At 63.4% G+C, this 53,213-nt stretch carries 59 protein-coding genes; 24 read left to right on the top strand and 35 right to left on the bottom strand.

Annotation, left to right across the window (positions count from 1 at the left end; genetic code table 11):
- Window positions 1-58: 58 nt before the first annotated feature.
- Window positions 59-283 carry a YdcH family protein gene (locus ABM562_RS15685; protein WP_115088262.1) on the bottom strand — a complete coding sequence of 75 codons (225 nt, stop codon included), beginning with the start codon at window positions 281-283 and terminating at the stop codon, window positions 59-61.
- Between the two features lie 120 nt (window positions 284-403).
- Between ABM562_RS15685 and ABM562_RS15690 the strand changes: the two genes are divergently transcribed.
- From ABM562_RS15690 to ABM562_RS15710, 5 genes are all read left to right on the top strand, one after another.
- The gene (locus tag ABM562_RS15690) at window positions 404-769 is read left to right on the top strand and encodes a 5-carboxymethyl-2-hydroxymuconate Delta-isomerase (protein WP_115088261.1); all 366 of its coding nucleotides are present in this window, start codon (window positions 404-406) and stop codon (window positions 767-769) included.
- 169 nt (window positions 770-938) lie between these two features.
- A complete protein-coding gene (locus tag ABM562_RS15695) occupies window positions 939-2,573 on the top strand; it encodes a phosphoethanolamine transferase (RefSeq protein ID WP_460422554.1) in 1,635 nt (544 codons plus the stop codon).
- Between the two features lie 99 nt (window positions 2,574-2,672).
- Window positions 2,673-3,806, top strand: a complete 1,134-nt coding sequence (gene rnd, locus ABM562_RS15700) for a ribonuclease D (protein ID WP_115088259.1) — start codon at window positions 2,673-2,675, stop codon at window positions 3,804-3,806.
- Window positions 3,803-4,096: a YcgL domain-containing protein gene (locus ABM562_RS15705; RefSeq protein WP_115088258.1), complete on the top strand. Its 294-nt coding sequence runs from the start codon at window positions 3,803-3,805 to the stop codon at window positions 4,094-4,096. The genes rnd and ABM562_RS15705 overlap by 4 nt, the downstream gene beginning before the upstream one ends.
- A 66-nt stretch (window positions 4,097-4,162) precedes the next feature.
- Window positions 4,163-5,095: a D-2-hydroxyacid dehydrogenase gene (locus ABM562_RS15710; RefSeq protein WP_134063805.1), complete on the top strand. Its 933-nt coding sequence runs from the start codon at window positions 4,163-4,165 to the stop codon at window positions 5,093-5,095.
- Between the two features lie 90 nt (window positions 5,096-5,185).
- On the opposite strand, the gene ABM562_RS15715 is transcribed toward ABM562_RS15710, so the two are convergent.
- A complete protein-coding gene (locus ABM562_RS15715) occupies window positions 5,186-5,779 on the bottom strand; it encodes a nitroreductase family protein (RefSeq protein WP_460422556.1) in 594 nt (197 codons plus the stop codon).
- A gap of 148 nt (window positions 5,780-5,927) precedes the next feature.
- On the opposite strand from ABM562_RS15715, the gene ABM562_RS15720 reads away from it, so the two are divergent.
- Both ABM562_RS15720 and ABM562_RS15725 read left to right on the top strand, forming a co-directional pair.
- Window positions 5,928-6,377 carry a YcgN family cysteine cluster protein gene (locus ABM562_RS15720; RefSeq protein ID WP_045193480.1) on the top strand — a complete coding sequence of 150 codons (450 nt, stop codon included), beginning with the start codon at window positions 5,928-5,930 and terminating at the stop codon, window positions 6,375-6,377.
- A 50-nt stretch (window positions 6,378-6,427) separates the two neighbouring features.
- A complete protein-coding gene (locus ABM562_RS15725; RefSeq protein WP_460422558.1) occupies window positions 6,428-7,648 on the top strand; it encodes a hypothetical protein in 1,221 nt (406 codons plus the stop codon).
- Here the strand turns inward: ABM562_RS15725 and ABM562_RS15730 are convergent.
- From ABM562_RS15730 to ABM562_RS15740, 3 genes are all read right to left on the bottom strand, one after another.
- Window positions 7,645-8,010 (bottom strand): YgaP family membrane protein, encoded by a 366-nt coding sequence (locus tag ABM562_RS15730; protein ID WP_038996596.1) that lies wholly within the window; start codon window positions 8,008-8,010, stop codon window positions 7,645-7,647. The genes ABM562_RS15725 and ABM562_RS15730 overlap by 4 nt on opposite strands.
- 66 nt (window positions 8,011-8,076) lie before the next feature.
- On the bottom strand, window positions 8,077-8,547 hold the full coding sequence (locus tag ABM562_RS15735; protein WP_010223125.1) for an RNA methyltransferase: 471 nt from the start codon (window positions 8,545-8,547) through the stop codon (window positions 8,077-8,079).
- Between the two features lie 62 nt (window positions 8,548-8,609).
- Window positions 8,610-8,981 (bottom strand): YajD family HNH nuclease, encoded by a 372-nt coding sequence (locus tag ABM562_RS15740; RefSeq protein ID WP_038996595.1) that lies wholly within the window; start codon window positions 8,979-8,981, stop codon window positions 8,610-8,612.
- Window positions 8,982-9,107: 126 nt separating this feature from the next.
- Between ABM562_RS15740 and ABM562_RS15745 the strand changes: the two genes are divergently transcribed.
- Window positions 9,108-9,380 carry a hypothetical protein gene (locus tag ABM562_RS15745; RefSeq protein ID WP_115088254.1) on the top strand — a complete coding sequence of 91 codons (273 nt, stop codon included), beginning with the start codon at window positions 9,108-9,110 and terminating at the stop codon, window positions 9,378-9,380.
- On the opposite strand, the gene ABM562_RS15750 is transcribed toward ABM562_RS15745, so the two are convergent.
- Complete coding sequence (locus tag ABM562_RS15750; protein WP_115088253.1) at window positions 9,377-9,850, bottom strand: cyclic nucleotide-binding domain-containing protein; 474 nt, start codon at window positions 9,848-9,850, stop codon at window positions 9,377-9,379. The two genes, ABM562_RS15745 and ABM562_RS15750, sit on opposite strands and share 4 nt — an antisense overlap.
- Window positions 9,851-9,978: 128 nt before the next feature.
- Window positions 9,979-12,030 (bottom strand): S9 family peptidase, encoded by a 2,052-nt coding sequence (locus tag ABM562_RS15755; RefSeq protein WP_258578874.1) that lies wholly within the window; start codon window positions 12,028-12,030, stop codon window positions 9,979-9,981.
- Window positions 12,031-12,114: 84 nt separating this feature from the next.
- Between ABM562_RS15755 and ABM562_RS15760 the strand changes: the two genes are divergently transcribed.
- From ABM562_RS15760 to ABM562_RS15770, 3 genes are read left to right on the top strand one after another with little or no spacing between them, the layout of a single operon-like run.
- Window positions 12,115-12,606 carry an MFS transporter gene (locus tag ABM562_RS15760; RefSeq protein ID WP_095161860.1) on the top strand — a complete coding sequence of 164 codons (492 nt, stop codon included), beginning with the start codon at window positions 12,115-12,117 and terminating at the stop codon, window positions 12,604-12,606.
- 21 nt (window positions 12,607-12,627) lie between these two features.
- Window positions 12,628-13,404, top strand: a complete 777-nt coding sequence (locus ABM562_RS15765) for a class II glutamine amidotransferase (RefSeq protein ID WP_095161862.1) — start codon at window positions 12,628-12,630, stop codon at window positions 13,402-13,404.
- Between the two features lie 10 nt (window positions 13,405-13,414).
- Entirely contained in the window at window positions 13,415-13,936 is a 522-nt protein-coding gene (locus ABM562_RS15770) for a DUF2937 family protein (RefSeq protein WP_095161864.1), read from the top strand.
- Here ABM562_RS15770 and ABM562_RS15775 read toward each other — a convergent pair.
- Window positions 13,933-14,844: a LysR family transcriptional regulator gene (locus ABM562_RS15775; RefSeq protein WP_095161866.1), complete on the bottom strand. Its 912-nt coding sequence runs from the start codon at window positions 14,842-14,844 to the stop codon at window positions 13,933-13,935. The two genes, ABM562_RS15770 and ABM562_RS15775, sit on opposite strands and share 4 nt — an antisense overlap.
- A gap of 142 nt (window positions 14,845-14,986) precedes the next feature.
- On the opposite strand from ABM562_RS15775, the gene ABM562_RS15780 reads away from it, so the two are divergent.
- The 4 genes from ABM562_RS15780 to ABM562_RS15795 are packed head-to-tail and all read left to right on the top strand — an operon-like array spanning window position 14,987 to window position 18,675.
- A complete protein-coding gene (locus tag ABM562_RS15780; protein ID WP_460422562.1) occupies window positions 14,987-16,279 on the top strand; it encodes an MFS transporter in 1,293 nt (430 codons plus the stop codon).
- 25 nt (window positions 16,280-16,304) lie between these two features.
- Complete coding sequence (locus tag ABM562_RS15785) at window positions 16,305-17,057, top strand: 5-oxoprolinase subunit PxpA (protein ID WP_095161870.1); 753 nt, start codon at window positions 16,305-16,307, stop codon at window positions 17,055-17,057.
- Window positions 17,054-17,758: a 5-oxoprolinase subunit PxpB gene (pxpB, locus tag ABM562_RS15790; protein ID WP_460422564.1), complete on the top strand. Its 705-nt coding sequence runs from the start codon at window positions 17,054-17,056 to the stop codon at window positions 17,756-17,758. The genes ABM562_RS15785 and pxpB overlap by 4 nt, the downstream gene beginning before the upstream one ends.
- The gene (locus tag ABM562_RS15795) at window positions 17,755-18,675 is read left to right on the top strand and encodes a 5-oxoprolinase subunit C family protein (protein ID WP_115088249.1); all 921 of its coding nucleotides are present in this window, start codon (window positions 17,755-17,757) and stop codon (window positions 18,673-18,675) included. Before pxpB ends, ABM562_RS15795 begins: the two co-directional genes overlap by 4 nt.
- Window positions 18,676-18,771: 96 nt before the next feature.
- Here the strand turns inward: ABM562_RS15795 and ABM562_RS15800 are convergent, their stop codons facing one another.
- The 3 genes from ABM562_RS15800 to ABM562_RS15810 all read right to left on the bottom strand — a co-directional run bounded on the left by ABM562_RS15800 (window position 18,772) and on the right by ABM562_RS15810 (window position 22,024).
- On the bottom strand, window positions 18,772-19,950 hold the full coding sequence (locus tag ABM562_RS15800) for a vWA domain-containing protein (protein ID WP_010223112.1): 1,179 nt from the start codon (window positions 19,948-19,950) through the stop codon (window positions 18,772-18,774).
- A gap of 16 nt (window positions 19,951-19,966) precedes the next feature.
- A complete protein-coding gene (locus tag ABM562_RS15805; RefSeq protein WP_115088248.1) occupies window positions 19,967-20,812 on the bottom strand; it encodes an AAA family ATPase in 846 nt (281 codons plus the stop codon).
- 138 nt (window positions 20,813-20,950) lie between these two features.
- Window positions 20,951-22,024 carry an AsmA family protein gene (locus ABM562_RS15810; RefSeq protein ID WP_460422567.1) on the bottom strand — a complete coding sequence of 358 codons (1,074 nt, stop codon included), beginning with the start codon at window positions 22,022-22,024 and terminating at the stop codon, window positions 20,951-20,953.
- Window positions 22,025-22,154: 130 nt separating this feature from the next.
- Between ABM562_RS15810 and cysK the strand changes: the two genes are divergently transcribed.
- The 3 genes from cysK (at window position 22,155) to ABM562_RS15825 (ending at window position 25,519) form a co-directional block, all read left to right on the top strand.
- A complete protein-coding gene (gene cysK / locus ABM562_RS15815; protein WP_134063789.1) occupies window positions 22,155-23,129 on the top strand; it encodes a cysteine synthase A in 975 nt (324 codons plus the stop codon).
- A 161-nt stretch (window positions 23,130-23,290) separates the two neighbouring features.
- Complete coding sequence (locus tag ABM562_RS15820; RefSeq protein ID WP_115088245.1) at window positions 23,291-24,226, top strand: aspartyl/asparaginyl beta-hydroxylase domain-containing protein; 936 nt, start codon at window positions 23,291-23,293, stop codon at window positions 24,224-24,226.
- Window positions 24,227-24,628: 402 nt separating this feature from the next.
- Window positions 24,629-25,519 carry a DMT family transporter gene (locus ABM562_RS15825; RefSeq protein WP_460422569.1) on the top strand — a complete coding sequence of 297 codons (891 nt, stop codon included), beginning with the start codon at window positions 24,629-24,631 and terminating at the stop codon, window positions 25,517-25,519.
- Between the two features lie 39 nt (window positions 25,520-25,558).
- Here ABM562_RS15825 and ABM562_RS15830 read toward each other — a convergent pair whose 3' ends face one another.
- The 20 genes from ABM562_RS15830 to ABM562_RS15925 all read right to left on the bottom strand — a co-directional run bounded on the left by ABM562_RS15830 (window position 25,559) and on the right by ABM562_RS15925 (window position 44,171).
- A complete protein-coding gene (locus ABM562_RS15830) occupies window positions 25,559-26,788 on the bottom strand; it encodes a hypothetical protein (RefSeq protein ID WP_258578879.1) in 1,230 nt (409 codons plus the stop codon).
- Between the two features lie 473 nt (window positions 26,789-27,261).
- Window positions 27,262-28,221: a PDR/VanB family oxidoreductase gene (locus ABM562_RS15835; RefSeq protein ID WP_115088242.1), complete on the bottom strand. Its 960-nt coding sequence runs from the start codon at window positions 28,219-28,221 to the stop codon at window positions 27,262-27,264.
- A gap of 3 nt (window positions 28,222-28,224) precedes the next feature.
- Window positions 28,225-28,662, bottom strand: coding sequence for a Rid family hydrolase (locus ABM562_RS15840; protein WP_460422571.1), 438 nt, complete (start codon window positions 28,660-28,662; stop codon window positions 28,225-28,227).
- Window positions 28,662-29,693, bottom strand: a complete 1,032-nt coding sequence (locus ABM562_RS15845) for an aromatic ring-hydroxylating oxygenase subunit alpha (protein ID WP_115088240.1) — start codon at window positions 29,691-29,693, stop codon at window positions 28,662-28,664. Before ABM562_RS15845 ends, ABM562_RS15840 begins: the two co-directional genes overlap by 1 nt.
- Before the next feature lie 20 nt (window positions 29,694-29,713).
- The gene (locus ABM562_RS15850) at window positions 29,714-29,941 is read right to left on the bottom strand and encodes a recombinase-like helix-turn-helix domain-containing protein (protein ID WP_115088239.1); all 228 of its coding nucleotides are present in this window, start codon (window positions 29,939-29,941) and stop codon (window positions 29,714-29,716) included.
- A 1-nt stretch (window position 29,942) separates the two neighbouring features.
- Window positions 29,943-30,260, bottom strand: coding sequence for a hypothetical protein (locus tag ABM562_RS15855; protein WP_134063783.1), 318 nt, complete (start codon window positions 30,258-30,260; stop codon window positions 29,943-29,945).
- A 9-nt stretch (window positions 30,261-30,269) separates the two neighbouring features.
- Window positions 30,270-31,412 carry an FAD-dependent monooxygenase gene (locus tag ABM562_RS15860; RefSeq protein WP_258578880.1) on the bottom strand — a complete coding sequence of 381 codons (1,143 nt, stop codon included), beginning with the start codon at window positions 31,410-31,412 and terminating at the stop codon, window positions 30,270-30,272.
- 13 nt (window positions 31,413-31,425) lie between these two features.
- Complete coding sequence (locus tag ABM562_RS15865) at window positions 31,426-32,391, bottom strand: VOC family protein (RefSeq protein ID WP_115088236.1); 966 nt, start codon at window positions 32,389-32,391, stop codon at window positions 31,426-31,428.
- Window positions 32,388-33,878 carry an aldehyde dehydrogenase gene (locus ABM562_RS15870; protein ID WP_460422574.1) on the bottom strand — a complete coding sequence of 497 codons (1,491 nt, stop codon included), beginning with the start codon at window positions 33,876-33,878 and terminating at the stop codon, window positions 32,388-32,390. Before ABM562_RS15870 ends, ABM562_RS15865 begins: the two co-directional genes overlap by 4 nt.
- Window positions 33,879-33,888: 10 nt before the next feature.
- Window positions 33,889-34,692, bottom strand: a complete 804-nt coding sequence (locus ABM562_RS15875) for an aspartate dehydrogenase (protein WP_134063779.1) — start codon at window positions 34,690-34,692, stop codon at window positions 33,889-33,891.
- A 10-nt stretch (window positions 34,693-34,702) separates the two neighbouring features.
- Window positions 34,703-36,385: a thiamine pyrophosphate-binding protein gene (locus tag ABM562_RS15880; RefSeq protein WP_115088233.1), complete on the bottom strand. Its 1,683-nt coding sequence runs from the start codon at window positions 36,383-36,385 to the stop codon at window positions 34,703-34,705.
- Complete coding sequence (locus ABM562_RS15885) at window positions 36,378-37,178, bottom strand: SDR family oxidoreductase (protein ID WP_115088232.1); 801 nt, start codon at window positions 37,176-37,178, stop codon at window positions 36,378-36,380. The genes ABM562_RS15880 and ABM562_RS15885 overlap by 8 nt, the downstream gene beginning before the upstream one ends.
- Window position 37,179: 1 nt before the next feature.
- On the bottom strand, window positions 37,180-38,007 hold the full coding sequence (locus tag ABM562_RS15890; RefSeq protein WP_115088231.1) for an IclR family transcriptional regulator: 828 nt from the start codon (window positions 38,005-38,007) through the stop codon (window positions 37,180-37,182).
- Complete coding sequence (locus ABM562_RS15895; RefSeq protein ID WP_233673369.1) at window positions 38,004-38,873, bottom strand: alpha/beta fold hydrolase; 870 nt, start codon at window positions 38,871-38,873, stop codon at window positions 38,004-38,006. The genes ABM562_RS15890 and ABM562_RS15895 overlap by 4 nt, the downstream gene beginning before the upstream one ends.
- A 4-nt stretch (window positions 38,874-38,877) precedes the next feature.
- Entirely contained in the window at window positions 38,878-39,417 is a 540-nt protein-coding gene (locus tag ABM562_RS15900; RefSeq protein WP_115088229.1) for a cupin domain-containing protein, read from the bottom strand.
- A 14-nt stretch (window positions 39,418-39,431) separates the two neighbouring features.
- On the bottom strand, window positions 39,432-40,196 hold the full coding sequence (locus tag ABM562_RS15905; RefSeq protein ID WP_115088510.1) for an SDR family oxidoreductase: 765 nt from the start codon (window positions 40,194-40,196) through the stop codon (window positions 39,432-39,434).
- Entirely contained in the window at window positions 40,196-40,972 is a 777-nt protein-coding gene (locus tag ABM562_RS15910) for an ABC transporter permease (protein ID WP_045193442.1), read from the bottom strand. Before ABM562_RS15910 ends, ABM562_RS15905 begins: the two co-directional genes overlap by 1 nt.
- A gap of 29 nt (window positions 40,973-41,001) precedes the next feature.
- Window positions 41,002-42,000, bottom strand: a complete 999-nt coding sequence (locus ABM562_RS15915) for an ABC transporter substrate-binding protein (RefSeq protein WP_134063777.1) — start codon at window positions 41,998-42,000, stop codon at window positions 41,002-41,004.
- A gap of 39 nt (window positions 42,001-42,039) precedes the next feature.
- The gene (locus ABM562_RS15920) at window positions 42,040-42,876 is read right to left on the bottom strand and encodes an ABC transporter ATP-binding protein (RefSeq protein WP_233673390.1); all 837 of its coding nucleotides are present in this window, start codon (window positions 42,874-42,876) and stop codon (window positions 42,040-42,042) included.
- Between the two features lie 410 nt (window positions 42,877-43,286).
- The gene (locus ABM562_RS15925) at window positions 43,287-44,171 is read right to left on the bottom strand and encodes a DMT family transporter (RefSeq protein WP_115088226.1); all 885 of its coding nucleotides are present in this window, start codon (window positions 44,169-44,171) and stop codon (window positions 43,287-43,289) included.
- A gap of 186 nt (window positions 44,172-44,357) precedes the next feature.
- Between ABM562_RS15925 and aceK the strand changes: the two genes are divergently transcribed.
- A complete protein-coding gene (gene aceK, locus ABM562_RS15930; protein WP_233673370.1) occupies window positions 44,358-46,079 on the top strand; it encodes a bifunctional isocitrate dehydrogenase kinase/phosphatase in 1,722 nt (573 codons plus the stop codon).
- Window positions 46,080-46,213: 134 nt separating this feature from the next.
- Here aceK and ABM562_RS15935 read toward each other — a convergent pair whose 3' ends face one another.
- Window positions 46,214-47,083, bottom strand: coding sequence for a DUF6279 family lipoprotein (locus tag ABM562_RS15935; protein WP_115088224.1), 870 nt, complete (start codon window positions 47,081-47,083; stop codon window positions 46,214-46,216).
- Window positions 47,084-47,228: 145 nt separating this feature from the next.
- Between ABM562_RS15935 and ABM562_RS15940 the strand changes: the two genes are divergently transcribed.
- Window positions 47,229-48,065 (top strand): CvfB family protein, encoded by an 837-nt coding sequence (locus ABM562_RS15940; RefSeq protein WP_115088223.1) that lies wholly within the window; start codon window positions 47,229-47,231, stop codon window positions 48,063-48,065.
- Here ABM562_RS15940 and ABM562_RS15945 read toward each other — a convergent pair whose 3' ends face one another.
- Window positions 48,066-48,446, bottom strand: a complete 381-nt coding sequence (locus ABM562_RS15945) for a hypothetical protein (RefSeq protein WP_115088222.1) — start codon at window positions 48,444-48,446, stop codon at window positions 48,066-48,068.
- Between the two features lie 198 nt (window positions 48,447-48,644).
- On the opposite strand from ABM562_RS15945, the gene ABM562_RS15950 reads away from it, so the two are divergent.
- Window positions 48,645-49,061 carry a hypothetical protein gene (locus tag ABM562_RS15950; protein WP_115088221.1) on the top strand — a complete coding sequence of 139 codons (417 nt, stop codon included), beginning with the start codon at window positions 48,645-48,647 and terminating at the stop codon, window positions 49,059-49,061.
- Window positions 49,062-49,075: 14 nt separating this feature from the next.
- On the opposite strand, the gene ABM562_RS15955 is transcribed toward ABM562_RS15950, so the two are convergent.
- Window positions 49,076-50,566 carry a right-handed parallel beta-helix repeat-containing protein gene (locus tag ABM562_RS15955; RefSeq protein ID WP_460422579.1) on the bottom strand — a complete coding sequence of 497 codons (1,491 nt, stop codon included), beginning with the start codon at window positions 50,564-50,566 and terminating at the stop codon, window positions 49,076-49,078.
- Between the two features lie 235 nt (window positions 50,567-50,801).
- Between ABM562_RS15955 and ABM562_RS15960 the strand changes: the two genes are divergently transcribed.
- From ABM562_RS15960 to def, 3 genes are all read left to right on the top strand, one after another.
- A complete protein-coding gene (locus ABM562_RS15960) occupies window positions 50,802-50,981 on the top strand; it encodes a CsbD family protein (RefSeq protein WP_115088219.1) in 180 nt (59 codons plus the stop codon).
- Between the two features lie 166 nt (window positions 50,982-51,147).
- Complete coding sequence (locus ABM562_RS15965; protein WP_038996548.1) at window positions 51,148-52,134, top strand: YihY/virulence factor BrkB family protein; 987 nt, start codon at window positions 51,148-51,150, stop codon at window positions 52,132-52,134.
- A complete protein-coding gene (def, locus tag ABM562_RS15970; protein WP_115088218.1) occupies window positions 52,124-52,663 on the top strand; it encodes a peptide deformylase in 540 nt (179 codons plus the stop codon). Before ABM562_RS15965 ends, def begins: the two co-directional genes overlap by 11 nt.
- On the opposite strand, the gene ABM562_RS15975 is transcribed toward def, so the two are convergent.
- A complete protein-coding gene (locus ABM562_RS15975; protein WP_115088509.1) occupies window positions 52,615-52,986 on the bottom strand; it encodes a GNAT family N-acetyltransferase in 372 nt (123 codons plus the stop codon). The two genes, def and ABM562_RS15975, sit on opposite strands and share 49 nt — an antisense overlap.
- Window positions 52,987-53,213: the final 227 nt, after the last annotated feature.

Raw genomic sequence — 53,213 nt, forward strand, 5'->3', positions numbered from 1 at the left:
ATGAACCTAAACCGGTGTCCAAAATCTGTTGACCAGTTCAAGCCCGCTCCTACAGGGTTTACTTCAGATGGGCGACGATCTCGTCCTTGATCTTCAGGCGTTCCTTGCGCAGCCGGGTGACCGTGTCATCGGCGGCGCTTTTGTTCTCGGCATCGACGACTTCGGCGTCTTTGCTGTTGTAGTCTTCATGCAGCTGACTCAGCCGCGGGTCGTGTTGTTTCTTCTCGATGAACTGTTCCTTGGTCAGATTCAAGTCTGCGAGCAAATCGTGCTTGACCGGCATTTCTTCACCTCTCCGGGGTTTGTGGGGTGGAAGTCATGAACTTAGAGGATAGTCGTCTTTGCCGGGTTTCGGGGCTGGGGTAGTCTGTTGCAACATTTGCCCACCCCAGGACTCCGTGCAATGCCTCATCTTCATGTGGAATACAGCGACAACCTGAAAAACCTTGAGGTCGACCGCCTGTTGCTGCGTCTCAACAATGCCCTGGTGGGCAGCGGCCAGTTCGCCGAAGAGCTGGACATCAAGAGCCGCGCCGTGGCCCTGGCCGGTTTCCGGGTGGGTGTTGCCCCTGCGGAACGCGCGTTCGCCCACATCAAGCTGGCAATCCTCAGCGGTCGCTCCGCCGAGATCAAACGCCAACTGTCGGCCAGCCTGCTGGAGGTGCTCAAGGAGGCCGTGCCGAGCACGCCGGGGCTGGACATCCAGCTGTGCGTCGAGGTGATCGATATCGATCGCGATTCTTATTCAAAAGTGCATCTGCCAGCGTAAATAATCGTCTGGCTGAACACAGGCTGAACATGTCTTTTAAATAGACGCCAGCCGACTATTTGTTGGCGTCTTTTTCACAAAAAATTGATGACTCGCTACTTAAAGTTCGGGCAGTTTCCAGGTGGTGCCGCAAGGGCACTGTTCCCGCCGTTCAAATAAGCGAATCGTCATGTTCAAGGTCAAACCCCTGCGGGCCGAATGGGTCACGTTGATTGCCAGCCTGTACCTGTTGATCGGCTTTAACTCATTGTTGTGGCAACACCTGGCGTCGGTACTTGCGAGCGATGCGCACGGCCTGTTATTGCGTGTGGCCTTTGGCGTGATGATTCTGTGTGCGTTCAACCTGGTATTGACCCTGCTGGCCTTCCGGATGCTGCTCAAACCGCTGCTGATCACCCTGTTCATGGTCAGTGCCGGGGTGGCTTACTTCATGAGCCAGTACGGCGTAATGATTGATGTCGGCATGCTGCGCAATGCCATGGAGACCAATGCCACGGAAGTGCGTGACCTGCTCTCGATTAAACTTTTTTTATATATCGCTGTGTTAGGTGTTTTGCCGTCTATATTGTTGTACAAGGTACCGGTTTTATACCGCAACTGGGCCCGCGAGTTGTTCGGCAAGTTACTCGCCAGTGTCGCCTGTATTGTGGTGCTGGGCGCTGTTGCACTGATTAATTACCAGGGCCTGGCTTCGCTGTTTCGCAATCACCACGAAATCCGCCTGATGCTGGTGCCGAGCAATTTTGTCGGCGCCTCCCTGGGCTATGTCGGCGAGCGGGTCGGCAGCGCCGCCACGCCGTTTCGCGCCATCGGCGAGGACGCCAAGCTCGACGTCGCCTGGCAGCAACGTTCGCGCAAGTCGCTGACCGTGCTGGTGGTCGGCGAGAGCGCCCGCGCGCCGAACTTCGGGGTGCTTGGCTACGGGCGCGATACCACCCCACAGTTGAGCAAGGAAAAGGGCCTGATCGCCTTCACCGATGTGCACTCCTGTGGCACCGAAACCGCCGTGTCGGTGCCGTGCATGTTCTCTGGCTTCACCCGCAAGGATTACGACGCCAGCACCGCCAAAAACCAGGAAGGCCTGCTCGATGTGCTGCAGCGGGCCGGGCTCGCGGTGCGCTGGCGCGACAATCAGTCCGGCTGCAAGGGCACTTGCGACCGGGTGGTGTTCGAGAATGTCAGCAACCTCAAGGACCCGGCACTGTGCGCCGATGACGAGTGCCGCGACGAAATCCTCCTCAAGGGCCTGGACAGCTTCATCGACAGCCTGCAACAGGACACCGTGCTGGTGCTGCACCAGATGGGCAGCCATGGGCCGGACTACTACAAGCGTTACCCGAAAGAATACGAGCGCTTCACCCCGGTGTGCCGCAGCAATGCCCTGAACCAGTGCAGCCAGGACAGCATCGTCAATGCCTACGACAACACCCTGGTGTACACCGACCATGTCCTGGCCGCGCTGATCGACCTCCTGCGCAGCAAGCAGGACAAGGTCGACACCGCCATGCTGTACCTGTCCGACCATGGCGAATCGCTCGGTGAGTACAACCTGTACCTGCACGGCACGCCTTACATGCTGGCACCGGAACAGCAAAAGCACGTGCCGCTGCTGGCGTGGTTTTCCGACAGCTACAAGGCCAGCTTCGGCGTCGATAGCGACTGCCTGCAGAAGGTCCGCAACGAGCCGCTGAGCCAGGACAACCTGTTTCATTCCATGCTCGGCCTGCTGCAGGTGCACACCAACCTGTACAAGCCCGAACTGGACCTGTTTGCCAGCTGCCGGCCGATGTTGGCCAGGCACTGATCACCGACGCCGTAGCGGCGGCAGGGATAGCGGTCGAGTGGTTTCCCGACGATGGCCTGCGCCGTATATACTGCGCGCCATTGTTTGTGGGAGAGCCTTGTGGCCATCGATATTCACTGGATTTGCGACGATCGCAGCCTGGCAGAGCACTGCCTGCAGTGGCGCACGCTGCCCTTCGTGGCACTCGACACCGAGTTCATGCGGGTCGATACCTTCTATCCGAAAGCCGGTTTGATCCAGGTCGGTGACGGGGCACGGGCCTACCTGATCGATCCGCTGCGCATAGGCGACTGGCAGCCGCTGGCCGGCCTGCTTGAAGATCCGCAGGTGATCAAGGTCCTGCATGCCTGCAGCGAAGACCTCGAAGTGCTGTCACGCCTGACCGGCAGCTTGCCGGCGCCATTGTTCGACACCCAGCTGGCCGCCGGCTACCTCAACCTGGGCTTCTCCATGGGCTATTCGCGCCTGGTCCAGGAGGTGCTCGGCATCGACCTGCCCAAGGGTGAAACCCGCTCCGACTGGCTGCAACGCCCGCTGTCGGAAACCCAGGTCAGCTACGCCGCCGAAGACGCCGTGCACCTGGCCGAACTGTACGAGCGCCTGCGCCCGCAGTTGTCGGATGACAAGAATGCCTGGGTGCTCGAAGACGGTGCCGAACTGGTTGCCCAGTTGCGCCGCGAGATCGACCCGTATGAGCTGTACCGCGATGCCAAGCTGGCCTGGAAGCTGTCGCGCGCGCAACTGGCGGTACTGCGCGAGCTGTGCGCCTGGCGTGAACGCGAAGCCCGCGCCCGCGACCTGCCGCGTAACCGCATCGTTCGCGAAAACGCCTTGTGGCCGATGGCCCGCACCCAGCCGGATTCGCTGTCGGCGCTGGCCAAGATCGAAGACATGCACCCGCGTACCATCCGTCAGGATGGCGAGTTCCTGCTCGGCCTGATCAAGCAGGCTGCCAGCCTGCCGCCATCTGAATGGCCGCCGGCGGTGCCCGAGCCGCTGCCGATCGAAGCGTCGGCGCTGCTCAAGCAACTGCGCGCCATCGGCCAGGCCGAGGCCGAGCGCCTGAACATCGCCCCGGAGCTGATGCTGCGCAAGAAAACCCTGGAACTGCTGCTCAAGAGTGGCTACCCCAACGGACCCTATCAACTCCCCGAGTCGCTGCGCGGCTGGCGCCGTGAGCGCATGGGGCAGGCGCTGCTCGATTGCCTGGCGGGCGCCGGAGACCAGTCATGAAACGTATCTGCTCGATCTACAAGAGCCCGCGCAAGAACGAAATGTACCTGTACGTGCTCAAGGCCGACGGCCTGGAGCGCGTGCCCGAAGGCCTGCTGCCGTTCTTCGGCAAACCGGTGCATGCCTTCGACCTGGTGCTGACCCCGGAGCGCCAGCTGGCCCGCGAGGATATCGCCAAGGTCCTGGAAAACCTCGAACAGCAGGGCTATCACCTGCAGATGCCACCGGCCGAGGACGAGTACATCGAGCACTTGCCCGAAGAGCTGCTGCGTCGCAACGACCCGGTCTGACCGCCCTTTCGCTGTAGTGCCGCCCTCCGCTGGCGGCCTTTGCCGTTATCCAAGGTTGTTATGAACATGCGTGTTTTGATCGCTGAACAGGATCATGCCCTCTACGCTCGCCTGTTGCGCGAGGCGGCACCGGACCTGGAAGTCCTGAACAGTGGTGACTCGGCCGAATTGGCACGGCTGGCCGCTGACAGCCCGGTGTGGCTGGGCCAGCCGGACCTGTTGGCAACCTTGTTGCGCCAGGGCCATCAGCCGCAGTGGCTGCAATCGACCTGGGCCGGGATTACGCCGCTGCTGGCTGACGGCCTGCAGCGTGACTACCGCCTGACCCGGGCGGTGGGCATCTTTGGCCAGGTCATGGCCGAGTACGTGCTCACCTACATGCTCGGCCACGAGCGCGAGGTGCTGGCGCGCCTGGTCAGCCAGGTCGAGCGCAAGTGGGATGAGCGTCCGGGGCGCAGCCTGGAAGGGCGGCGGGTGCTGATCGTCGGGACCGGCGATATCGGTCAACGGGTGGCGGAGTTTCTGCTGCCGTTTGGCGTGCAGCTGTACGGTATCGCCAGCCAGCCGCGCGAGCAGGCGCCGTTTATCGAAGTGGCCGGTCTTGAGGACCTGGGGCGTTTGGTCGGCCAGGTCGATTATGTGATCAACCTGCTGCCCGACACCCCGGCGACCCATGACCTGTATGACGCCGCGCTGTTCCAGCGCTTCAACCCCGAGGCCTTGTTCATCAATGCCGGGCGCGGCGTGGCGGTGGTCGATGGCGACCTGGTCGAGGCTTTGAAGAAAGGCCATCTGGCAGGTGCGGTGATCGATGTCTGTCGGCAGGAGCCGCTGCCGCAACGTCATCCGTTCTGGACTGCCTGGGGCTTGCTGCTGACCGGGCACAGCTCGGCACCGACCTCGCCGGCGGCGATGGTGCGCTTGTTTGTCGAGAATCTGCGGGCGTATCAGGCGGGTGAAGGGTTGCGTGGGGAAGTGGACTTTCAGCGCGGCTACTAACAGTAACGCCGGCCCCCACAGGTTTGAAGGCACCGTTGACCCTGTGGGAGCTGGCCTTGCCAGCGATGGGCTGCAAGACAGCCCGAAAAATCAAAGGCTGAAATCACCCTCAGCCGCCAACTCGCTCAACGGCCGACGCGGGCTCGGTACTTCCCGCGCCTGCAGGCCTTCAGCAAGGGTCGACTTGTCGCCCAGCTTGCCGATCGCCACTGCCGCGTGCAGGGCGTAGCCTTCGGGAATCTTCAGCTCCTTGCGGGTCAGTTCCTGATCGAAACCGGCCATGCCGTGGGTGTGCCAGCCGCTCAGGCTCGCCTGCAACGCCAGGTGGCCCCAGGCCGAGCCGGTGTCGAAGGTGTGCCACAGGGCCGGAGTTTCTTCACTTGCACCCGGTGCAGTGAAGCTGGTCTTGGAAATGATGATCACCAGCGCCGACGCATGCTGGGCCCAGCTGCGGTTGAACTCGTTGAGCAAACCGAGGAAGTGTTCCCAGTTCGGCGTGTCGCGGCGGGCATAGAGAAAGCGCCAAGGCTGCGAGTTGTAGGCCGAAGGTGCCCAGCGGGCAGCCTCAAGGAAGCTCAGCAGGGTGGCCTGGTCGATCGGCTCGCCGGTGAAGGCGCGCGGTGACCAGCGCTGGATGAACTGTTCGTTGATGGCGTGATCGGCAACGCGAGGATTTGCACTCATCTTGAGTTCCTGAGAGTTGGGGTGGTGACCGCTGGTCAAACTACTGTGTCGCATCAGCGCTGACAAGCGGTCTGGCAATGGCCGGTGACAGGCCCTAGACTGGCGCCGCCGCGCCGCCGCGCACGAATTGAAACAGGACACCCGTTACATGACTGCCAACGCCAATCCATTCTGGATGCGTAAAACCCTCGAGCAACTCGACCCGCAGGAGTGGGAGTCGCTGTGTGACGGCTGTGGCCTGTGCTGCCTGCAAAAGCTTGAAGATGAAGACGACAACAGCGTCTATTACACGCGAATCGCCTGCAAGTTGCTGGACCTCAAGACCTGCCAGTGCAGCGATTATCCGCAGCGGATGCAGATCGTACCGGACTGCATTCAGCTCACCCCAGGCAAGGCCGACCAGTTCAAATGGCTGCCGACCACCTGCGGTTACCGCCTGGTCAGCGAGGGCAAGGACCTGCCCGACTGGCACCACCTGGTTTGCGGTGACCGCGAACAGGTGCACAAGCAGCGGATTTCACAATCCGGGCGCATGCTCAGCGAAGACAGCGTCGATGAAGACGACTGGGAAGACTATCTGATTTTCCGCGCCGGTTGAGCCGCCCAGGCTTGTCGGGTATCGCGTTTGGGGGAACAAGGAGTTTCTGTATGCGTGTGCATTGCCATTGGTGGCTGGTGTTGGGCCTGCTGGCCAGTTCGCCGGCCTGGGCGAAAAAAGTCGATCTGGATTACCACGTGCGCTTGCTGCCGCAAAGCGAGCAGGCCGAGGTGCGCCTTACCCTGGCCGATGGGGCGACAGTGCGCAGCCTGGACTTCGACCTGGGCAAGGACGGCGCCTACAGCGATTTTCAGGCCGATGGCCAATGGCAGGTGCAGGGCGATGATCAGCGCGGCCATTGGCAACCGGCGCCAGGCAAGAGCCAGCTGACTTATAAGGTGCGCCTGAGCCAGCGGATCAAGGGCGGCGCCTATGAAACCCGCATGACCCCGGACTGGGCGCTGTTTCGTGGTGACGATCTGGTGCCCCCGGCCCGCCTGGACCAGCACGACGGCACCGAACTGGTGGCGCGCCTGAGCTTCGAGCTGCCCAAGGGCTGGAAAAGTGTCGAGACCCCGTGGCCGCGCATTGGCAAGAACCGCTTTCGCATCGACAACGTCTCGCGCCTGTTCGACCGCCCGACCGGCTGGATGCTCGCCGGAACCATCGGCACCCGCCGCGCGCGCCTGGGCGAAACCGAAGTCAGCGTTGCCGCGCCGCAAGGGCAGGCCATGCGGCGCCTGGACAACCTGACCTTGCTGACCTTCGTCTGGCCGCAGTTGCAGGCAGTGTTCCCGCGCAACCCGCCCAAGCTGCTGCTGGTTGGCGCCCGGGACGAGCTGTGGCGTGGCGTCCGGGCCGGGCACAACTCCATATACCTGCACAGCAGTCGCCCGCTGGTCGGCGAGAACGGCTCAAGCCCGGTGCTGCGCGAACTGGTGCATGTGTTCGCGCAGATCAACGACCGCCAGGACAGCGACTGGATCGGTGAAAGCCTGGCCGAGTATTACGCCAGCGAACTGCTGCGCCGCGCCGGAGGCATGACCGAGGAGCGCTATCAGGCCCAGCAGGCGAGCCTTGAGCGCAGTGGCAAGAAGGTCAGCAGTTTGCGCGGCGAGCAGGTCGACAGCGCGGTGATCGCCCGTGGCGTGCTGCTGTTGCGGGCGCTGGACCAGGAAATCCGCCTGCACACCCATAACCAGCGCTCGCTGGATGATGTCACCCGGGCGATGATGCGCCTGAACAGCGTCAGCACCGCGGAGTTCATCCAGCTCAGCGAAAGCGTGCTGGGTAGATCTTCCGAGGTGCTGCAGAGCAAGCTGCTGCGTTAAGGCTTGGGGTCTTTCAGGGCATCGTTGCCGGTCACCGTGGTACCGCGGGTGGCGGCTTCGGCGTTGGCCTTGAGTGCTTGCAGCTCGGCGCCGCTGCGTTCGATTTTGGCGCGGATGTTATCGAGATCGCTACGGCCGCGCTCGATCAGGCTTTTCACCGAGCTGTGGCCGGTGATGCCACGGGCCAGGGCAACTCCGCCGATGGCCACCTGAATCAAACCAAACACGCCGCCGCGGCGCAGGCCCTTGCCGACCATGATCACCCCGGTGGCGACGGAACCTGCGCGCTCCCAGCCGTGGACGTTATGTTCGCTGGCCATATGCGCTGAATTGGCCGGGATAAGCGTCTGTTTCTCGGACATGGTCATTCTCCAGTAGGGACGATGGTCTACAGCAGACCGCCGGGCAAGCCGGCCTGTTCATTCGACTTACTTGAATTTCGGCCCGGAGCGGGTGTTCAGGCCTTTGGCCAGGCGGTCGTAGAGCACCACGTTGACGGTGGCGGCAAGGTTCATGCAGCCGTTGGTCGGGATGTAGATGGTCTCTTCGCACCAGGCGCGCACGCTCGGGTCGAGGGAGCCGTCTTCAGGGCCGAAGATGTAGATTGCGCGGTCCGGGTGGGTGTATTCGGGCAGTGGCCGGGCGCCGTCGACCAGTTCCACCGCCACCGGCGTGCAGCCCAGGGGGATGATCTTCTGCAGGTCGTCGATGCCGATCAGCGGGATGTCGTAGTGCACACGCTTGGTGTCGGTGACGAAGTCGCGGGCGCGCTCATAGCGCTTGCCGGTGTAGAACACCGAGTTGACGCCGTAGCAACCCGCAGCGCGCATCACCGAACCGACGTTCTCTGCTGACTTGGGGTTGAACAGACCAATGCAGCTGTACCGTTTGTTCGCCACGTGCCGGGGCCCTTCGCAAAAAAGACGCGATTATACGGGCTTGCCGGCAACTGTGGGCGGCTTCAGTCCTTCTTCAGCATGCCTGCCAGGGCCGCGAACGGATTGTGGGTGGCCTTGGCGATGCTCGGGCTGCTGGTCGAGCCTTCGCTGAAGTACTGCTGGTCGGTATAGCGCGAGTGCTCGTTGTCGTGACAGTACAGGCACAGCAGTTCCCAGTTGGAGCCGTCCTGGGGGTTGTTGTCGTGGTTGTGGTCACGGTGGTGCACGGTCAGCTCGCTCAGGCGCTTGCCGGCGAACTCGCGGGCACAGCGGCCACACACGTGCGGGTACATGCGCAGGGCCTTGTCACGGTAGCCCATTTCCTTGTCGCGCTTGGCGTCGGCGAGGATGCGGTCTAGCCGTGCGGTGGCGGCGGCAGAGGATGACGAACTCATGGGATTACCTTTTCTCGGGCTTGTTACGGTTATGCCTTGAAGTTTAGCCCGATGGCGGGCAATTCGGACAGGCAAACCGTGCGCCGTGGGAGTAGCCTGTAGGCAGGACCCTCAAGGAGCCTGTGCATGCGTTACTCGATCATTGCCGTACTGATCTGTGCCAGCCTGCAACCTGCCGTGGCTGCCGACGTGCAGCCTCGGCTGATCACGCCGGTGCCGGGTGCGCCGGGCACGGCGACGCCAACGCCGTATCCGCAGGTGACGCCGAGCACTATTCCCCGGGCGGGTGACAGCCGGCCGGGGGCACCCTTGCTACCGCCGATGCCGGTGCCCAATCCGCCCAAGGACCAGCCACTGCCCGGTTTGAACCCGGACAACAGCAAGGGCAAGGGCAACTAGACCTGCTGTGCCAGGCGCTGACCGTCCTGCATGCGTAGGCGCCGGGACAGGGCCACGGCCAGGGCGCGGATGATCTTGGCGGCGATCTTCGGGGCGTCGTTGAGCATCTTTTCCAGCGAGTCCTTGCCCAGGTTGAGCAACTGGCAGTCGCTGGCGGCAATGCAGCTGGCCGAGCGCCGTTCACCGTCGAGCACGGCCATTTCACCGAAGGCGCGGCCCTTGCGCAGGGTGGCGATTTCGACCTGGCGCTGCTCGGCATCGGTCTTGCGCACCGAAACCACGCCGTGGTGGATGATGCACATGAAGGTGCCGGCGTCGCCTTCGCGAAAGATTTCCGTGCCTTCGCTCATGCTGCTGATGCTGAAATAACCGGCGGCGGCCTGGAAGTCGCCAGGCAGCAACGGGTCGAACAGGCCGCAATCCATGAGCATGTCGCGGATTTCGTTGTTGAGGTGGGTGGGTTCAGGCATTGGCGTCGTTCTTTTAGATTTATGGTGTCTGTTCTGGGGCTGCTGCGCAGCCCATCGCTGGCAAGGCCAGCTCCCACAGGATTTGTGGAAGCCGGCGATTTGGTGGATCAGACAACAAATTTTCCGATTTACACCACGCCCAGCACGTTAAATACGAACGCGTACTCCAGCGCCACATCGCGCAGCCCCTGGTAACGCCCGCTCATGCCGCCGTGGCCGGCGCCCATTTCGGTCTTGAGCAGCAGCGGGTTGTCGTCGCTCTTGGTCACCCGCAAGCGCGCCACCCACTTCGCCGCTTCCCAATACTGCACGCGGCTGTCGTTGTAACCGGCAATCACCAGCAGGGCAGGGTAGGCCTGGGCACGGACGTTTTCATACGGCGCGTAGGCCTTGATCCGCTCGTACACTTCGGGTTCTTCAGGGTTCCCCCATTCGTCGTACTCGGTGACGGTCAGCGGTAGTTCGGGGTCGAGCATGGTGTTGAGCACGTCGACGAACGGCACTTCGGCAATCGCTGCCTTGAACAGCTCGGGGCGCTGGTTGAGTACCGCGCCGATCAGCAGGCCACCGGCACTGCCGCCGCTGATCGCCAGTTGCTCGGCGCGGGTCACGCCCTGGGCGATCAGGTGCTCGGCACAGGCGATGAAGTCGCCGAAGGTGTTGTGCTTGTGCTCCTGCTTGCCGGCGCGGTACCAGGCTTCACCCAGCTCGCCGCCGCCACGCACGTGGGCGATGGCAAAGGCCACGCCGCGTTCGAGCAGGCTCAGGCGGGCGTGGGAAAACCACGGGTCGAGGCTTTCGCCGTAGGCGCCGTAACCGTACAGGTACAGCGGCACCGGCTTGCCAACGTCGGTGCGGCGCTGCACCAGGCTGATCGGCACCTGGGTGCCATCGGCGGCGGTGGCCCACAGGCGCTGGCTGACGTAGGCATCCGGGTCGAACGGGCCGAGCACCGGGGTTTCCTTGAGCACCTGCTGGGCGCCGTTGGCCAGCTCCAGCTGGCGCACCTGGGCCGGGCGGTTGAGCGACTGGTAACGCAGGCGGATACGCGGGCTGACGAACTCCAGGCTGTCTTGCACGTACAGGCTGTAGGCGGCGTCCGGCAGCTCCACGCGGTAGGCCGGCAAGCCTTGCGGGTGCACCTCGATGATCGGCAGGCCGCCTTCGCGCAGGCTCAGGCTCAGGGCGCTGGCGTTGAGGGTCAGGCCCTCGAGCATCACCGTGTCGCGATGGGCCACCAACAGTTGCCATTGCTCGCGGGTGGGCACTACGTCGGCAACAGCCTGGTACAGGGCGAAGTTGATGCCGTCCTGGTTGCTTCGGATAAACCAGCGCCACTGGCCTTCGAACTGGCCGTGGTCAGGGTAGTACTCATGGCCCTCGACCCGGGGCGCCAGGCAGGTAAAGGCCTGCTCGGGGTGTTCGGCATCGAGCACCCAGGCTTCGCTGGTGGTCTTGCTGTTGAGCAGCAGGATCAGCTGGCGCTCGGAGCTGGCGCGATAGCAGTGCAGGAAGAAGCGGCCATCGGTTTCTTCATGGACCGCGTCGACCACGCCGCTGCCCAGGCGGTGGCGCAGCAGTTTATGCGGACGGTGGGTGTCGTCCAGTTCGGCGAAGAACAGCGTCTGGTTGTCGTTGGCCCAGGTCATGCTGCCGTCGCAGTCCTCGAACGGCAGCTGCTCGATGGCGCCGTCGGCCAGCTCCTTGACGTACAGGGTGTAGATCTCGTCGCCCGTGGTGTCCAGGCTGTAGGCCAGGCGCTGGTGGTCGGGGCTGATGCTGAATGCGCCCAGGGACAAAAAGCCACCCTTGGCCAACTCATTAGGGTCGAGCAGCAGCTCTTCGCGGCTTTCATCAACCGTGTTGGAATCATCGGCCGGGCGCGGGCAGCGGTAATGGCGGGCGTATTCGTCACCGGCCGTGGTGCGCGTGTAGTACAGGTACGGGCCCCAGGGCGAGGGCAGCGACAGGTCGGTTTCGAGGATGCGCGCCTTGATCTCTTCGAACAGTTGTTCGCGCAGCGGCGCCTGATCGGCCAGCTGTGCCTCCTGATAAGCGTTCTCGGCGGTCAGGTAAGCCAGCACCTCAGGGGTATCGCGCTGCTGCAGCCAGGCATAGGGATCGGCACCTTCGGCCTTGCGGGCAATCGGGGCACGGGGAGCGGTGGCGTCTGCGGACATGCGGGGTTCTCTTGGCTGGGGGGCGCCTGCGCGCGGAAAAGTGTTTATCATAAGCATCTATTTGCCTAGCTTGCCACGGACACCATGACCGAGAACGACTATCTGCTCGCCTGGGGCCTCTACGCCCTTGCCGCCTTGGGATGCCTGTTGGTGGGCTTTCGCCTGACCTCATGGATGTGGCGCTGGCTGCGTGAGCCGCTGCGGGTGCTGATGGCGGTACTGCTGTTGACCCCGACCATCGTCGACCCGGTCAAGGAAAAATTCGCCCCGGCCATCGCCATCGCCGCCCTCGATACCTTGTTCAAGGTCGGCAACAACGCCCTGCGCGCCGCTGCTGACCTGGCCATGTACGGCATGCTCGCGTTCACCCTGTATGCGCTGTTCGTGCTCATCCGCTGGCCGCTTGAGCGGCGCGCCAAGGCCCGCCGCGAGCAGGCCGAAGCGGCCGCCCAGCGTGATGCCGACGAGCCTGTGAGCGATGAGCCGTTCGCCGCCGACCGCAGCGACCGCTACCGTAACCCGCCACCTGCAGCGCCGCTGGGCGGCAGCGGCACGCGGGTCGAGCCGCGTCTGTAGGATTGCCCGGAGCAGCCAAGCATGTGTGAACTACTGGGCATGAGCGCCAATGTGCCGACCGACATCGTTTTCAGCTTCACCGGGCTGATGCAGCGCGGCGGGCGCACCGGCCCGCACCGTGACGGCTGGGGCATCGCCTTCTACGAGGGCCGTGGCCTGCGCCTGTTCCAGGACCCGGCTGCCAGTTGCGAGTCGGAAGTCGCCAACCTGGTGCAGCGCTACCCGATCAAGAGCGAAGTCGTGATCGGCCACATTCGCCAGGCCAATGTCGGCAAGGTCTGCCTGTCCAACACCCATCCGTTCGTGCGCGAGCTGTGGGGCCGCAACTGGTGCTTTGCGCACAATGGCCAGCTCGGTGAGTTCAAGGGGCAGGCGACCTTTTACCGGCCGATTGGCGACACCGACAGCGAAGCGGCGTTCTGCGACCTGCTCAACCGCGTGCGCGAAGCCTTCCCCGAGCCGGTTGAGGTCGAGCAGTTGCTGCCGGTGCTGGTCGAGGCCTGTGCCGAATACCGTGGCAAGGGCGTGTTCAACTGCCTGTTCAGCGATGGCGACTGGCTGTTCTGCTTCTGCTCGACCAAGCTGGTGCACATCACCCGACGTGCGCCGTTCGGCCCGGCACGGCTGAAGGACGTCGACGTGATCGTCGACTTCCAGGCCGAAACCACCCCTAACGATGTGGTCACGGTGATCGCCACCGAGGCCCTCACCGAGAACGAAACCTGGCACCGCTACGAGCCTGGCCAGTGGGCCCTGTGGCGCCGTGGCGAATGCATCGCCGAAGGTCAGGCCAGCTAAGGATCAGTCCATGTTCAGAAGTTACCTGCGCTTGCTGTTGTTTACCTGCGGTTTGCTGGTCGGGCTGCAGGTTCCGGGCTATATCGTCGATTACGGCCAGCGGGTCGAGGCGCACCTGCTCGAGTCCCGTGAGGGCCTCAAGGGCTTTGAAGACACCGCCAAGCGCTTCTTCAACGGCGACCTGCAGGCGCTGGTGCGCCATTACCGCAGCAGCGACGATCCGGTGTTCACCAGCGATGCCAACAGCATTGAAAGCCTGCTGATCCGCAACCGCCAGTTCGAGCAGGAGTGGCAGATCCTGCAGGGCCCGTGGCTGGCGAAAACCTGGCATGTGCTGGCGGCCGCCAACCCGCAACTGCGCGAAGAAACCCTCAACGGCTATCGCTACCAGATCCTTCTCAACCCCGAAGCCCTGGCCTGGGGCCTGAGCTGCGCGCTGGTGCTGGCGCTGGTGGTCGAAAGCCTGCTGCTGTTGCTCGGCTGGGTGGCACTCGGCGGGCGACGCAAGGCCGTGCAGGAGAGCTGGCGCTAAACCAGCACGATGCGCTGCGGCCCGGCATCGCGAGCGTAGCGCTCCAGCACGTTGCGGCACAGTTGCACCACTTCATCGACCAGCTCGACGCCGGTCTGCCAGGCCACCACCAGCTCCAGGCTCGGTGGTTGCCGGGCCAGCGGCAACAGAATCAGTTCGCCACGGGCCAGCTCTTCGCTGACCAGCGCTGGCGGCAGGGCGCCGATACCAAAACCATCACGCAACAAGCGGGTAATCGCCGCCACCGAGTTCACGCAGTTCAGCCGTGGTGCGCCGACGCCTTCGGCCTGCAACAGGCTGAGCACTTCCTGGTGGGGCCGCGAGTTCTTCGAGAAGGTGATGATGCGCTCGCGGGCCAGGTCCGCCAGCGACGCGTAGTCGCGGTTGTAAATCGACTGGCTGGCGACGATCCAGCCCATGGGGTAGCGCGCCAGGTCCAGGCTGCGGATCGTTTCCTGGCGCAACAGGTCGGTTTGCAGAATCACATCGAGAAAGCCTTTTTGCAGCTGTTCGCGCAAGTTCAGTGCAGTATCGGCGACCAGTTCGATCTCCACCTGCGGGTAGCGCTCCATCAGCTCCGAGACCAGCGGGCTCATCCAGGTGTGGATCACCGTGTCCATCACGCCGATGCGAATCCGCCCGACCTTGGCCCGGTCGCTGTCCAGCGATTGCTTGAGGGCCTTGGCGGTATCGAGCATCTGTTCGGCGTATTCCAGCACCTTGCTGCCTTCCGGGGTCAGGCTCACGCCCCGTGAGTCGCGCAGCAGCAACCTGACCCCGAGGTCGGCCTCCAGCGCGGCAATGCGGCTGGAGATCGAGGCCTGGGTGGTGAAGAGTTTTTCGGCGGTCAGGCGAAAGCTCTTGAGCCGGGCGACCCAGACGAAGGTTTCGAGGAATTTGAGGTTCATGGCGCGCTCACTGATCAAGTTTTTCTTATGCCAGACAGCTGGTTTTTCTCGTTGGACGACAACCCGCACCCGTCGAAAAATGATCCTCAGGCCGCGACACATGTTGTCGTCGTTAAAACAATACCAACAAGCTGAGGCAACCATGAACCCATCGGGCGTGCAGCAACAGGTCAAAGCCAGGTCAGTGGCGGGGCCATTCGACTGGTACCGCAACATCAACAAGCAGGAACGCCGGACCTTCTGGAGCTGCAAGATCGGCTACGGCCTGGATGGCATGGACACGCAGATGCTCAGCTTCGTCATCCCCACCCTGATTGCCCTGTGGGGCATCACCACCGCCGAGGCCGGACTGATCCACACCAGCACCCTGATCGCCTCGGCCCTCGGTGGCTGGATTGCCGGTATCCTCTCTGACCGTATCGGCCGCGTGCGCACCCTGCAACTGACAGTGCTGTGGTTCGCGTTTTTCACCTTCCTCTGCGGCTTTGCCCAGAACTACGAACAGCTGCTGATTGCCCGCACCCTGATGGGCTTTGGCTTTGGCGGCGAGTGGACGGCTGGCGCGGTGCTGATCGGTGAAGTGATCCGCGCCCAGGACCGCGGCAAGGCGGTGGGCATGGTGCAGTCCGGCTGGGCCATTGGCTGGGGCCTGACGGCGATCCTGTATGCGGTGCTGTTCTCGCTGTTGCCGCCCGAAGACGCCTGGCGTGCGCTGTTCCTGCTGGGCATCGTGCCAGCGGTGTTCGTGATTTTCGTCCGGCGCCTGGTCAAGGACCCGGAGATCTACCAGCAGGCCAAGGCTGCGCAAAAGACCGAAGCGCCTTCGCACTTCTATGAAATCTTCGCCCCGGGCATGCTCTTCACCACCCTTCGCGCCTCGTTGCTGACCACCGGCGCCCTGGGCGGTTACTACGCCATCACCTCGTGGCTGCCGACCTTCCTCAAGAACGAGCGCGGCCTGAGTGTGCTCGGCACCGGTGGCTACCTGGCGATGGTGATCTTCGGCTCCTACATCGGCTATGTGATCAGCGCCTACCTGACCGACCTGCTGGGGCGCAAAAAGAACTTCATCCTGTTTGCCGTCGGCTCGTTCATCATTGTCCTGCTTTACACCCAGCTGCCGGTCAGCGACGGCGTGATGTTGTGGCTGGGCTTCCCACTGGGCTTCTTCGCCTCGGGGATCTTCAGCGGCATGGGCGCGTTTCTCACCGAACTGTTCCCCACCCGCATCCGCGGCTCGGGCCAGGGCTTTTGCTACAACATCGGCCGTGCCCTGGCAGCGTTCTTCCCGCTGTTGATCGGCCTGCTCAGCCAGAAGATCCCCCTGGGCCTGGGCCTGGGCATTGGCGGATTTGCCGCGGTGTCCTACGGAGTGGTAATTCTGGCAGCACTGAGCCTGCCGGAAACCCGCGGCAAAGAACTAGAAGCCCAATGAGGCCGAGCCTGAAGGAGTGTCAGTCGTGAGCCGCCTGCTATTGAATTGCGATATGGGTGAAAGTTTTGGCAGCTGGACCATGGGCCTGGACGCCCAGGTCATGCCCTATGTTGATTGCGCCAACATCGCCTGCGGCTTCCACGCCGGCGACCCCGGCATCATGCGCAAGACCGTGGCCCTGGCCGTGGCCAGCCAGGTGCGCATCGGCGCCCACCCCGCCTACCAGGACCTGGCTGGCTTCGGCCGCCGCTCCATGGCCTGCAGCGCCGAGGAAATCCGCGACCTGCTGCATTACCAGATCGGCGCCCTGGACGGCATTTGCCGTACCCAGGGGACGCAGGTTGCCTACGTCAAACCCCACGGCGCGCTGTACAACGACATGATGGCCGACCCGCTCAAGCTGCGTGCCGTGCTGGAAGCGGTGGCCGCCTATGACCGGCAGTTGCCGCTGATGCTGATGGCCACCGCCGACAACAGCGCGGCCCAGGCCCTGGGTGATGAGTACGGTGTGACCCTGTGGTTCGAGGCCTTTGCCGACCGCGCCTATGACGCCAGCGGCCACCTGCTGTCGCGGCGCTTGCCGGGGGCGGTGCACCACGATCCGGCGGTGATCGTCGAGCAGGCCCTGCGCCTGGCCCGGGGCGAGCCGCTGATTGCCAGCGATGGCAGCCCGTTGCAGTTGCAGGCTCATACCCTGTGCGTGCATGGCGACAACGACAGCTCGATCGCCGCTGTACGGCAGATCCGTCAGGCCCTTGATGCCCAGGCGGTGCCATGAACTACCGTATTGAGGTGGTGGCCATCGACTGCCTGATGGTGCGCCTGTTCGACCGCATCGACGAAAGCAACATGCCGTGGATGCTCGCCGCCAGCCAGCGCCTGCGCAGCGCTTTTGCCGAGCGCCTGGTTGATCTGGTGCCGTCCTATACCACGCTGATGGTGCATTTCGACCTGCTCCAGGTATCACCAGCCGTGGCACAGGCGTGCATCCGTGAAGCGCTCAACGACCTGCAAGCGGACGCTGGCAGCGGTGGCCGTGAGCATGAGATCCCGGTGTGGTACGACCTGAGCGTCGGCCCGGAGCTGAAGCTGCTGGCCGAGCGTTGCAACACAACGGTGGCAGACATCATTCGCCGCCACAGCGAGCGTGAATATCAGGTGTTCGCCCTTGGCTTTGCCCCCGGCTTCGCCTTCATGGGCCTGGTCGAAGAAGCACTGGCCGCGCCGCGCCTGGCCACCCCGCGCAAACGCGTGGCGGCCGGCAGTGTCGGGATTGCCGAGCGGCAGACCGCCGCCTATCCAGCGGTTTCCCCTGGTGGCTGGAACCTGATCGGGCGCACCCCGAGCAAACTCTTTGACCGTCAGCGCGAGGGCTACAGCCTGCTGCAGCCAGGCGATCGGGTACGTTTCGTCGCTGTCGAGCGCGCGACCTTCATCAACCTGGGCGGCGACGATACCCTGCTGGAGGCACAGGCATGAGCCGCTTGTCGATCGAGGCCAGCACGCCGCTGTGCCTGTTGCAGGATGCCGGGCGCTTTGGCGTGCGCCACCTGGGCGTGACCCAGGGCGGGGCGCTGGACTGGGTGTCGATGCGCTGGGCCAACTGGCTGCTGGGCAATGGGCCTGGGGCCGCCGTGGTCGAGGTCACCCTCGGTGGCTTCAGCCTGATTGCCGAGCAGGACTGCTGCCTGGCCCTGGCCGGTGCCGACCTGGACGCACGGCTCGACGGCCAGCCGCTCAAGCCCTGGCGCAGCTTCAGCATGAACAAGGGCCAGCGCCTGCGCTTGAATGCGCCGTTGCACGGTGCCCGTGCCTACATCGCCGCGCCGGGTGGCTTCAAGGCGCCGCAGGTGCTGGGTAGTTGTGCCAGCGTGGTGCGCGAGGAACTGGGCGGGCTGGATGGCCTGGGTTCGCCGCTGGCCAAGGGCCAACAGCTGGAATATGGCGGTGCGGCACCGGCGCCTAAAGAAGTGCCGGAGGCGTTCTGGCCGGACTTTACCGACAGGTTGCCGCTTGATCTGCTGTTGGGGGCGCAGATCGGCGACTTCAGCGGTATGAGCCTGTTCGAAGCGTTCAACCGTGACTGGACCCTCGACAGCCGGGCCGATCGCATGGGCATTCGCCTGTTGGGGCCGGTGTTGCAGTATCAGGGCCCGGCGATGATCTCTGAAGGTATCCCTTTAGGCGCGGTGCAGGTGCCGCCGGACGGCCAGCCGATCGTGCTGCTCAATGACCGTCAGACCATTGGTGGTTATCCACGCCTGGGCGCGTTGACGCCGCTGGCCCTGGCGAGGATGGCGCAGATGCTGCCGGGGAGTGTGGTGCGGTTTCGGCCGGTGGTGCAGGAGATTGCGTGGCTTGAGCAGCGGGCGTTTCTTGAAAGGTTTGTTGGCTGAGAGGGCCTCATCGCTGGCAAGCCAGCTCCCACAGGTGAATGCAATCCTCTGTGGGAGCCGGCCTTGCCGGCGATGGGGCGCGTAGCGGCCCCGTGTCTACTTGGACAAAAACCGCATCCCTTCCTCCAGCCCGCGCAAGGTCAGCGGAAACATCCGGTCCTCGACCAGCTCGCGAACGATGTTGGTCGAGGCCGTATAGCCCCAGGTGTCCTTCGGGTAGGGGTTGATCCAGATGAGCTTCTTGTACTTCTCCATGAAGCGCTGCATCCACACGTAACCGGCTTCTTCGTTCCAGTGCTCGACGCTGCCGCCCGGCTGGGTGATTTCATAGGGCGCCATGGCCGCGTCGCCGACGAACACCACCTTGTAGTCGGCGCCGTACTTGTGCAGCAGGTCCAGGGTCGAGGTGCGCTCCGAGGTGCGGCGCAGGTTGTTCTTCCACACCGACTCGTAGACGAAGTTGTGGAAGTAGTAATACTCCAGGTGCTTGAACTCGGTCTTGCAGGCCGAGAACAGCTCTTCGCAGATCTTCACGTGGGCGTCCATCGAGCCGCCGATGTCGAACAGCAGCAGCAACTTGACGCTGTTGCGCCGCTCCGGGCGCATCTGGATGTTGAGCAGGCCGGCATCGCGGGCGGTGTGGTCGATGGTGCCGTCGATATCCAGCTCTTCGGCCGCACCCTGGCGGGCGAACTTGCGCAGCCGGCGCAAGGCCAGCTTGATGTTGCGCGTGCCCAGTTCGACCTGGTCGTCGAGGTTCTTGTACTCGCGCTGGTCCCAGACCTTGACCGCCTTGCCCTGGCGCTTGCCGGCATCGCCGACGCGGATGCCCTCGGGGTTGAAGCCGCCCGAGCCGAACGGGCTGGTGCCGCCGGTGCCGATCCACTTGTTGCCGCCGGCATGGCGTTCCTTTTGCTCTTCAAGGCGCTTCTTGAACTCTTCGATCAGCTTGTCCAGCCCACCCAGGGACTGGATCTGCGCGCGCTCCTCGTCAGTCAGCGAGCGCTCGAACTCCTTGCGCAGCCAATCTTCGGGAATCAGCGCTTCCAGGTGCCGGTCGAGGTTCTCCAGGCCCTTGAAGTAGGCCGAAAACGCCCGGTCGAACTTGTCGAAATGGCGCTCGTCCTTGACCAGGATGGCCCGCGACAAGTAGTAGAACTCGTCCATGTCGGCAAAGGTCACGCGCTGCTTGAGGGCATTGAGCAAGTCGAGCAGTTCGCGCACCGAAACCGGCACCTTGGCCGCGCGCATTTCATTGAACAGATTGAGCAGCATGGCTATTGCTCCCGGCTCAGCGGTTACCGCGACGGCTCATGAAGGCCAGGCGCTCGAGCAACTGCACGTCCTGTTCGTTCTTGACCAGGGCCCCGGCCAGCGGCGGGATGGCCTTGGTCGGGTCGCGTTCGCGCAGCACCGCTTCGCCGATGTTGTCGGCCATCAGCAGCTTGAGCCAGTCGACCAGCTCGGAGGTGGACGGCTTTTTCTTCAGGCCCGGCACCTTGCGCACGTCGAAGAATACGTCCAGCGCTTCGCTGACCAGGTCCTGCTTGATGTTCGGGTAGTGCACATCGACGATCTGCTGCAGGGTGGTGCGGTCGGGGAAGGCGATGTAATGGAAGAAGCAGCGGCGCAGGAAGGCGTCCGGCAGCTCTTTTTCGTTGTTCGAGGTAATGATGATGATCGGGCGCTGCTTGGCCTTGATCGTCTCGTCGGTCTCGTAAACGTAGAACTCCATCTTGTCCAGTTCCTGCAACAGGTCGTTGGGGAACTCGATGTCGGCCTTGTCGATCTCGTCGATCAGCAGAATGACCCGCTCTTCGGACTCGAAAGCCTCCCAGAGCTTGCCTTTCTTCAGGTAGTTGCGCACGTCATGAACCTTGTCGACGCCCAGTTGCGAGTCACGCAGGCGGCTGACCGCGTCGTACTCGTAGAGGCCCTGGTGGGCCTTGGTGGTCGACTTGATGTGCCAGGTGATCAGCTTGGCGCCAAAGGATTCGGCCAGTTGCTCGGCAAGCATGGTCTTGCCGGTGCCCGGCTCGCCCTTGACCAGCAGCGGCCGCTCCAGGGTGATCGCCGCGTTGACCGCCAGTTTCAGGTCGTCTGTAGCGACATAAGCGCTGGTGCCTTCGAACTTCATGAACCGATCCTCTAACGTAGCGCCGGGGGTACATGGCCCCTGGCGGAAAAATTGTCATGCACGACTATAACGCGGGCTCCGGGCGACTGGGAACGCAGACGGCCCATTCAGTCTCTGAATGGACCGTCACTCGGTGACTCAGTCAGCCTTGGGCGGTGGCTGTTCATAGCGGGAGTTGAAGGCCTGGACGAAGCCGTTGCGTAATATCTGCAAGAACGCCTCGAAGGCGCTGATATCGCTTTTATGCACGCTGCCGCTGAGTTCCACGCGGGTAGCGAACTGGTTCTTGCGCTGGTTCTTCAGCACGGTTTCACCGCCGCCGACCAGGGCTTCCCAAATCGAGCGGAAAAAGCCCTTGTCCTTGCTCTCTACGTCCTGTTGCCAGTTGAACACATCGACGTCGCGCAGCAGCGGCTTGATGTAGCCTTTGAGCCGGCCTTTCTCGGCTTCGGCCTCGATCACCAGGTCGCCATGGCCGGCATTGAAATCAAACTTGCCGTAGGCACTGGCAAAGTCGTTGAGCCGGCGCAGTTCAATACCGGTGGCGCGCAGGCGGAATTTGAAGTCTTGGAAATCGCTGAAGGGGTCGAAGGTGGCGCTGCTTTCGACGCTGGCATCGCCCAGCAGGCGGGCCTTGCCGTCAAAGGTGGCATCGCGCCGGCCCTTGCGGTCCTCGACGTTGGTCAGGTTGCGAATGCTGGCGTCGAGCTGGGTGGCCTTGAGGTTGACCGGCGGTTTGGAGTTGAAGTTGCGAAAGCTCAGGATACCGTCGTCGATGCGCACTTCGTTGAGGGTGATCGGCAGCAGTTTTTCCAGCTGCTGGCGCCAGTCGGTGCCTTGACCGGTTTGCGAGGTCTGCTTGCTGGTGCCGTCGACGAAATTCAGTTGTGGCTTGAGGAAGATCACTTCAGCCACCACTGCCTGGTCGTGCCACAGCGCATGCCAGCTGACCGACAGGTCGATCAACGGTGCCTCCAGGAACGGCACCGGGACCTTGCCGCTGGCCTTGACGATGTTCAGGCCGTTGATCTTGTAGGCGCCGCGCCACAGCGCCAGGTCGACGTCGGTGATCTGCCCGCGGTAGTCGCCCATGTCGGCGAGTTTATCGTTGAGGTAGTTGCGCACCAGCACCGGCAAGGTCAGGTGCAGGGCCAGCAGCAACAGGGCGATGCCTAAAAGCCCCCACAAGGGCCAGCGGTAGCGGCGTTTCATCGGCGGCGGTTTCCGGCAAGGTGGTGATCGGTTGACCCCTGTCAGTTGCAGGGGTTCGCCGGTTGTGGACGCACTGGCGTTGCAGGCTTACCCTTGAAGTTTTCCGCCTGGTGCATAAAAGGACCCCGCCATGAGCCGTATCTTTGCTGACAACGCGCATTCCATCGGCAATACACCGCTGGTGCAGATCAACCGCATCGCCCCGCGCGGGGTGACCGTGCTGGCCAAGATCGAAGGGCGCAATCCCGGGTATTCGGTCAAGTGCCGGATCGGCGCGAACATGATCTGGGACGCCGAAAGCAGCGGCAAACTCAAGCCGGGCATGACCATCGTCGAGCCCACCTCGGGCAATACCGGCATCGGCCTGGCCTTTGTCGCCGCTGCCCGTGGCTACAGGCTGCTGCTGACCATGCCGGCATCGATGAGCATCGAGCGGCGCAAGGTGCTCAAGGCCCTGGGCGCGGAACTGGTGCTCACCGAGCCGGCCAAGGGCATGAAAGGCGCTATCGAAAAGGCCAACGAGATCGTCGCCAGCGAGCCGTCGGCGTACTTCCTCCCTGGCCAGTTCGAAAACCCGGCCAACCCGGCGATCCACGAGAAGACCACGGGCCCTGAAATCTGGAACGACACCGATGGCGCGGTCGATGTACTGGTGTCCGGCGTCGGTACCGGCGGCACCATTACCGGCGTGTCGCGCTACATCAAGCAGACCCAGGGCAAGGCGATCCTGTCGGTAGCGGTCGAGCCGATCGTATCGCCAGTGATCACCCAGGCCCGCGCCGGTGAAGAGATCAAGCCCAGCCCGCACAAGATCCAGGGCATTGGCGCCGGTTTCGTGCCGAAGAACCTCGACCTGTCCCTGGTGGACCAGGTCGAGCTGGTCAGCGACGAAGAGTCCAAGGCCATGGCCCTGCGCCTGATGCAGGAGGAGGGCATCCTCTGCGGCATTTCCTCCGGGGCGGCCATGGCCGCGGCGGTGCGCCTGGCGGAAAAACCGGAGATGCAAGGCAAGACCATCGTCGTGATCCTGCCGGATTCCGGCGAGCGTTACCTGTCGAGCATGCTGTTCGCCGACCTGTTCACCGAGCAGGAAACCCAGCAGTAAGTCGCGGCGGTGCTGATCCCGGGCAATAACCGCCAGCGTCGATTGTTGCACAATCCTTGACACTGAATCCCGGCCCCGCAGGTTTTCACCGGGGCCGGATCGGTTAATATGTTCGATTAATCCGGCAGTGATGGCCTGATCGAAATTCCAAGGAGTGTTGCATGACCTTTTCCTTTGTCGCCAAGGCAGGTGTACTGCTGCTGTTTTTCGGCAGCACGCTGTATGTACACCTGCGCGGCAAGGCGCGTTTGCCAATGTTGCGCCAGTTCGTCAACCATTCGGCGCTGTTCGCCCCCTACAACGCCCTGATGTACCTGTTTTCCGGTGTGCCGTCCAAGCCGTACCTGGACCGCAGCCGCTTCCCTGAACTCGACGTGCTCAAGGACAACTGGGAAGTGATTCGCGAAGAGGCCATGCACCTGTTCGACGAGGGTTATATCCGCGCCGCCGAAAAAGACAACGACGCCGGTTTCGGTTCGTTCTTCAAGAAGGGCTGGAAGCGTTTTTACCTGAAGTGGTATGACAAGCCGCTGCCCTCGGCCGAGGCGCTGTGCCCGAAGACCGTCGAGCTGGTCAACAGCATCCCCAACGTCAAGGGCGCGATGTTCGCCTTGCTGCCTGGCGGCAGTCACCTGAACCCGCACCGTGACCCGTTCGCCGGTTCCCTGCGCTATCACCTGGGCCTGTCGACACCGAACTCCGACGACTGCCGGATCTACGTCGATGGCCAGGTGTATGCCTGGCGCGACGGTGAAGACGTGATGTTCGACGAAACCTACGTGCACTGGGTGAAGAACGAAACCGAGACCACCCGGGTGATCCTCTTCTGCGACGTCGAGCGGCCGCTTAACAGCCCGCTGATGACCCGCATCAACCGCAAGGTCAGTGCCTTTCTCGGCCGCGCCACCGCGCCGCAGAACACCGACGAAGAACGCGTTGGCGGGATTAACCAGGCCTATGCCTGGAGCAAGCGTTTCAGCAATGTCATCAGCAGCCGCGTGAAGCAGTTCAAGCGAGCCAATCCCAAGGCCTACCGGGTGTTGCGACCGGTGCTGGCGGTGGTGGTTGCCTACCTCCTGTATCGCTGGTTGTTCTGATTGTTTCGGGCCGCTTTGCGGCCCATCGCCGGCAAGGCCGGCTCCCACAGTGGATCTGCATTCACCACCGACTTGCCAGCCTGAAACAGGCTGGTCTATAGTCACCCCACTTCACCTCACCGAAGACCTGCTCATGCCAGCTTCCTGCCTATCCACCGTATTCGCTTCCGCGCCTGACGCGGTTGTCGTTGTGCGCGGGATTCAGCAGCCGGCCATGATCAGTCACTACCCCCCACCTGTCAGTAGCGTGGTCGTGTGCAGCGTTGCACCGCCAAGCGTGGTAGTGCTGGGCTAAGCGGCCAATCGCTGCGTCCCCACACACCTGCACCCTACTGAATACGGTTGGCTGCCCCTCGCGGGTGGCACCGTTCGGCTTATCTGCCCGAATTACAGGTGGCATTCATGTCTGTTTTATCGAAACAATCCGTGGCCTCGGCGGCCACTACCAGCCTGTTCGTCCTGCTCTGGAGTAGCGGGGCGATCGTCTCCAAGCTTGGCTTGGCCCACGCCAGCCCCTTTGCCTTCCTGCTGCTGCGTTCGGCCCTGGCCCTGGCGGGCCTGCTGTTGCTCAGCCCGTTGCTCAGATTGCACTGGCCGCGCACCCGCCCGGCGGTGTTGCAAGCCCTGGCCACGGGTTGCGTGTTGCTGGGTGCCTATCAGATCTTCTACCTGCTGGCGCTCAACACCCACGTCACTCCCGGGGTCATGGCCACGGTCATGGGCGTGCAACCGATCCTCACCGTGGTGCTGATGGAGCGTCAGCGCTCCTGGAGCCGGCTGTTCGGCCTGGGCCTGGGCTTGAGCGGCTTGATCATGGTGGTCTACCAGGGCATCAACCTCGGCGGTGTGTCGCTGGGCGGCATGCTGTTTGCCTTGCTGGCGCTGATGAGCATGACCTTTGGTTCGATCATGCAAAAACGCATCACCAGCAACCCTATGGGCACCTTGCCGCTGCAGTACCTTGCCGGGCTGTTGATGTGTGCAGTGTTCGCACCGTTTCAGCCGCTGCAGGTGGAGCTGACCGACAGCTTCATCGGCGCCTTGTTGTGGATGGGACTGGTGGTGTCGCTGCTGGCGACCTTGCTGCTGTACCGGCTGATCGCCAAGGGCAATCTGGTCAATGTCACCAGTCTGTTCTACTTGGTGCCGGCCGTCACTGCGGTGATGGACTACCTGATCTTCGGCAACCGTCTGGCGGCACTCAGCTTGCTGGGCATGGGGCTGATCGTCATTGGCCTGCTGTTCGTGTTCCGCATGCCGGCTGCCGCACGGGCGCAACTGCAAGCTGACTAGCACTGCAGGCCGCCCGGCACAACGCCGGGCGGCCTGCCCTCAGAAGTAGTAGCCGATGTTGATGTTGGTGCGGTAGTACCAGTCGTTGCTGCCGACCGAGTTGGTGTTGGTCCAGCCCGTGCCGTTCTCGGCGCCACCGAAGGGGTTGGCGTTCTTCGCCCAGGTGAAGTCGACCCAGGCCATGATCGGCATGGCCAGAAACTGCGCGCCCACGGTAAACATCTGCGAATCATCCCAGCCGCTTTTGTCTTTCATCATGCGGCTGTAGTCGTTGTACACCTTGATCTTCTTCAACTGGCCCAGGCTCGGGGTGAAGATGTCGTAGCCGACGTTGATCGAGCCGATGGTGGCCTTGGAGGCGATCAGGTAGGCCGGGGTCAGGCCGTTGCCGCCCATCAGCACCGAGTCATTGCTGACGCCGTCGGGGTTCTCTGGATCGTATTCGTAACGTATGGCCTGGCTGGTCACGGTCCAGTTGCCGGCGTTGACGATCGCATGCACGCCGCCTGCCCAGTAGTCGCCATCGTCACGGGTAGTGGCGTTGTACAGTTCGGCCGCCGCCAGCGAGGCACCGATTTCAGTTTTCCAGCCGTCACCGGTAAAAGTCCGGGCGACCCGGGCATTGACCTGGTTGCGCTTCTCGTTGTCCTGGCGCGACTGGGTGAAGGCCACGGCGTTGTCGTCGAGATCGCTATAACGGCCGACTTCCGGCGAGTAGCGAATGCCGCTGGGCAGCATGCGCGGGAAGTAGCCCAGTTGCAGGTCCCAGTCCTTGTCCTTGTAGCTGTATTTCAGGCCCGTGCCGGCGCTGACGCCATAACCCATGAAAAACGGGATGTGGTAACTCCAGCCAAACTGCGGGTACGGCTCAAGGCCAAAGGGTTTGAACGGCGCGCCCAGTTGCACGTTGGAATTGGCATTGAAGCGATAACCGACGTAGCCGCGGTCGATCGAGCGCTTGCCATCATCCTGGAACCAGTAGCCGACATCGCTGAACAGTTGTTTGTGGGTGGCCTGGACATCCAGGCGGAACGTATCAAAGAGGAAACGCCCGTTGTTCTCGGTGGTGTCCCAGTGTTCATCGCGGTAGTTGACCCGCAGCGCGCCGCCGATATCCAGCGAACTCTGGCCGTCGTCACTGCGCCAGGCAATGTGCGGGAATGGTTTTTTCACTGCTGGCGGCTGGTCCGGCGCCGCAGGGCCGGGCTCGGAAGCGAAACTGGCGGCGCTGCTGATGATCAGGCCCAGGCTTATCACGTACTTGTTCATATCAATGCCCCGCAAGGTTGAGCAGTGTCTGTGGGCAACAGCTGTCCGCCGCCTTGAGCAAGGCGTTAAGCGAGAGTCAGCGGTGGCGCATCGGTGGGTTTTTTATTGTTTTATAGGTGGTACGTTGTTTTTATATTTGAACTCGAAGGGAAAGAGCAGGAACTGTGCCAGTGCGGATAAACGGTTTGTTGTCAGATAAATATCATGTAAAACAATTATTTATATCTGAAACACATGAAGTTGTGCCGTGGGTGGAACAGGCCGGGATTTAAGTAACAGCAGTGGGCAATGGCAGTGCGGTTTAACTGCACAGCGCGCGTTGACAGTGCGTGGGTTGTTTTATCAATGAATAAGTAATTGACTGTTTTGGGGCCGCCGGACCTGTGGGAGCTGGCTTGCCAGCGATGAGGCCCGACAGCGGAGCAAAAAAAACCGGCACTCCCGGTGCCGGCCAATTACGCGTGTTGAAAGGGTTACAGATCAAGCACCATGCGCCGGCTCTTGCAGCCCGACACACAGACCATCATCGATGTATTCGCCGCCCGTTCGGCCTTGGTCAGTACACCATCGCGGTGGTCGATATCACCCTCCAGCACCCGGGTCTCGCACGAGCCGCATACACCCTCGCGGCAGCTGTATTCGATATCGCAACCGGCTTCGAGCAGCACATCGAGCAGGTTCAATCCGGGCTCGATGTTCAGCGTCTTGCCGGACTTTTTCAGCTCGACGCTGTAGCTGTCCTGGGCATCTTCCGAAGGCGGCAGCTCGGCGGCGGTGAAGCGTTCGATGTGGGCATGGGGGTAGCCCAGGCTTTCGCAGGTGCTCTCGAAGGCATCGAGCATCGGCGTCGGGCCGCAGCAGTAGAAGTGCGTATCACTGGGCTGCCCGGCCAGGTAGTGAGCCAGGTCCGGCACCGCGTTCTTCTCGTCGTTGAAGTGGTAGAGCACCTTGGCATCGACCCCGCTGAGCTCTTCCAGTAGCGCCGCTTCCTTGCGTGAGCGGGCGCAGTAGACCAGCTCGGCGGATTTACCCAGGGCCAGCAACTGGCGAAACATGCAGTAGATCGGCGTGATGCCGATACCCCCGGCCACCAGCACATTGTGGCTGGCGTGCGGGTCGAGGGCGAAGTTGTTGCGTGGCGGCGAGATGTTCAGTTGCGTGCCAACGCGCAGTTGCTCATGGACGAACGCCGAGCCGCCGCGGCTGTTGCGATCACGCAGGATGCCGACCACATAACGGCCCTGGTCGCTCGGCGAGTTGAGCAATGAATAGCTGCGCACCAGGCCGTTGGGCAGGTGCAGGTCGATGTGCGAGCCGGCTTCGAACGGCGCGAACACGGTATCGCCCCACGGGCGCAGTTCGACGCTGATGATGCCTTCGGCTTCGTGGCGCAGGGTGTGCACCAGCGCGGTGATGGTAGAGGAGTTGGACATCGGTCACCTCAATGGCGCAGTGCGCAAGTCAATGTCGAGCCGGGCGCTGGCTTCGATTTCCACCAGCAGTTCAGGGAACACCAGGGCGCTCACTGCAACCAGAGTGGAGGTGGGGTAGCAGGCAAAACCTGTGAAGAAGTCGCGGCGGGCGCGACCCACTTCGTCCTTGTCGGCAATGTCGGTGAGGTACACCGTCAGCCGATAGATATTGCCGATGTGCCCGCCTGCCGCTTCCACCAGTGCCCGGGCCTTGTCCAGCACCACCAGGGTCTGCTGGTAAGCACCCAGTGGCGTGTCGCGCTCGACGGCCTGACGGGTGGCGGGATGACCGGTCATGCCGGACATCACCAGGTCGTTGCCGAGCAGCAGGGCGTTGGACCAACTGGCACTGGCCGGCTCGGTCAAGCCCTGGGCCTGGATACGTTGTACGGCCAGGTTCATCACAGCTGTTTCGCTTCGATCAGCGCCAGTTGTTCCTTGGCCTTGCCTTTCAGGTAGCGGCGCAGGCGCACCACACCCAGGTCATGCTGGTAGAGGTTCTCGCGCTGGTTGGCGTCGTACTCCATGAACTCCAGCAGCACCCGGTCCTGTTCCAGCACCGCCCAGTGACGGGCTTCCAGGCGGTTCTTGTAGAGGAAGCGCCAGGTGTCGCGCTGCCAGCCGGTCAGTGGCCGCGCGCGCCAGTGGAACACCGCCGACAGGCTGCGGCTGCTCGGGGTGTAGCTGCCGATGATGGTGAAGTTGCCGCCCGGGCCGCCGGTCTTCGGGTAAGGAATTTCCAGGCGCAGCCAGTGGCAGCCGTTGTCGAGGAATTCGGTCCAGTCGAAGTTGACCCCACGCTGGCCTTCCTTCTCGAAGAAGAAACCCTGCTCGGTATCGCGAGTGACGAACTTGGCGGTGGCTTCGCCTTCGCTCATCGAGTGCGACATCTTGTGCAGGTAGGTGCCGTGCATCGGGTCCATGACGTTGTCGAGCACGTAGCGGTAATCGCCTTGCCACTCGGTGTAGCAGAGGAAGCTGCTCCACTCGGGCGAAGTCAGCTGCTCGGGCAGCACCAGTTCCGGCGGGGTGTCCAGGTGCGGCTCGGTAGCGTTGAAGAGGAAGATCGCCCCGGCCGCTTCACGGGTGTGGAACATGCGCGTCGGGCGGCTGCCTTCGAGCTTGCAGCCCGGGCTGCCGGGGACCTTGGTCACGGTACCGTCGCAGCGCACTTCGACGCCGTGGTACGGGCACTGCAGGCGGTCGCCCAGCACCGGGCCCTGGGACAGCGGCGCGCCACGGTGCGGGCAGTGGTCTTCGAGGGCATGCACGCTGCCATCGTTGTCGCGCCACAGGGCGATCTTGTAGCCCAGGCGGCGCACCGACACCGGCTTCTCGCCAAGCAACTGCGAGGGCAACACAGGAAACCAGAGGTCTTTGAGGCCGTTGGCCAGGTGGTTCTCAACAGGATCGACGGTGAATTGCATATTCATCTTGTTTTACCTCCGGCGGGTCATGCGCCCAGCCGCGCCATCAGGGTTTTATAGGAATCTTCGGTCCACTCGCCACTGGTCAGCGGGCAGGGCGGCCCGGCCAGGTTCAGGTGCGCCAGCAATTCGGGCAGTTGGGTCACGCCGTTGCCGTAGGCGCGCTCGATGGAGTCGCCGAGCAGCTCCTCGAACGGGGTGTTGGGCCGTTTGCGCGCCTGATGGGGCTCCAGGTACGGTTGGTTGTTGCTCATGTCATTGACCTCCATTGCGGACCCGTTCGCGGATCATTTCGCGGACCGGGACAAAGTCGTACGTCGGATAGCATTCGGTGCGGAACACGCCCCAGGCGGCGCGCTCCAGTTCCACATTGACCTTGCCGAGCAGGCTCGGCGGCAGGCGCAGGGTGACGATCTGGCCCAGGCCCATGGCCACGGTCCAGGACACCAGCTCGACGCCCGCAGGCGGGAAGCTGTCCCACCAGCCCATCGTTTTCATGTGCGCCTGGATCTCTTCCAGGTTCTTTGACTGGTCGTGCCTGAGCAGCACCGTCAGTTGCATCGTTTCGCTCATGTTCAGGCCTCAGGCGGCGCTGGCGGTGGGCACGGCCCAGGCGTCATAGCCGTAGACCCAGTCGGCGTTGCCGCCGGCCTTGAGCCACTGGTTGCCGCGCGAACCGATCTGGATCTGGCTGGTACGCTCCAGGCGTGCCAGCTGATAACCCTGCAGCGCGCTGGCGATCTGCGCAGGGCTGTTTACGTTCTGCAGATGACGGGCCAGCACCACCGCATCCTCGATGGCCTGGCCGGCGCCCTGGGCCATGAACGGCATCATCGGGTGGCAGGCATCACCGAGCAGGGTGATCGCGCCTTCGGACCAGTACGGCAGCGGGTCGCGTTCGTACAGCGCAGTCTTGAGGACATCGTCGCAGGCGTCGAGCAGGGCCCGGGCGTCGGCGTGGAAGTCCTGGTAGTGGCTGCGCAGCTCGGCGGCGTCACCGGCGGTGGTCCAGGACTCCAGGTGCCAGCTGTCCTGGGCGGTGGTGGCGAAGATGAAGATGTCGCGGCCCTGGTTCAGCGGGAAGGTGACGATCTGGCTCTGCGGGTTCGGGCCCCACCATTTGGTGAAGGCCTGGATGTTCGGCACCTGGGCTACACGGCTGGCCGGGACCACGGCGCGGTAGGCGACCACGCCGGTGAAGCGTGGCTGCTCTTCACCGAACAGGGCGTTGCGCACCACCGAGTGAATGCCGTCGGCGCCGATCAGCAGGTCGGCACGATGGTGGCTGCCATCCTTGAAGCGCAACTCGACGCCGCTGGCATCCTGCAGCACCTGTTCGGCGCGCTTGGCGAACTGCACGTTCTGCAGCGGGAACACATCGGCCAGGGCGGCCAGCAGGTCGGCGCGGTGGATGGTCAGTTGCGGGGCGCCATACTGGCTTTCGGCGGCATCGGCCATCTCCAGGCGCGAGGTTTCTTCGCCGGTGTTCCACAGGCGGCTGATGCGATGGGTGGGGCGCGCTGCCGGGATACGCACGGCCGGGCCTACACCGAGGCCGTCGAGGGCGCGCACGGCATTGGGCGTGAGGTTGATGTCGGCACCGACCCGCAAAAACGCTTTGGACTGTTCGAATACCGTGACCTGGTGACCGGCCTGGCGCAGGGCGATGGCGGCGGTAAGGCCGCCGATGCCGGCACCGTTGATGGCGATGTTCAACGAAGACATGGACAACTCCTGCTCAGGGTTTGGGTTTGTCGGTAAGGAACTTGCCTTGCGGCGCCTCGACATGCTGTTGGCGCCGGGTATTGCCATCGATGCCGCCGGCAATCGCCCATTCGGCAAACACCGTCGGGCCCGGTTCGAACTCGCGCGGCTGCCATTCGCCGGTCAGTTGGTCTTCGTCGGCGTAGTACTCGACCAGGGCGCCGGCCGGGTTCTTGAAGTACCAGAAGAACGCCGACGACACCGGGTGGCGACCCGGGCCGATCTCGGTGGCCCAGCCACTGCGCGAGATGTGCATGCCGCCGCCAAACACTTCGTGCAGGTCGCGCACGGTGAAGGCCACGTGGTTAAGGCCGGCCCGTGGCGCGGGCAGCTGGAGCATGAACAGGTCGTGGTGGCCACCTTCCTCGGCGGTGCGCAAGAACGCGCCGCGATTGGGGTAGCGGTCCGAGGCCTGGAAGCCGAAGCGCTCGTGGTAGAAGGCTTCGCAGGCATTCACATCCTTGACGAAGAACACCACGTGGCCGACTTCGATCGGCGTGGCGCGCTCGTAGACCGGCGCCGGCTTGTTGATCCGGCCCTTGGTCTGCCAGGTGTTGTGGCCGCTGCACTCGATGTCCAGCGCGCGCTTGCGGGTCACCTGCAGGCGGATCGCCAGGCCGTTGGGGTCGGTGCAGCCGATGCGCCCGTTACCTTCGACAAAGCCCGGGTCGTTGGCGATGCGCTGGCTGTACAGGGCCAGGTCGGCTTCGCTCTCCACGCCCCAGACCACTTCGCGCACGGTCGAGCCCGGCTCGATGGCCGCTGGCAGGCCGGCCTTGTTGATGTCGGCCAGGACCACCCGGCAGCCGTTGAGGGTTTCGAAGATCACCTCGTCGGCCTGTTCGCTGACCTTGTCCAGGCCCCAGTCGCTGAAGAAGCGCACGCAGGTGGCGAGGTCTTCGACGCCGTAGGTGACTTCATCGATGCCCAATACGCTCATGGCCTTGCCTCCACACCGGCCCAGGCCAGTGGTTGTTCGTTCATGCCCCAGTAGAGGCTTTTCTGTTCCATGTACTGCAGGATCCCCAGGCGGCCCTTTTCGCGGCCCAGGCCGCTGTCACGCCAGCCGCCGAACGGCGTGGAAATGGAGAACTGCTTGTAGGTGTTGATCCACACCGTGCCGGCCTGGATCTTGCGACCCAGGGCCCAGGCGCGCTTGTAGTCGCGGCTCCAGATGCCGGCGGCGAGGGCGTAGAGGCTGTCGTTGGCCTGCTCGATCAGCTCGGCTTCGCTGTCAAACGGCATGGCCACCAGCACCGGGCCGAAGATCTCTTCCTGGCAGGTCTGCTGGTTGTTGCTCAGGCCTTCGAGGATGGTCGGCGGGTAGAAGTACCCCTGATCGAAGAGGCCACCAGTTGGCCGTTGGCCGCCCAGCAGCAGGCGACCGCCTTCGGCCAGGCCCAGGGCCACGTAACGCTCCACCGAGTCGCGGTGCGCGGCGCTGATCAGCGGGCCCATCTGCGTCGATTCGTCAGCCGGGTCACCCAGGCGCAAACGCGCTGCCCCGGCCACCAGACGCTGCATGAACGGCGCATACAGGGCGCGGGCGACGAACAGCCGCGAACCGGCAATGCAGGCCTCGCCCGAGGAGCTGAAGATGCCGTACAACACTCCGGCCACGGCGTGATCGAGGTCGGCGTCATCGAGGACGATGGTCGGCGACTTGCCGCCTAGCTCCAGCGACACCGGCATCATCTTGTCGGCGGCGATATGGGCGATGTGCTTGCCGGTTTTGGTCCCGCCGGTGAACGACACACGCTTGATCAGCGGGTGCTGCGTCAGCGCATCACCGAGCAGTGAGCCCTTGCCCGGCAACACGCTGACGAGGCCCTTGGGCAAGCCTGCTTCTTCGCAGATCTGTGCCAGTTGCAGGGCCAGCAGCGGGGTGATTTCCGCCGGCTTGATCACTACGGCGTTGCCGGCGGCCAGGGCCGGGGCGACCTTTTGCGCTTCGCTGGCGATCGGCGAGTTCCACGGGGTGATGGCCGCCACCACGCCCATCGGCTCGTAGACGCTCATGCTGACAAAGTCGCCGCGCGACGGGGTGATGATTTCTTCCAGGGTTTCGCAGGCGGCGGCGAAGAACTGGAAGGTACCGGCGGCGCTGGCCACCAGCGCCCGGGTTTCATTGATCGGTTTGCCGTTGTCCTGACGCTGCAATTGCGCCAGCTCTTCGCTGCGCTGGCGGATCAGCTCGGCGATGCGGTACAGCACTGTGGCGCGTTCGTGGGGCTTGCGCTGGGCCCAGCCGCTGTTGAGAAACGCCTGATGGGCACCTTGCACGGCGTCTTCGACATCCTCGAGGCTGGCGGCGTTGAGCCAGGCCACCGGCTCGCCCGTGGCCGGGTAGCGCGTGGCGTAGCGCTCGCCACCGCCCAGGCGCCAGGTGCCGGCGACGCAGATAGGTAAAGTCTGTTCCAGAGTCATCGTCGTTCCCCTAGATGGAAATGGCATGGGCGTGGTTGCCCAGGGCACGGACCACGCTGTAGACGGTCAGCGCCGAGGTCTTCGGGTTGGCCTGCAGCGGCTTGCCGCGCAGGCTCATCTCGAAACCGCCGAAGGCGCCACGGGCTTCGAAGTGGTGCACGTTCTCTTCGCTGAGCGGGTCGGCAATCAGCGTCACCCGCGTGCGGTCCAGGCCCAACCCGGCCAGCGACAGGGTGGCGGCGACATTGGCGTTCTTCGGGTACAGGCGTGCTGCCTCGCGGGCGCTGCCTTCGAAGATCACCGTGGCCTGGTCGATGGCGTCCAGGTCGCAGACCTGCTCGGCCGGGGTGTTCTTCCAGGCCCTGGCCGGTTTGCGGCCGGTGTAGTCGACCGAATCCAGGCCACCGACCTTGGCCGCCGACAGCGCATCGATGCCGCCGATGGCGCCGGGCAGCAACTCGATGCGGGTGTTGCCACGGGCGGCGGCAGCCTCCAGGCGTTCGACCAGGCCCAGCTCCGACAGGGCCCCGACCGAGACGATCAGGCAGGCGATGCCGCGCTCCAGCGCCGGCAGTACGTGTTCCTCGATTGCCTTGTGCCCGGCGCACTCCACCAGCAGGTCCGGGCGGGCGTCGGCGGGCAGGGCGGTGAGCACCTGCGGCGGGCGCTTGAAGCTGGCCAGGCGCTGCTCTACCAGGGTTTCGGAGCCGGCCGAGGCGATCACATGCTCGACGCGCAGCTGCGGGTCGTTCTCCAGCAGTTCCAGCACTGCGACGCCAATGGCGCCGCAGCCGATCATGGTGATATTGAGCATCTTCAAGTCCTCAGGCCGTGGCTTTCTGGGCTTTGGTTTCGCTGTTGGGCGGGCCGGCGAACTGTGTGGCAAAGCCGCCGACGCTGAGCATGTCGACTTCCAGCAGGAACGGCCCGCCCTGGCTCAGGGCGTTGTCCAGCACCGGGCCGAAGTCCTTGAGGTCGCTGACCAGGCCATGGCGCAGGCCGATGGACTCGGCGAGCTTGGTGTAGTCCGGGGTGTGCAGTTCGACATAGGCGTGGCGGGCGCCGTAGATGGCGTCCTGGATGTTGCGAATCACCCCGTAGCGCTGGTCGTTCATCAGCAGGATCACCACGTTGGCTTTCTCCTGCACCAGGGTCGCCAGCTCACCGAGGTTGAGGATGAAGCCGCCGTCACCGGCCAGGGCGAAGACCTTGCGCTGCGGGTCGGTTTCCGCCGCTGCCACCGCCGCGCCAATGCCCATGGCCAACCCTTGGCCGATGCCGCCGCCGAGGGCGTGCACGCCGGCCAGCGGGTGGTAGAGGTTGAGCAGGCGGTTGCCCCAGATGCTGTTGGACAGGGTCACGTCGCGTACCCAGGAGAAATTGCGCCCGGTCAGCCCCTGCAACTGCTCGACCATCGCCGAGTACGGGCCGAGGTCGGCCACCAGTTGCGCGCGGGATTGCGTGCGCACCGCCTTCAACTCGTCGATGAAGTTCGGGTCGATGTTCAGCCGGCCTTCAAGCCGATCAGCCAGTCCATCGAGGGCCAGGGCCGAGTCGCCGCAGATGAACAGTTCGCTGGAATAGCTGCGTCCTTCGATGGCCGGGTTGGCGTCGATGCGCAGGGTGGTGCGCGGCAGCTTCAGGGCGTATTTGAAGGTCTCGTTGCTGCGCAGGCGCGAACCGGCTACCACCAGCGCATCGCAGCTTTGCAGGAAGCCTTCGACCAGCTTGTTCTGCGAGAAGGCGCCGAGGCAACGTTCGTCGTCTTCGTTGACCACGCCGCGACCCTGGGTCGAGGTGATTACGCCGACACCCATGTCCAGCAGACGCTTGACCTGCGCGCCGGCGTGGCGGGCGCCGCCGCCGAGCCAGAGCAGCGGGCGGGTGGCGCTGGCCAGGCGTTCGGCGACCAGGTCCAGGGCTTCAGGCGCCGGCACGGCAACCGGGATCGGCAGCGGCGACAGGTCGGTCGGCATCGGGATGAAGGTCGACTGGATATCGATCGGGATCTCGACGCTGACCGGGCCGGTCGGTGCGGTGAGGGCGGTCTGCACGGCGAGCTTGAGGGTGCTCAGCGCGGTCTCGACACTGCGCACGCGAAAGGCCGCCTTGGACACGGCCTTGAGCATGGTCAGCTGGTCGCGGGCTTCGTGGATGTAGGCAAAGTCCTGGTCCAGGTACGGCGTTTCGATCTGCCCGGTGATGTGCAGCAGCGGCGTGCCGGCGGTCAGTGCTTCGACCAGCGCACCGGCAGCGTTGCCCGCAGCGGTGCCGGTGGAGGTCAGGCACACGCCCAGGCCACCGGTGGTGCGGGCATAGGCATCGGCCATGTTGGTCGCCCCGGCTTCACCGCGGGCCATGACGAAGCGGATGTTGCCGCGCACGGCGAAGGCATCGAGGATCGGCATGTTGTGGATCGAGATCACGCCGAAGGCGGCCTTGACCTCGCATTGTTCGAGGAACGCGGTGATAGCAGCGCCAACGGTGACAGTGTTTTCATTACGCATGGCGGGACAGGCCTCCAGAAACATCGATATGGCTGCCAGTGGTGTAAGCCGACAGGGGCGAAGCCAGGAACAGGATTGCTTGGGCAGCCTCTTTGGGCAGCCCCAGGCGACCCAGGGGAATGTGTTTGCGTTGTGCCAGTTGTGCGGTCCATTGCGACCAGTCGAGGCCACGCTCTTCGCGGGCCTCGAAGCGCCGGCGCCACTGGCCGGACTCGACCAGGCCGATGAGGATGCCGTTGACCCGGATGCCTTGTTCGGCGAACTCGGTGGCCATCGAGCGCACCAGGTTCTTCAGCCCGGCACGGGCCGCCGAGGTGGCGACCATGTGCGGCTCCGGCTGGCTGGCCAGCAGCGAGTTGACGCAGACGATCGAGGCACCGGCCTGGCCTTGCAGTTGGGGGAGGAAGGCGCGCACCGGGTAGATCACCGAGAAGAATTTCAGTTGCAGCTCTTCGCTCCAGGCTTCGTCGGTGGTGTCGGCGAAGGTCGAGACCCGGCCCTGGCCGGCGTTGTTGATCAGCACCTGGGCCGGGCCCAGCGCGGCCAGGCTGGCGGCGGCGAAGGCCTGCACCGACTGGCTGTCGAGCACGTCGCAGACCTGGGCCAGCAAACGCGCCTCGGGGAAGCGCTCGCGCAGCCGTGCTTCGGCACTGTCCAGGCGCTGTTGATCACGGCCGCAGAAGGCCACCGCGGCGCCGGCTTCGAGCAGTTGCTCGACGCAAGCCAGGCCAATCCCGGAGGAGCCGCCGGTGACGATGGCGGTGCGCCCTTGCAGTTGATAGAGGTTGCTCATGTCAGTCCCTCATCAGCGCGGTGACGCGGCTGGAGCCTGCGTGCGGGGTGTAGTTGAGCAGGCGCGACAGCTCGTCGGCGCTGCCACGGACATGGCCGAGTAAGCCGTCAAAATTGATGTGACCAACCTGCACGGTGGGAATGGTCACGCCCATCGCGGCAACCACCCGGCCACTGTGATCGCGCACCGGGGCGGCGATGGTCGAGATCGACGACTCGAAGAAACCTTCGCCGCTGACATAGCCGCGCTGACGGTCGCTTTGCACCAGGTCGAACAGCTCCAGCACGGTTTTCGGCGTGCACGGCGAGTGCTGTTCCAGGTGTTCTTCCGGGTACAGCTCGCGCAGCTCGGCCAGGCTCAGGTCTTCGAGCAGGATGCGTCCCAGCACGGTGGCGTGGGCCGGCAGGCGGGTGCCGACGTTGACGGCGCTGGAGAACACCGACGGTGGCGAAACCTTGGCCACGTAGACGATCGAGCGACCGTCACGCACCACCAGGTTGCTCGGGTAATTAAGGTGATCGCACAGCCGCGCCAGCAGCGGCTGACCGAGTTCGGTCAGTTCCAGCGAGGCCAGGTATTCGAAGCCCAGGCGCAGTACCGACATGCCCAGGCGGTACTCGTTGCCGCTGCGGGTGACGAAGCCCATGGTTTCCAGGGTGGTCAGCAGGCGGAAGATGGTCGAGCGCGGCAGCTCCAGACGCCGCGCCAGTTCCGGTGCGGTGAGGGTGCGGTTTTGCCGGCTGAATTCACAGAGCAGCAACAGGCCGCGCTCAAGGCCGGGGACGATGTACTTGTCCTGGTTGTCTTTCAACAGATCCGAATCATTCATAGCGCAGTACCTGTCAGAGAGGCTTCGAGGGCTCGGGCAAGCAGGCTTGCCACGGCCTCGGGTTGTTCGATCGGGCTGGCGTGGCCGGCCTCGGTAATCAACGCGAACGCTGCCCCCAGGGCCTTGGCCAGGGCCTGGCAGTCCTCAGGGCGGGTGATGCTGTCGGCGGCGCCGCAGTAAACGTCGCAGGGCACGGCCAGGGCGGCGTAGCGCAGCAGGTCATCGCCGCACAGCAGCTCGATGGCCTGGCGATAACCCTGGGGCAGCAGGCGCGCCATGTTCCATTGCACCCAGGCGCGGGCATCGCTGCTGGCCGTTGGCGAGAGCATGTGGGCGCTGCGCTGGCGGGCCATCTGGCTGATGCCCAGCTGTTCGAGGTTGTGCAGGCGCTGGCTGCGCACCTGCCGGGCCTGCTCGGCCCGGGCCGGGTCGCCATAGCCACGGGCCGGGCTGATCAGCACCAGGCGGCGCACCCGTTGCGGCTGCCGATGGGTCAACGCCGCGGCGCTGAGAGCGCCCAGGGAATGGCCGACCAGCACGCAGTCGTCGATGTGCAGCGCGTCGAGCAATTGCAGCAGGCGCCGGGCATAGTCCGCCGCTTGCGGTGCAGGGGCGGCCAGCGGGCTTGAGTCGCCATAGCCCGGTGCATCCCAGGCAATCACCCGGGCGTGGGGGCTCAGTTGCAGCGCCACCTGCAGCCAGGACGCAGCGCCCGAGCCAATGCCATGCAGCAGCACGATGGCAGGCCCGTGCCCGGCTTCGCGGATCGCCTGGGCGCCGCCGGCCAGTGGCACCAGGCGCTGGGGAAAGCGCTGCTGCAACTGGGCCTCAAGGGCGGCGAGCGCGTGATCGGTGGCGTGCAACATGGGCTTAACCGCGCTTGATCGAGGCCAGCGGGTGCGCTGGCGGGTAGGTCGGGGTGACCGGCTTTTTCGCGCCGAGCATCACGCACATCAGCGCGTCTTCATCGCCGATGTTGATCTCTTCGCGGTACACGCCCGGCGGTACCGAAATCAGGTCGCGGTCGGTGAGCACGGTTTCGAAGCGCTCGCCGTCTTTCTCGATGATCACCTTGAGCTTGCCGCGCAACACGAAGAACACTTCCTCGACGTCGGTATGGATATGCGGCGGGCCTTCATGGCCGGCCGGGATGACCATGGTCGAGAAGGTGAAGTTCTCCGACGGGATGGTGTTCATGTCGCTGTTGACCCCGGTGCCCCCGGTGCCGACGTAACGCATTTGCGCGCGGCGGAACTTGGGGTCGTAGTCGGCCTGGAACTTCAGCGCATCCCAGTCGTACTTGCGGGTTTCATAGCGGGCGATGCGGGTCTGCATCCAGCCAGCCAGGTCCGAGCCTGCGGGTTGTTCCCAGGTCTTTGCAGCGTTGTTGTGTACGGATAGGTCGGTCATGGGTTTCTCCTTGGTCAAGGCATGACGAACCCGCCGTTGACCGGCAGGGTTTGTCCAGTGATGAAGCGCGACAGGTCGGACAGGGCGAACAGCACGGCGCCGCTGACGTCTTCTGGCAGTTGCGGGCGTTGGATCGCCCGTTGTTCGGTGTACAGGCGGTGGCGCGCCTCGGGCACATAGGCCGTGGCTTCCACCAGCACCAGGCCGGGGGCGATGGCGTTGACGGTGATGTTGTCAGTGCCAAGTTCCCGGGCCAGGCTGCGGGTCATGGCGATGATCGCGCCCTTGCTGGCGACATACGCCAGCAGGTTCGGCGCGCCCCACAGCGGGGTGTCGGAGGCCAGGTTGATCACCGCACCCTTGCCGCTGACACGCAGGGCCGGCAGGCAGGCGCGGGTCATCAGCCAGGTGCCACGGACGTTGACCTGCATGACCTGGTCCCAGGTGTCGATGTCCAGTTGCTCGCAGGTCTTGCCGCCGGAGTTGGTGATCGAGGCGTTGTTGACCAGGCCGTCGAGGCCGCCCAGTGCGGCAACGGCCTCGGCGACGCAGGCATTGATCGATTCCGGGCTGCCCAGGTCGAGCGTCACGCCGGTCACCTGCAAGCCTTGTTCGCGCAGCTCGCAGGCCGCCTGCAGCACGCGCTCTTCGAGAATGTCGGCGATCACCACCCGGGCGCCGGCCTGGCCGATGGCCTGGGCGAAGGCATAGCCCAGGCCGCGGGCGCCCCCGGTGACCAGCACGCGGCGGCCTTCGAGCATGGAGTTGAATGGGCTCATCATTGGGTACTCAGCATGGCTTTGGGCAGGTAGTGCAGAACGCGTTTCTCGGCCCAGACCACCGCGCCGTAAGCCAGCACGCCGATCAGGGTGAGCATGACGATGGCGACGAAGACCCCGGCGGTGTTGCCCTGGCCTTCAGCGTCGACCAAGAGGAAGCCCAGGCCCTGGTTGCCGCCGACCAGCTCACCGACGGTGACGCCGATCACTGCCAGGGTCGACGCGATGCGCAGGCCGGAGAACAGCGCGGCCATGGCCGAAGGGAACTCCACCAGGCGGAAGATCTGCCAGCGGCTGGCGTTCATGGTGCGCACCAGGTTGATCATGTCCGGGTCAACCGTGCGGATCGCCGAGAGCACGTTGATCATCACCGGGAAGAACACGATGAGGATGGCGATGAGGATCTTCGGGTAGATGGTGTAGCCCAGCCACATCACGAACAGCGGCGCGAAGGCGACCTTCGGGGCGATCTGCAGGGCCAGGATGTACGGCGAGAGCATGGCTTCGGCCGACGGCGAAAGGCCCAGCGACACTCCGATGGCCACGCCCAGCAGGGCGCCGAGGCCAAAGCCGACGATGATCTCGAAGGCGGTGATCAGGGTGTGTTGCAGCAGGCCGCTGGACTGCCACATGACCAGGCTTTCCTGGGCCACGCGGCTCAGTTGCGGCATGACGAACTCGGGCATGCCGAGCAGGCCGGGGCCCCACTGCCAGAGCAGCAGGAACAGGATCAGCAGGGCGACGCTGCCGAGCACGGAGGTGTTGAGGTTTCTCATCGGGCTAATACCTTGTTATGCATCCAGGCTTATTGCGCGGCCGTGGTGGTTTCGATGAACCGGTTGCTGTAGAGCTCGTCGAGCTTGGGTTCCTTGGCGACGATGCCTTCGCTGACATAGAACTTGCGTACCGCGTCCAGGCGCGCCGGGTCGATGCGCCCGAGCACGCTCTGGTTGGCGTAGACGTGCTCGACATACAGGCGGAAGGTTTTCTCCAGCGCCGCTTCCTTGCCGGCGTAGGCCGGGACCGCCTTGGCGAAGGTGGCGGCGGCGGCTTTCGGGTCCTGGATGATGTCGCGCATGCCCTGCAGGGTGGCCTGGACCACGCCGCCGACCACTTGCGGCTGGTTGTTGATGGCGTCGTCCGAGGCGAGGATTGCCTGGGCCATGCTCTCGAAGATCTGGTTTTGCGGGATCAGGTTGATTTTCACCCCGGCTTCTTCGGCATTGACCACCCAGTCCGGTACGCCGGCCATGGCCTGGGCCTTGTTGGCCGAGAACAGCTGCCACACGCCCGACGGGCCGGCGGCCTGAATGTCGACATCGGTCTTGCTCAGGCCGGCCTTGCGCAGCGAGGCGAGCAGGGCGTAGTAGGTGGTGTCGGAGTAGGACATCACGGTCAGGGTCTTGCCCTTGAGGTCCTTGATCGACTGGATGTTCTCGCTTGCGTTGGTGGCGATCATGGTCACCCCGCCGGCACCGAGCACTGCCACCGCCCGCACCGGAATACCGTTGGCGCGGACCACGATCGGGGTATCACCGATGGCGCCGCCGAGCATGGCGTTGCCGGCACCGATCTGCTTGGCGACATCGACCCCGCCCTTGGCGGCGATGAAGGTCAGGTCCAGGTCCCTGGCACGGTAGTAGCCCTTTTCCTTGGCGATGATCCACGGCGCGAAGGCCGGCGAGTTGGGTGGCGCGGGCAGCAGGTAGGTGACCTTGGTCGGCTCTGCCTGGGCAGTGAGCGCCAGGCCAAGGCCCAGGGCGATGACCGAAGTCTGTGCCAGGCGTTGCAGGGACTTGAACATGCGTACTCCTGAATCGGTTGATGGGCCGGTGGCCGTTGATCAATGCAGTTCGGTGTCTTCGCCGACTTTCAGCAGTTCCATCAGGCGCCCGGCCAGCGGGCCGATTTCCGGCAGCTTGCGGCGCTCCAGCGGGTTGTCACGGAACGGCAGGTCGACGGTGATTTCTTCGATGATGGTGCCGGGGCGGGCGCTCATGACCAGCAGGCGGTCGGACATGGCAATCGCCTCGACCAGGTCGTGAGTGATGAACAGCGCGGTTTTCTTCTCTTCGAACAACATCCGCGCCAGGTCCTGTTGCAGGATCATCTTGGTCTGCGCATCGAGGGCCGAGAATGGCTCGTCGAGGAACAGCACCTGCGGGTCGATGGCCAGGGTCCGGGCCAGGGCGGCGCGCTGGCGCATGCCACCCGACAGCTGGAACGGGTAGTGGTCGGCAAAGCCTTGCAGGTGGCAGCGATTGAGCAGATCTTCGGCAATCGGCTGGCGCTTGGCGGCGGGCATGCCCTGGATTTCCAGGCCCAGCTCGACGTTGCGGCGGATACTGCGCCAGGGCATCAGCAGGTCTTTCTGCAACATGAAGGCCACCTTGCGCACCGGCCCGACCACCGCCTCGCCGCCGACGAAGACTTCGCCTTCGCTAGGGCGGTACAGGCCGGAGCCCATATTGAGGATGGTGCTCTTGCCGCAACCGGATGGGCCGATGATCGACACCACCTCGCCGCGGCGGATCTTGAAGTTCACCTCGCGAATGGCAAAGGGCGCCTCGGCCTTGCCCTTGGCCGGGAAACATTTACCGACGTTACGAAATTCGATTTCGGTCGGCTCCAGGTCTTCCTTGGAGTTCGGCGTATTCCATTGAGAGGGGATTGCGTACATCTCTTTCACAGCCATTGGGGAAGCTCTCTGGTCTGTTTTATAGGTGATACGCCGTTTAGTGCATGAACAATGCCAAATGTGTATTGGCCCTGTTTTATTTAAAAAGTGCTTATTTATTAGAGAGTTATTGGATTAAGGCAAAAACCTGTTTGTTTTATATATGAAACAAGGTTTTCTATATGGCACGAAATTGCACAACAACTGCGCGTGGCAATTGCTGGTGCAAGGAAAAGAGGCTTTTTTCGGTAACGGAAGTGAAAGGCTGGTTTCATGGGTGAAACCAGAACATCTGCAGGGTGGGAGCTGGCCTTGCCGGCGATCGAGCGCGCAGCGGTCGCAATTCAGTCAGTGGTTGAGGGTGCTGACTGTACCGGCCTCATCGCCGGCAAGGCCGGCTCCCACGGGACCCGTCAGGCGCGAGCCGGCTTGAGCACCAGCCACAACGCCACGGCAATCAACAGCCCGCCATACAGGTGCGCCATCGACAGCGGCTCATCCAGCAGCCAGGCGCCCCACAGCACACCGAAGGCCGGGATCATGAAGGTCACGGTGCTGGATTTGACCGGGCCGATCTCGCTGATCAGGCGGAAATAAAGGATGTAGGCAAAGGCGGTACACACCAGCCCCAGCCCCAGCAACGACGCCCATACCTGCCAGCCACCCCAGCTTGCCGGCGGCTGGGTCAGCACGCTGTAGCCGAACAACGGCAACAGCAGCAAGGTCGCGCCCATCATGCTGCCCAGCGCCGACAGCCGGCTGTCGAGGCCGCCTTGCTGGTCGAGCCAGCGCCGGGCGAGAAAACCGGCCAGGCCGTAGCAAGCGGTCGCCGCCAGGCACGAGAGGGCGCCTTGCAGCAGCTTGGCGTCGAACGCCACGGGGCCTGCACCACTGAGAATGCCAACCCCGAACAAGCCGAGAAAGATGCCGCCGAGCTTGGCCAGGGTCATCGGCTCGCGGAAGAGCAGCGCGCCAATCAGCACGCCCATCAACGGCGTGGTGGCATTGAAGATTGCCGAGTAACCGGCTGGCAGCACCTGGGCCGCCACCGAATAAAGGGTGGCCGGTATCCCCGAGTTGATCATGCCCAGCACCAGGCAGGCCTTGAGCTTGCCATTGAAGTCCCAGCGCACCCGCAGCAGGGCAAGAATCACCAGCAGGCCGAGGCAGGCGATGGAGACGCGGAAAAACGCCGTGGGCAGGGTGCCGAGCACCGGTGCAATGATGCGCATGAACAGGAAGCTCGCCCCCCAGACAGCAGCGAGTATCAACAGGCGGGAAATGGCGATGGGGCTCATGGGCTCTCCGGGTCCTTTGGGGGCAGGGCGCGAGTTTACGTTACAAACCGGGCCATGCTCTCTCCCTTTCTTGCGCTTGAATTGCGCGCTCGGCGAGTTTGGCCGATACACCCGCGCCAACAGGCTTTCCCTGCCCGTGGCGACTGGCTAAGCTCAGGCTTTGACATTCCCGCAGAGGTCTGACGTATGCCCCAGCAATGGCCGGCCGCCGATATTGCCCGGATGATCCTCGATGGCTTCGACGATTACCGCGAACATTTCCGGCAGATCACCGATGGCGCCCGCGAGCGTTTCGAGCAGGCCCAGTGGCAACAGACCCAAAGCGCCTCGGCGGCGCGCATCAACCTCTATGAGGAAAAGGTCAGCGAGGTCAGTGGCTGGCTGCGTCAGGGTTTCGAGGATGAGGTGCTGCTCGATGTCTCGCTGTGGCCGCTGGTCAAGAGTGCCTATATAGGCCTGATCGACCCGCGCCTGGACGACGAACTTTCGGAGACCTGGTACAACTCGATCTTCTGCAGCCTGTTCAGCCATGACCTGATCAGCGATGGTTGCATGTTCATCCATACCACCCGGCCATCATTGCGCAGCCACGAACGGGCAGCGCAAACGCGCACCTACCGGCCGCAAAACGGCTTGAGCGCCCTGCTGGCGCAGATTTTTACCGACTACCGCTTCGATGTGCCGTATTCGGACCTTGCCGGCGACCTGGCGCGCCTTGACGCGCAGCTGCGGGAAAACCTGCCGGACTGGGTGTGCAAGGACCCGGCCCTGGCCATCGAGCTGTTTTCCCCGGTGCTGTACCGCAACAAGGGCGCCTACCTGGTCGGGCGCCTGTACACCCAGGACGAGCAATGGCCGCTGGTGATCCCGCTATTGCACCGCGAAGGCCACGGTATCGAGATCGATGCGCTGATCACCGACGAGGCCGAGGTGTCGATCATCTTCTCCTTCACCCGTTCCTACTTCATGGTCGATGTGCCGGTGCCGGCCGAGTTCGTCGGTTTTCTCAAACGCATCTTGCCGGGCAAGCACATTGCCGAGCTGTATACCTCGATCGGCTTCTACAAACACGGCAAGTCGGAGTTCTACCGGGCCCTGATCAACCACCTGGCCGGCACCGATGACCGTTTCATCATGGCGCCCGGCGTGCGCGGCATGGTCATGAGCGTGTTCACCCTGCCGGGCTTCAATACCGTGTTCAAGATCATCAAGGACCGCTTCTCGCCGTCCAAGAGTGTCGACCGCGCCACGGTGATCGAAAAGTACCGCTTGGTGAAAAGCGTCGACCGCGTCGGGCGCATGGCCGACACCCAGGAGTTCTCCGACTTTCGCTTCCCCTTGAGCAAGTTCGAGCCCGAGTGCCTGGCCGAACTGCTGGAAGTGGCGCCGTCCACCGTCGAAGTGCACGGCGACACCGTACTGATCCGCCACTGCTGGACCGAGCGGCGCATGACCCCGCTCAACCTTTACCTGGAAAACGCCAACGGCGCCCAGGTACGCGAAGCCCTGGAGGATTATGGCCTGGCCATCAAGCAACTGGCGGCGGCGAATATCTTCCCGGGTGACATGCTGCTGAAGAATTTTGGCGTTACCCGCCACGGGCGGGTGGTGTTCTACGACTACGACGAGATCTGCTTTCTCACCGAGGTCAACTTCCGCTACATCCCGCCGCCGCGTTTCCCCGAGGATGAAATGGCCTCCGAGCCCTGGTATTCGATCGGGCCGCTGGATGTGTTCCCCGAGGAGTTTCCGCCGTTTCTGTTTGCCGACAGTGGCCAGCGCCGCTTGTTCAGCCAGCTGCATGGCGAGTTGTACGACGCCGATTACTGGAAGAGCCTGCAGGCGGCGATCCGCGGCGGCAAGGTGATCGATGTGTTCCCGTACCGGCGCAAGTGCCGGGAGAGCTGAACACTGTGGGAGCTGGCTTGCCAGCGATCGAGCGCGAAGCGCTCGTATTCCAGGCGCCGCCTGCAGTGCAGGCTGTACTGGCCTCATCGCTGGCAAGCCAGCTCCCACAGGGGTTATGAGATGATTTCAGGGGGTCACCCCTTCAAGCACTTCAACTCGCTGAAACTCTGCCGCACCTGCCCAAGCTTCTGCCCCATGTACTGGCGCTGCTGCTCGCTGCTCTGCGCCATCACATCCACCAGCAACCGCCGCGCCTCCTGCTCGGTACGCTGGAAGGCTCTCCGGTACTCCGGGGTCCACAGGCTATCGCGTTTCTTCAGGAGGATTTCCAGGCGTGGCTCGAAGGTGTCGCTGTGGCGCTGGTCCATCGCCGCGCTGAACTGCGCCTGCCAATGGGCACGGTTGGCAATCCACTGGCGATTCTGCTCGCCCAGGCCCTGGGACCAGGTCATGATCCGCAACTTCTGTTGCGGGCTGAGCTCGCCCAGCCAGGTGCTCAGGCGCTTTTCCATGCGCTCTGCGCGGCGTTCGATCTGCCGCGCCAACGGCGTATTGACGTACTTGGCCTGACGTTCGCGGATGTCTTCGGCAAACGCCTCGCGCATTTCCCGCACCTGATCGTCGTCCATGCTGCGCAACAGCTCGGCGGCCGAGGGGGTGATCTGGTCGGCGACCTTGGCAATCGCTTGCCGGGCTTGCTGGGTGCGCACCTGCAGTTGCTGGTCGGTTACCGCATTGTTGGCGACCATCGTCTGGATTTCGTCGATCCAGGTCAGGTAACCGGGCAACTGCGTACGACAATGCCAGGCCAGCTGCTGTTTGAGCCGATCGTTGAGCCAGGTCTTCTGCTGGCGGTTCATGCTCAGGTAGTCGTTCAGCGACCAGGGCACCAGCATGTCGAGGTTGCGGTAGGCCAGGTCGATACGGTTGCAGGCGACCACCAGCATGGCCGATATCACCAGCAACAGAACGGTGCGCAGGTACTTGGACAGGCTGGCGTACATGAGCGAATCCTTGCAAAGGCTTGCTTGTCTTTATAGAACAGGCCAGGCCCGCACGGTTCATTTTGCTGACAGGCCGTCATTGGCAACCGGGCGCAATCGCCGCTTCAGGTGTAGAATGCCCCGCTCGCAACGAGGATTTCCGGAAATGGCTTTAGTTGGGCGTTACAACACTTTGCAAGTGGTCAAGCACACAGACTTCGGTCTGTACCTGGACGGCGGGGCGGACGGCGAAATCCTGCTGCCTAACCGTTACATCCCCAAGGACACGCCCACCGAGGTCGAAGACTGGCTGAACGTCTTTGTCTACCTCGACAGCGAAGACAAGCTGATCGCCACCACGGAAAAGACCAAGTTGCAGGTCGGCGAGTTCGCCAGCCTCAAGGTCAAAGAGATCAACAGCATCGGCATCTTCCTCGACTGGGGCCTGCCCAAAGACCTGTTGATGCCGTACTCCGAAGAAAAGCGCCAGATGAAGGCCGGTGAGTACTGTGTGGTGCACGCTTATCTCGACAAGCGTACCCGCCGCATCACCGCCACCGCGCGCCTGGACCGTTACCTGGACAAGGTGCCGGCGACCTACAAGGTCGGCCAGGAAGTCGACTTGCTGGTGGCCGAAGAAACCCCGATGGGTTTCAAGGCGATCATCAACAACAAGCACTGGGGCCTGATTCACAAGAACGAAGTGTTCAAGTTCCTGCGTTCGGGCAAGCAGGAGAAGGGCTACATCAAGGAGCTGCGCAGCGACGGCAAGATTGCCCTGAGCCTGCAGCCCATCGGCCAGGACCTGGCCAACAGCCTGCACGACAAGATCCTCGCCAAGCTCAAGGATGCCAACGGCGTGCTGCCGGTCAGCGACAAGAGCGATCCGCAGCTGATCAGCGATCTGTTCGGGGTCAGCAAGGGCAACTTCAAGAAAGCCATCGGTGCCTTGTACAAGGATGGCCGCATCGTCATCCACGCCGACCGCATCGAACTGGCCTGATCAGACCTGCTTGAAGCCTGCGAAATTCAGGTTTTCACCGCCTGGGCGCAGGTCTTTGAGCAGCGAATCGCGATCGGCACTCAGCGCCAGGCTGATGGTCGAGCGGCGCTTGCCCGGGTGGCGCACTTCCATTTTTTCCTGATGCGCCTGCAGGTAGTTCACCGGCACCTTCAAATGCTGCAGCTCGTCGGTTTCCGGGGTGTGCAGCAGCAGGTTGACCCAGTCGGGCTGGCCCTTGCGCAGCAGCTTCACCGGCACATCGAACCACCACAGGCTGCGCTTGGTGTCGAGCACGGCAAACAGGGTGTTGTCGCTGTTGAGCACGGGTCTTTCCAGTTCCTGGTTGCGGCGGGCAATGGCGGTGGGTTTGTCGAGTTTCATGCAGGTTCCTACGGGTGACGCTTGAAAGGTCGCTTATTGTGCTGGGATTAACTTGAAACATAAAGCCGCCGTGGCAAGCGCAGGCGTGCGCGGAACTTATTTCCTGCTTTGATATCAATATGATGGCGCGCAATGGTGCGCCAGCCAATTGATCGACCAGCGCCAGGCGCCTCCCTGGCAACCCAAGGAAGAACGCAAATGAAAGTAGTGATTGCCCTGTTGTTGATGCTCAGTGGCTATGCCTATGCAGGGTGCGGCAGTATCGATGACCGCGATCAACGTGCCTACTGTTATGCCCGCGAAGGGGGCTCGTGCGGGAGTATCGATAACCGCGACCTGCGTGCCGCCTGTAATGCCGAAACCCAGGGCGGCAGCTGTGGCTCCATCGATGACCGTGACCAGCGCGCCTACTGCAATGCCAAGAAAGGCGGCAGTTGCGGGAGTATCGACAACCGCGACCTGCGTGCCGCCTGCAATGCCGAAACCCAGGGTGGCAGCTGTGGCTCGATCGACGACCGGGATCAGCGCGCCTACTGCAACGCCATGAAAGGCAGCAGTTGCGGCAGCATCGACAACCGCGATCTGCGCGCCCAATGCGATGCCAGGAAACACTGACCCCGCAACGGGGCTTAGCGGTTGGCGCTGGCCGTTGCTGGCGACAACGGCTGGCTCAGCGGTGAGGTGGCACCATCGGTGTGTGTCACCGTCGCGGTAAAGGCGCCGAACCGCTGCGCCTGTTCCAGCCGATAGTCGAAGTGCCCCTCGCCGCGTGCGTCAGTCGGCACCATCACTTCGCCCAGGTACTGCTCGGCTTCGCGGCCAGCGGCTTGCCCATTGGCGAATACTTCAACACGCAGCAGGCTGTGAGGCTCAGCATGGACCGTACCGCTCAAGCGACCGTCCTTGAGTTCAGTGAGCTGCGGTGCTGGCTGGTTACGGTTGGGCAACGGCTGGCAGCCTTCTACGGGCGCCTTGGCGTCGCAGATGATCGCCCGGTTGTTCGCCGACTGATCGACGCCAATCCCCCGTGAGCCCTCATAGATCGCATGCTCAAGCGCCGGTACGCCAAAGACGATGGCCCCGGTGCGCTGCTCGGCAATGCACGAGCCACCGGCTTGGCAGCGACGGATGTCCTTGCCGTTGTCCCAGATGCGGTTGGCGCTCAGGCGGTTGCTGGTGGTGGTTGGCTCCGGGCGCAGGGCCACGCCGATGCGGTTGCCATGGATCAGGTTGCCGTCAAGGATATTACCGGCGCCGCTGACGCTGACCCCGATCGAGTTGCCGGTAAAGGTGTTGGCGGCCAGGTAATTGCGCTGGCCCCAGTTGATCTGCAAGCCGTCCGAGTAGTTCTCGAAACGATTGCGCACCACGCTGTTGTCGTTGCCCCAGAGTATTTCGATGCCCTGGGACGGTTCCGGGTTGGCCTCGGTGGAGCGGAACAGGTTGTCAGCCACCAGGTTGAACGCCGCGCCGCGGGTCAGTTCCAGGCCATCGCCATTATCGATCAGCTGGTTGCGCAGCACCTTGTTGTTATTGGTGGTGGTCGCGGTCGGGTTGCCCTGGCCATCGTCGCCGGTGAGCATGATCCCGGCACCGCCCTTGTTGGCGACGATGCGGTTGTCTTCGATGACGTTGTTGCTGGCGCGGTTGAGCAGGATGCCGATGCAGAAATTACGCACTTCCAGGCCGGAAATGCGCACGCCCTGGGTGTCACGCAGCACCAGCCCGGGGCCGGTGGTGGTGCGTACATTGGTGCCGAACTGGCCGGGTACGGCGCCGGGGCAGGCCTGGGTGCCGTCGCCGATGATGTAGGCCGAGCCGTCGATGGCGATGAACTGGCCGTCGCGGGCCCAGGCCGTGCCTTCGATGCTTACCGGGCCCTGGATCGGCGGCAGCGGTGAGGCTGGCTTGATCAGGTACGGGGGCTTGCCTACCGGGCGGATTTCGATCCGGTACTGGCCGGGCTTTTCGTTGTTGCGCTCGATCGCCCAACGCAGGCTGCCGGGCTGTTGGTCATCGGCGTATTGATCGACCACCAGCGTGGTCAGGGCCGTTGCCGGTGCGGCGGCAATGGCGGACAGGGGCAGCAAAAGGGCTGCCAGCAGGGGCGTGACGCGCATGGGCAAAGGTTTCCGCAGTCGGCTGTTGTTGTTATAGCGCAGGCGCAAAAAGCCTGCAGCGTGGCTGTCGATTCTAGGATAAGCCTTTGCGATTCAGCGGCTTGCTTGAGCGAATCGGGGCGATATTCGCCCGCTGTTTTGCCAGCGGGCAAATAATTGAAACTCTCGCAACAGGCCATGGGTCCACAGACTGTCGACTCTGACCGCGTGTTATTTCCCCTTCAGGAGAACTCCCATGAGTGGCACTAAAGACAAAGTAAAAGGTATGGCCAACGAGGCTGTTGGCAACGTCAAGCAAGGTGTTGGCAAGGTGACCGACAACGACAAGCTGCGCGCCGAGGGCAAGGCCCAGGAACTCAAGGGCGAAGCTCAGCAAGCGGTTGGCAAGGTCAAGGACGCCATGAAGAAGCCTTGAACCTGTGTGCAGGGTAGGACGACGGCCATCCTCGGGTGGCCGTTGTGCTATCTGCAGCAATCAGTCGCAACTGTGAGGCGATCGTCGATTAGACTTCAGGTCGAACCTGTCTGATAAGTGTTTGAGGAACTTTGCCCATGACCCTCGAGCGGCGAAAGGAGACGCTATGATTTTCCCCGACCTGCGCGGCTTGCCGTTGCACCGTGTGCTGGTGCGCACAGTCAAGGAGTTTCTCGATGACGAGATGTCCACCTACGCCTCGGCGCTGGCTTACCAGATGCTGTTTTCGCTGTTTCCCTTCCTGCTGTTCCTGATCGCCCTGATCGGCTTCCTGCATTTGCCGGATTTCTTCTCCTGGCTGCGCCTGCAGTCTGAACTGGTGTTGCCGCCCCAGGCGCTGGAGCAGGTCAACCCGGTGATCGACCAGTTGCAGCAATCCAAGGGCGGTTTGCTCTCGGTGGGTATCGTCATCGCCCTGTGGACCGCGTCAGCCGGTGTGCGGCTGATGATGAGCGCGATGAACGCCGCCTACGACGTGGTCGAAGGGCGCCCGGTGTGGAAGCGTATCCCGTTGTCGGTGATCTACACCGTCGGCATTGCCGGCATGCTCCTGGCGGCTGCCGCACTGATGGTGCTGGGGCCGCAGGTGATGGAGTGGATTGCCTCGCAGATCGGCATGCAGGAGTTCATCGTCACCTTGTGGACCGTGCTGCGCTGGCCGGCAATCATCATTCTGATGATGGTCGCGGTGGCCCTGATCTATTACGTGATGCCCGACGTTAAGCAGAAGTTTCGCTTCATTACCCCCGGTTCGGTGCTGGCAGTAGTGGTGTGGATCATCGCGTCCTTGGGCTTCGGTTATTACGTCAAGACTTTCGCCGACTACAACGCCATGTACGGCAGCATCGGGGCGATCATTGTCCTGCTGTTGTACTTCTATATCTCCGCTGCGGTGTTGTTGCTGGGCGCGGAGATGAATGCGGTGATCGAGCATATGTCCGAGGAAGGCAAGGACCCCGGCGAAAAAGACTTTGATGGTGTCGCCCACGAGCATGATAAAAAGCATGTTTCCGGGCTTGGCCGCGATCATTCACTCGATCATGAAACCACGCCTGCCAGCGAACCCCTGAGTCGAAGCCAGCATGATTCATGACATCCTGAAAATGGGCGATGAGCGCTTGCTGCGCATCGCCCCGCCTGTGCCGAAGCACATGATCGGCAGCACCGGGCTTGAGCGACTGATCGCCGACATGTTCGAAACCATGGAGCATGTCGGCGGTGTTGGCCTGGCCGCGCCGCAGATCGGTATCGACCTGCAACTGGTGATCTTCGGTTTCGAGCGCAGCGAGCGCTACCCGGATGCCGAGGCGGTGCCGCGCACCATTCTGCTCAATCCGCTGATCACACCCTTGGGCACCGAGGTCGAGGACGGCTGGGAAGGCTGCCTGTCGGTGCCGGGGCTGCGTGGTGTGGTGCCGCGCTACCAGCGGATCCGTTACGAAGGCATCGATCCGCAGGGGCAGCCGATCGTGCGCAACGCCGAAGGTTTTCATGCCCGGGTGGTGCAGCATGAGTGCGATCACCTGATCGGCCGCCTTTACCCCTCGCGCATCCACGATTTCAGCCGCTTCGGTTATACCGAGGTGCTGTTCCCCGGGCTGGACCCGGCCAGCGACGACTGAATCCGCGTCATCGCCAACAGGGGCTTGCTGCGCTGGTAGCGGGCCAGGCGCTCGGCCAGAGTGGCGGGCAGGGCGTCGCTGGTGCTGAACGCCAGCCGCTCGTAGAAGCCCACCAGAGCCGGATGGCAAAACAACCAGATGTCCCCTTGCAACTCGCTCGCGGCCGCTTCGATCAGCTGGCGGGCGACCCGTTGGCCGCGCCAGGCGGGCGCGACGAACAACCCGGTCAGCCAATGGCCGCCTGGTACTTGGCTCAGGCACAAGGCAGCGACGATCTCATCGGCCCTGGCTACCCAAAGCTGGCCCTGGGCAGCCGCGCGCATGGGCGAACCCTGGTTTCGGTAGAATTTATTCAGCAGGGGCCGCTCGGCGGCGGGCAGCGGGCAATAGCGTAACAAGGTCACTGGTTTGATCTGGCAAAGGCTCTACCCCGGGCTTTTACACGGGAAGGCGAAAAGTGTCGAGGGCGTTGTGTCGGGCTTATTGTTGCACAGGCGGTAACAGTGAATGTCCGGCTTCGCGATTTAACCGCCCGAAGTACCTTGTAAAC

This window comes from Pseudomonas sp. ZL2 (assembly GCF_054788455.1).

What these genes read in the sequence shown, in the direction of transcription:
- ABM562_RS15685 (WP_115088262.1), bottom strand. Translation starts at nt 283, where the DNA reads ATGCCGGTCAAGCACGATTTGCTCGCAGACTTGAATCTGACCAAGGAA.
- ABM562_RS15690 (WP_115088261.1), top strand. Translation starts at nt 404, where the DNA reads ATGCCTCATCTTCATGTGGAATACAGCGACAACCTGAAAAACCTTGAG.
- ABM562_RS15695 (WP_460422554.1), top strand. Translation starts at nt 939, where the DNA reads ATGTTCAAGGTCAAACCCCTGCGGGCCGAATGGGTCACGTTGATTGCC.
- ABM562_RS15705 (WP_115088258.1), top strand. Translation starts at nt 3,803, where the DNA reads ATGAAACGTATCTGCTCGATCTACAAGAGCCCGCGCAAGAACGAAATG.
- ABM562_RS15710 (WP_134063805.1), top strand. Translation starts at nt 4,163, where the DNA reads ATGCGTGTTTTGATCGCTGAACAGGATCATGCCCTCTACGCTCGCCTG.
- ABM562_RS15715 (WP_460422556.1), bottom strand. Translation starts at nt 5,779, where the DNA reads ATGAGTGCAAATCCTCGCGTTGCCGATCACGCCATCAACGAACAGTTC.
- ABM562_RS15720 (WP_045193480.1), top strand. Translation starts at nt 5,928, where the DNA reads ATGACTGCCAACGCCAATCCATTCTGGATGCGTAAAACCCTCGAGCAA.
- ABM562_RS15725 (WP_460422558.1), top strand. Translation starts at nt 6,428, where the DNA reads ATGCGTGTGCATTGCCATTGGTGGCTGGTGTTGGGCCTGCTGGCCAGT.
- ABM562_RS15730 (WP_038996596.1), bottom strand. Translation starts at nt 8,010, where the DNA reads ATGTCCGAGAAACAGACGCTTATCCCGGCCAATTCAGCGCATATGGCC.
- ABM562_RS15740 (WP_038996595.1), bottom strand. Translation starts at nt 8,981, where the DNA reads ATGAGTTCGTCATCCTCTGCCGCCGCCACCGCACGGCTAGACCGCATC.
- ABM562_RS15745 (WP_115088254.1), top strand. Translation starts at nt 9,108, where the DNA reads ATGCGTTACTCGATCATTGCCGTACTGATCTGTGCCAGCCTGCAACCT.
- ABM562_RS15750 (WP_115088253.1), bottom strand. Translation starts at nt 9,850, where the DNA reads ATGCCTGAACCCACCCACCTCAACAACGAAATCCGCGACATGCTCATG.
- ABM562_RS15755 (WP_258578874.1), bottom strand. Translation starts at nt 12,030, where the DNA reads ATGTCCGCAGACGCCACCGCTCCCCGTGCCCCGATTGCCCGCAAGGCC.
- ABM562_RS15760 (WP_095161860.1), top strand. Translation starts at nt 12,115, where the DNA reads ATGACCGAGAACGACTATCTGCTCGCCTGGGGCCTCTACGCCCTTGCC.
- ABM562_RS15765 (WP_095161862.1), top strand. Translation starts at nt 12,628, where the DNA reads ATGTGTGAACTACTGGGCATGAGCGCCAATGTGCCGACCGACATCGTT.
- ABM562_RS15770 (WP_095161864.1), top strand. Translation starts at nt 13,415, where the DNA reads ATGTTCAGAAGTTACCTGCGCTTGCTGTTGTTTACCTGCGGTTTGCTG.
- ABM562_RS15775 (WP_095161866.1), bottom strand. Translation starts at nt 14,844, where the DNA reads ATGAACCTCAAATTCCTCGAAACCTTCGTCTGGGTCGCCCGGCTCAAG.
- ABM562_RS15780 (WP_460422562.1), top strand. Translation starts at nt 14,987, where the DNA reads ATGAACCCATCGGGCGTGCAGCAACAGGTCAAAGCCAGGTCAGTGGCG.
- pxpB (WP_460422564.1), top strand. Translation starts at nt 17,054, where the DNA reads ATGAACTACCGTATTGAGGTGGTGGCCATCGACTGCCTGATGGTGCGC.
- ABM562_RS15795 (WP_115088249.1), top strand. Translation starts at nt 17,755, where the DNA reads ATGAGCCGCTTGTCGATCGAGGCCAGCACGCCGCTGTGCCTGTTGCAG.
- ABM562_RS15800 (WP_010223112.1), bottom strand. Translation starts at nt 19,950, where the DNA reads ATGCTGCTCAATCTGTTCAATGAAATGCGCGCGGCCAAGGTGCCGGTT.
- ABM562_RS15805 (WP_115088248.1), bottom strand. Translation starts at nt 20,812, where the DNA reads ATGAAGTTCGAAGGCACCAGCGCTTATGTCGCTACAGACGACCTGAAA.
- ABM562_RS15810 (WP_460422567.1), bottom strand. Translation starts at nt 22,024, where the DNA reads ATGAAACGCCGCTACCGCTGGCCCTTGTGGGGGCTTTTAGGCATCGCC.
- cysK (WP_134063789.1), top strand. Translation starts at nt 22,155, where the DNA reads ATGAGCCGTATCTTTGCTGACAACGCGCATTCCATCGGCAATACACCG.
- ABM562_RS15820 (WP_115088245.1), top strand. Translation starts at nt 23,291, where the DNA reads ATGACCTTTTCCTTTGTCGCCAAGGCAGGTGTACTGCTGCTGTTTTTC.
- ABM562_RS15825 (WP_460422569.1), top strand. Translation starts at nt 24,629, where the DNA reads ATGTCTGTTTTATCGAAACAATCCGTGGCCTCGGCGGCCACTACCAGC.
- ABM562_RS15830 (WP_258578879.1), bottom strand. Translation starts at nt 26,788, where the DNA reads ATGAACAAGTACGTGATAAGCCTGGGCCTGATCATCAGCAGCGCCGCC.
- ABM562_RS15835 (WP_115088242.1), bottom strand. Translation starts at nt 28,221, where the DNA reads ATGTCCAACTCCTCTACCATCACCGCGCTGGTGCACACCCTGCGCCAC.
- ABM562_RS15840 (WP_460422571.1), bottom strand. Translation starts at nt 28,662, where the DNA reads ATGAACCTGGCCGTACAACGTATCCAGGCCCAGGGCTTGACCGAGCCG.
- ABM562_RS15845 (WP_115088240.1), bottom strand. Translation starts at nt 29,693, where the DNA reads ATGAATATGCAATTCACCGTCGATCCTGTTGAGAACCACCTGGCCAAC.
- ABM562_RS15850 (WP_115088239.1), bottom strand. Translation starts at nt 29,941, where the DNA reads ATGAGCAACAACCAACCGTACCTGGAGCCCCATCAGGCGCGCAAACGG.
- ABM562_RS15855 (WP_134063783.1), bottom strand. Translation starts at nt 30,260, where the DNA reads ATGAGCGAAACGATGCAACTGACGGTGCTGCTCAGGCACGACCAGTCA.
- ABM562_RS15860 (WP_258578880.1), bottom strand. Translation starts at nt 31,412, where the DNA reads ATGTCTTCGTTGAACATCGCCATCAACGGTGCCGGCATCGGCGGCCTT.
- ABM562_RS15865 (WP_115088236.1), bottom strand. Translation starts at nt 32,391, where the DNA reads ATGAGCGTATTGGGCATCGATGAAGTCACCTACGGCGTCGAAGACCTC.
- ABM562_RS15870 (WP_460422574.1), bottom strand. Translation starts at nt 33,878, where the DNA reads ATGACTCTGGAACAGACTTTACCTATCTGCGTCGCCGGCACCTGGCGC.
- ABM562_RS15875 (WP_134063779.1), bottom strand. Translation starts at nt 34,692, where the DNA reads ATGCTCAATATCACCATGATCGGCTGCGGCGCCATTGGCGTCGCAGTG.
- ABM562_RS15880 (WP_115088233.1), bottom strand. Translation starts at nt 36,385, where the DNA reads ATGCGTAATGAAAACACTGTCACCGTTGGCGCTGCTATCACCGCGTTC.
- ABM562_RS15885 (WP_115088232.1), bottom strand. Translation starts at nt 37,178, where the DNA reads ATGAGCAACCTCTATCAACTGCAAGGGCGCACCGCCATCGTCACCGGC.
- ABM562_RS15890 (WP_115088231.1), bottom strand. Translation starts at nt 38,007, where the DNA reads ATGAATGATTCGGATCTGTTGAAAGACAACCAGGACAAGTACATCGTC.
- ABM562_RS15895 (WP_233673369.1), bottom strand. Translation starts at nt 38,873, where the DNA reads ATGTTGCACGCCACCGATCACGCGCTCGCCGCCCTTGAGGCCCAGTTG.
- ABM562_RS15900 (WP_115088229.1), bottom strand. Translation starts at nt 39,417, where the DNA reads ATGACCGACCTATCCGTACACAACAACGCTGCAAAGACCTGGGAACAA.
- ABM562_RS15905 (WP_115088510.1), bottom strand. Translation starts at nt 40,196, where the DNA reads ATGAGCCCATTCAACTCCATGCTCGAAGGCCGCCGCGTGCTGGTCACC.
- ABM562_RS15910 (WP_045193442.1), bottom strand. Translation starts at nt 40,972, where the DNA reads ATGAGAAACCTCAACACCTCCGTGCTCGGCAGCGTCGCCCTGCTGATC.
- ABM562_RS15915 (WP_134063777.1), bottom strand. Translation starts at nt 42,000, where the DNA reads ATGTTCAAGTCCCTGCAACGCCTGGCACAGACTTCGGTCATCGCCCTG.
- ABM562_RS15920 (WP_233673390.1), bottom strand. Translation starts at nt 42,876, where the DNA reads ATGTACGCAATCCCCTCTCAATGGAATACGCCGAACTCCAAGGAAGAC.
- ABM562_RS15925 (WP_115088226.1), bottom strand. Translation starts at nt 44,171, where the DNA reads ATGAGCCCCATCGCCATTTCCCGCCTGTTGATACTCGCTGCTGTCTGG.
- aceK (WP_233673370.1), top strand. Translation starts at nt 44,358, where the DNA reads ATGCCCCAGCAATGGCCGGCCGCCGATATTGCCCGGATGATCCTCGAT.
- ABM562_RS15935 (WP_115088224.1), bottom strand. Translation starts at nt 47,083, where the DNA reads ATGTACGCCAGCCTGTCCAAGTACCTGCGCACCGTTCTGTTGCTGGTG.
- ABM562_RS15940 (WP_115088223.1), top strand. Translation starts at nt 47,229, where the DNA reads ATGGCTTTAGTTGGGCGTTACAACACTTTGCAAGTGGTCAAGCACACA.
- ABM562_RS15945 (WP_115088222.1), bottom strand. Translation starts at nt 48,446, where the DNA reads ATGAAACTCGACAAACCCACCGCCATTGCCCGCCGCAACCAGGAACTG.
- ABM562_RS15950 (WP_115088221.1), top strand. Translation starts at nt 48,645, where the DNA reads ATGAAAGTAGTGATTGCCCTGTTGTTGATGCTCAGTGGCTATGCCTAT.
- ABM562_RS15955 (WP_460422579.1), bottom strand. Translation starts at nt 50,566, where the DNA reads ATGCGCGTCACGCCCCTGCTGGCAGCCCTTTTGCTGCCCCTGTCCGCC.
- ABM562_RS15960 (WP_115088219.1), top strand. Translation starts at nt 50,802, where the DNA reads ATGAGTGGCACTAAAGACAAAGTAAAAGGTATGGCCAACGAGGCTGTT.
- ABM562_RS15965 (WP_038996548.1), top strand. Translation starts at nt 51,148, where the DNA reads ATGATTTTCCCCGACCTGCGCGGCTTGCCGTTGCACCGTGTGCTGGTG.
- def (WP_115088218.1), top strand. Translation starts at nt 52,124, where the DNA reads ATGATTCATGACATCCTGAAAATGGGCGATGAGCGCTTGCTGCGCATC.
- ABM562_RS15975 (WP_115088509.1), bottom strand. Translation starts at nt 52,986, where the DNA reads ATGCGCGCGGCTGCCCAGGGCCAGCTTTGGGTAGCCAGGGCCGATGAG.